The 57,671-nt window shown below is 60.9% G+C and carries 44 protein-coding genes (2 of these 44 cut by a window edge); 17 read left to right on the top strand and 27 right to left on the bottom strand.

Going from position 1 to position 57,671, the window contains the following annotated elements; genetic code table 11:
• From hutI to PQR27_RS05875, 6 genes are all read right to left on the bottom strand, one after another.
• Positions 1-986: the 5' portion of an imidazolonepropionase gene (hutI, locus tag PQR27_RS05900; protein ID WP_408522781.1), read on the bottom strand. The gene continues 238 nt to the left of window position 1, outside the view; 986 of the gene's 1,224 nt are visible here — the first part of the coding sequence; the start codon lies at positions 984-986; its stop codon lies beyond the left edge, outside the window.
• Between the two features lie 81 nt (positions 987-1,067).
• Positions 1,068-1,691 carry a HutD/Ves family protein gene (locus PQR27_RS05895; RefSeq protein ID WP_408522780.1) on the bottom strand — a complete coding sequence of 208 codons (624 nt, stop codon included), beginning with the start codon at positions 1,689-1,691 and terminating at the stop codon, positions 1,068-1,070.
• Positions 1,692-1,693: 2 nt separating this feature from the next.
• Positions 1,694-3,382 carry a urocanate hydratase gene (hutU, locus tag PQR27_RS05890; RefSeq protein WP_408522779.1) on the bottom strand — a complete coding sequence of 563 codons (1,689 nt, stop codon included), beginning with the start codon at positions 3,380-3,382 and terminating at the stop codon, positions 1,694-1,696.
• A 68-nt stretch (positions 3,383-3,450) separates the two neighbouring features.
• Positions 3,451-4,146, bottom strand: coding sequence for a histidine utilization transcriptional repressor HutC (hutC, locus tag PQR27_RS05885; protein WP_408522778.1), 696 nt, complete (start codon positions 4,144-4,146; stop codon positions 3,451-3,453).
• A 34-nt stretch (positions 4,147-4,180) separates the two neighbouring features.
• Complete coding sequence (gene hutH / locus PQR27_RS05880; RefSeq protein WP_408522777.1) at positions 4,181-5,704, bottom strand: histidine ammonia-lyase; 1,524 nt, start codon at positions 5,702-5,704, stop codon at positions 4,181-4,183.
• 384 nt (positions 5,705-6,088) lie between these two features.
• Positions 6,089-6,985, bottom strand: coding sequence for a LysR substrate-binding domain-containing protein (locus PQR27_RS05875; protein WP_408522776.1), 897 nt, complete (start codon positions 6,983-6,985; stop codon positions 6,089-6,091).
• A 107-nt stretch (positions 6,986-7,092) separates the two neighbouring features.
• Between PQR27_RS05875 and PQR27_RS05870 the strand changes: the two genes are divergently transcribed.
• Together PQR27_RS05870 and PQR27_RS05865 are read left to right on the top strand one after the other, a co-directional pair.
• Positions 7,093-8,022: an NAD-dependent epimerase/dehydratase family protein gene (locus PQR27_RS05870; RefSeq protein WP_408522775.1), complete on the top strand. Its 930-nt coding sequence runs from the start codon at positions 7,093-7,095 to the stop codon at positions 8,020-8,022.
• A gap of 212 nt (positions 8,023-8,234) precedes the next feature.
• On the top strand, positions 8,235-8,417 hold the full coding sequence (locus PQR27_RS05865) for a hypothetical protein (protein ID WP_408522774.1): 183 nt from the start codon (positions 8,235-8,237) through the stop codon (positions 8,415-8,417).
• 48 nt (positions 8,418-8,465) lie between these two features.
• Here the strand turns inward: PQR27_RS05865 and PQR27_RS05860 are convergent, their stop codons facing one another.
• A complete protein-coding gene (locus tag PQR27_RS05860; RefSeq protein ID WP_408522773.1) occupies positions 8,466-9,812 on the bottom strand; it encodes an APC family permease in 1,347 nt (448 codons plus the stop codon).
• A 124-nt stretch (positions 9,813-9,936) separates the two neighbouring features.
• Positions 9,937-10,770, bottom strand: coding sequence for a carbon-nitrogen hydrolase family protein (locus PQR27_RS05855; protein WP_408525417.1), 834 nt, complete (start codon positions 10,768-10,770; stop codon positions 9,937-9,939).
• A gap of 140 nt (positions 10,771-10,910) precedes the next feature.
• On the opposite strand from PQR27_RS05855, the gene PQR27_RS05850 reads away from it, so the two are divergent.
• Positions 10,911-11,756: a helix-turn-helix transcriptional regulator gene (locus tag PQR27_RS05850; protein WP_408522772.1), complete on the top strand. Its 846-nt coding sequence runs from the start codon at positions 10,911-10,913 to the stop codon at positions 11,754-11,756.
• 27 nt (positions 11,757-11,783) lie between these two features.
• Here PQR27_RS05850 and PQR27_RS05845 read toward each other — a convergent pair whose 3' ends face one another.
• The 3 genes from PQR27_RS05845 to PQR27_RS05835 all read right to left on the bottom strand — a co-directional run bounded on the left by PQR27_RS05845 (position 11,784) and on the right by PQR27_RS05835 (position 14,683).
• Positions 11,784-12,521 carry a DUF899 domain-containing protein gene (locus PQR27_RS05845; protein ID WP_408522771.1) on the bottom strand — a complete coding sequence of 246 codons (738 nt, stop codon included), beginning with the start codon at positions 12,519-12,521 and terminating at the stop codon, positions 11,784-11,786.
• Positions 12,522-12,644: 123 nt separating this feature from the next.
• Complete coding sequence (locus tag PQR27_RS05840) at positions 12,645-13,067, bottom strand: ArsR/SmtB family transcription factor (RefSeq protein ID WP_408522770.1); 423 nt, start codon at positions 13,065-13,067, stop codon at positions 12,645-12,647.
• A gap of 233 nt (positions 13,068-13,300) precedes the next feature.
• On the bottom strand, positions 13,301-14,683 hold the full coding sequence (locus tag PQR27_RS05835) for an NCS2 family permease (protein ID WP_408522769.1): 1,383 nt from the start codon (positions 14,681-14,683) through the stop codon (positions 13,301-13,303).
• Between the two features lie 509 nt (positions 14,684-15,192).
• Between PQR27_RS05835 and PQR27_RS05830 the strand changes: the two genes are divergently transcribed.
• Both PQR27_RS05830 and PQR27_RS05825 read left to right on the top strand, forming a co-directional pair.
• Positions 15,193-16,167 carry a PRC-barrel domain-containing protein gene (locus PQR27_RS05830; protein WP_408522768.1) on the top strand — a complete coding sequence of 325 codons (975 nt, stop codon included), beginning with the start codon at positions 15,193-15,195 and terminating at the stop codon, positions 16,165-16,167.
• Positions 16,164-17,414: an MFS transporter gene (locus PQR27_RS05825; RefSeq protein WP_408522767.1), complete on the top strand. Its 1,251-nt coding sequence runs from the start codon at positions 16,164-16,166 to the stop codon at positions 17,412-17,414. Before PQR27_RS05830 ends, PQR27_RS05825 begins: the two co-directional genes overlap by 4 nt.
• Positions 17,415-18,128: 714 nt before the next feature.
• On the opposite strand, the gene PQR27_RS05820 is transcribed toward PQR27_RS05825, so the two are convergent.
• Positions 18,129-19,484 (bottom strand): MFS transporter, encoded by a 1,356-nt coding sequence (locus PQR27_RS05820; protein ID WP_408525416.1) that lies wholly within the window; start codon positions 19,482-19,484, stop codon positions 18,129-18,131.
• Between the two features lie 87 nt (positions 19,485-19,571).
• Positions 19,572-20,744 (bottom strand): M20 aminoacylase family protein, encoded by a 1,173-nt coding sequence (locus PQR27_RS05815; RefSeq protein WP_408522766.1) that lies wholly within the window; start codon positions 20,742-20,744, stop codon positions 19,572-19,574.
• Between the two features lie 117 nt (positions 20,745-20,861).
• Between PQR27_RS05815 and PQR27_RS05810 the strand changes: the two genes are divergently transcribed.
• Positions 20,862-21,812, top strand: coding sequence for a LysR family transcriptional regulator (locus PQR27_RS05810; protein ID WP_408522765.1), 951 nt, complete (start codon positions 20,862-20,864; stop codon positions 21,810-21,812).
• Here the strand turns inward: PQR27_RS05810 and PQR27_RS05805 are convergent.
• From PQR27_RS05805 to PQR27_RS05785, 5 genes are all read right to left on the bottom strand, one after another.
• Positions 21,809-24,703 (bottom strand): RHS repeat domain-containing protein, encoded by a 2,895-nt coding sequence (locus PQR27_RS05805; RefSeq protein WP_408522764.1) that lies wholly within the window; start codon positions 24,701-24,703, stop codon positions 21,809-21,811. The two genes, PQR27_RS05810 and PQR27_RS05805, sit on opposite strands and share 4 nt — an antisense overlap.
• Positions 24,704-24,744: 41 nt before the next feature.
• On the bottom strand, positions 24,745-29,139 hold the full coding sequence (locus PQR27_RS05800; protein WP_408522763.1) for a SpvB/TcaC N-terminal domain-containing protein: 4,395 nt from the start codon (positions 29,137-29,139) through the stop codon (positions 24,745-24,747).
• Positions 29,140-29,266: 127 nt separating this feature from the next.
• On the bottom strand, positions 29,267-33,217 hold the full coding sequence (locus tag PQR27_RS05795; RefSeq protein WP_408522762.1) for a Tc toxin subunit A-related protein: 3,951 nt from the start codon (positions 33,215-33,217) through the stop codon (positions 29,267-29,269).
• Between the two features lie 30 nt (positions 33,218-33,247).
• Positions 33,248-36,589, bottom strand: a complete 3,342-nt coding sequence (locus PQR27_RS05790) for a Tc toxin subunit A (protein ID WP_408522761.1) — start codon at positions 36,587-36,589, stop codon at positions 33,248-33,250.
• Between the two features lie 589 nt (positions 36,590-37,178).
• Positions 37,179-38,615 (bottom strand): aldehyde dehydrogenase family protein, encoded by a 1,437-nt coding sequence (locus tag PQR27_RS05785; RefSeq protein WP_408522760.1) that lies wholly within the window; start codon positions 38,613-38,615, stop codon positions 37,179-37,181.
• 190 nt (positions 38,616-38,805) lie between these two features.
• Here PQR27_RS05785 and PQR27_RS05780 point away from each other — a divergent pair, with 190 nt between their 5' ends.
• Complete coding sequence (locus tag PQR27_RS05780; RefSeq protein WP_408522759.1) at positions 38,806-39,177, top strand: cupin domain-containing protein; 372 nt, start codon at positions 38,806-38,808, stop codon at positions 39,175-39,177.
• Positions 39,178-39,301: 124 nt separating this feature from the next.
• Here the strand turns inward: PQR27_RS05780 and PQR27_RS05775 are convergent, their stop codons facing one another.
• The 3 genes from PQR27_RS05775 to PQR27_RS05765 all read right to left on the bottom strand — a co-directional run bounded on the left by PQR27_RS05775 (position 39,302) and on the right by PQR27_RS05765 (position 43,597).
• The gene (locus PQR27_RS05775) at positions 39,302-40,693 is read right to left on the bottom strand and encodes an NAD(P)/FAD-dependent oxidoreductase (RefSeq protein WP_408522758.1); all 1,392 of its coding nucleotides are present in this window, start codon (positions 40,691-40,693) and stop codon (positions 39,302-39,304) included.
• Between the two features lie 69 nt (positions 40,694-40,762).
• Positions 40,763-42,376, bottom strand: a complete 1,614-nt coding sequence (locus PQR27_RS05770) for a purine-cytosine permease family protein (protein ID WP_408522757.1) — start codon at positions 42,374-42,376, stop codon at positions 40,763-40,765.
• Between the two features lie 267 nt (positions 42,377-42,643).
• Positions 42,644-43,597, bottom strand: a complete 954-nt coding sequence (locus tag PQR27_RS05765; RefSeq protein WP_408522756.1) for a LysR family transcriptional regulator — start codon at positions 43,595-43,597, stop codon at positions 42,644-42,646.
• Positions 43,598-43,752: 155 nt separating this feature from the next.
• On the opposite strand from PQR27_RS05765, the gene PQR27_RS05760 reads away from it, so the two are divergent.
• Positions 43,753-45,129 carry an NAD(P)/FAD-dependent oxidoreductase gene (locus PQR27_RS05760; RefSeq protein ID WP_408522755.1) on the top strand — a complete coding sequence of 459 codons (1,377 nt, stop codon included), beginning with the start codon at positions 43,753-43,755 and terminating at the stop codon, positions 45,127-45,129.
• A gap of 73 nt (positions 45,130-45,202) precedes the next feature.
• On the opposite strand, the gene PQR27_RS05755 is transcribed toward PQR27_RS05760, so the two are convergent.
• On the bottom strand, positions 45,203-45,475 hold the full coding sequence (locus tag PQR27_RS05755; protein WP_408522753.1) for a DUF4148 domain-containing protein: 273 nt from the start codon (positions 45,473-45,475) through the stop codon (positions 45,203-45,205).
• Positions 45,476-45,758: 283 nt separating this feature from the next.
• Between PQR27_RS05755 and PQR27_RS05750 the strand changes: the two genes are divergently transcribed.
• From PQR27_RS05750 to PQR27_RS05725, 6 genes are all read left to right on the top strand, one after another.
• Complete coding sequence (locus PQR27_RS05750; RefSeq protein ID WP_408522752.1) at positions 45,759-45,932, top strand: hypothetical protein; 174 nt, start codon at positions 45,759-45,761, stop codon at positions 45,930-45,932.
• Between the two features lie 24 nt (positions 45,933-45,956).
• A complete protein-coding gene (gene irlR, locus PQR27_RS05745) occupies positions 45,957-46,640 on the top strand; it encodes a heavy metal response regulator transcription factor IrlR (RefSeq protein ID WP_408522751.1) in 684 nt (227 codons plus the stop codon).
• Complete coding sequence (locus PQR27_RS05740; RefSeq protein ID WP_408522750.1) at positions 46,637-48,076, top strand: heavy metal sensor histidine kinase; 1,440 nt, start codon at positions 46,637-46,639, stop codon at positions 48,074-48,076. Before irlR ends, PQR27_RS05740 begins: the two co-directional genes overlap by 4 nt.
• Before the next feature lie 170 nt (positions 48,077-48,246).
• Positions 48,247-48,543, top strand: a complete 297-nt coding sequence (locus PQR27_RS05735; protein WP_408522749.1) for a DUF4148 domain-containing protein — start codon at positions 48,247-48,249, stop codon at positions 48,541-48,543.
• 64 nt (positions 48,544-48,607) lie between these two features.
• Positions 48,608-49,234, top strand: a complete 627-nt coding sequence (locus PQR27_RS05730; protein WP_408522748.1) for a carbonic anhydrase — start codon at positions 48,608-48,610, stop codon at positions 49,232-49,234.
• A gap of 114 nt (positions 49,235-49,348) precedes the next feature.
• Complete coding sequence (locus PQR27_RS05725; RefSeq protein WP_408522747.1) at positions 49,349-50,842, top strand: SulP family inorganic anion transporter; 1,494 nt, start codon at positions 49,349-49,351, stop codon at positions 50,840-50,842.
• Between the two features lie 33 nt (positions 50,843-50,875).
• On the opposite strand, the gene PQR27_RS05720 is transcribed toward PQR27_RS05725, so the two are convergent.
• The gene (locus tag PQR27_RS05720; RefSeq protein ID WP_408522746.1) at positions 50,876-51,769 is read right to left on the bottom strand and encodes a LysR family transcriptional regulator ArgP; all 894 of its coding nucleotides are present in this window, start codon (positions 51,767-51,769) and stop codon (positions 50,876-50,878) included.
• Between the two features lie 97 nt (positions 51,770-51,866).
• On the opposite strand from PQR27_RS05720, the gene PQR27_RS05715 reads away from it, so the two are divergent.
• Both PQR27_RS05715 and PQR27_RS05710 read left to right on the top strand, forming a co-directional pair.
• A complete protein-coding gene (locus PQR27_RS05715) occupies positions 51,867-52,493 on the top strand; it encodes a LysE/ArgO family amino acid transporter (protein ID WP_408522745.1) in 627 nt (208 codons plus the stop codon).
• A 787-nt stretch (positions 52,494-53,280) separates the two neighbouring features.
• Positions 53,281-53,442 (top strand): DUF1328 domain-containing protein, encoded by a 162-nt coding sequence (locus tag PQR27_RS05710; protein ID WP_007182451.1) that lies wholly within the window; start codon positions 53,281-53,283, stop codon positions 53,440-53,442.
• A 197-nt stretch (positions 53,443-53,639) separates the two neighbouring features.
• Here the strand turns inward: PQR27_RS05710 and PQR27_RS05705 are convergent, their stop codons facing one another.
• Positions 53,640-54,269, bottom strand: coding sequence for a GNAT family N-acetyltransferase (locus PQR27_RS05705; protein WP_408522744.1), 630 nt, complete (start codon positions 54,267-54,269; stop codon positions 53,640-53,642).
• 115 nt (positions 54,270-54,384) lie between these two features.
• The gene (locus PQR27_RS05700) at positions 54,385-55,287 is read right to left on the bottom strand and encodes a LysR substrate-binding domain-containing protein (protein WP_408522743.1); all 903 of its coding nucleotides are present in this window, start codon (positions 55,285-55,287) and stop codon (positions 54,385-54,387) included.
• A 104-nt stretch (positions 55,288-55,391) separates the two neighbouring features.
• Here PQR27_RS05700 and PQR27_RS05695 point away from each other — a divergent pair, with 104 nt between their 5' ends.
• Positions 55,392-56,294: an EamA family transporter gene (locus PQR27_RS05695; RefSeq protein WP_408522742.1), complete on the top strand. Its 903-nt coding sequence runs from the start codon at positions 55,392-55,394 to the stop codon at positions 56,292-56,294.
• Positions 56,295-56,321: 27 nt separating this feature from the next.
• Here PQR27_RS05695 and rfbC read toward each other — a convergent pair whose 3' ends face one another.
• Positions 56,322-56,873 carry a dTDP-4-dehydrorhamnose 3,5-epimerase gene (rfbC, locus tag PQR27_RS05690; protein WP_408522741.1) on the bottom strand — a complete coding sequence of 184 codons (552 nt, stop codon included), beginning with the start codon at positions 56,871-56,873 and terminating at the stop codon, positions 56,322-56,324.
• Positions 56,874-56,975: 102 nt separating this feature from the next.
• Positions 56,976-57,671 carry the 3' portion of a GlxA family transcriptional regulator gene (locus PQR27_RS05685; protein ID WP_408522740.1) on the bottom strand. Its footprint extends 300 nt past the window's final position, so only the last 696 of its 996 coding nucleotides appear in the window; its start codon lies off the right edge, out of view — the gene reads right to left on this strand; the stop codon is at positions 56,976-56,978.

Here is a 57,671-nt window from a genome sequence, read left to right as displayed (position 1 = left end):
ATGTTCATCATCAGCAACAGCGAGGTGGCGGGCGAGGTGCCCGGATTGCTGTCGGTGGAAATCGCGATCGGCACTTGATAACGCCGCAGCAACGCCAGCGGCGGCAATTGCGTCTCGCGGATAAAGTAGTACGCGCCAGGCAGGAGCACAGCCACGGTACCCGCTTCTTTCATCGCGACGACACCGGCCTCGTCGAGAAATTCGAGGTGATCCGCGGACAACGCATGGTGACGCGCCGCGAGAGCCGCGCCGCCGCCATTGGATAACTGCTCGGCGTGCATTTTCACCGGCAGCCGGTAACGCTCTGCAGCGTTGAACACGCGCTCGCTCTGTTCCAGCGAAAAACCGATGCGCTCGCAGAACACGTCAACGGCGTCGACCAGGCCTTCGTCCGCGAGCGCGGGCAGCATGGTGTTGCAGACTTCGTCGATGTACGCATCGGCGCGTCCCGCGAACTCGGGCGGCAATGCATGCGCGCCGAGAAACGTCGTGTAGACCGACACCGGATAGCGCTCGCCCAGTTGCCGTGCCACGCGCAGCATCTTGCGCTCGCTGGCGAGATCGAGGCCGTAGCCGGATTTGATTTCGACCGCCGTCACGCCTTCGGCGAGCAAGGGCTCGAGCCGCGCGGCGGATTGACTGAACAAGGAAGCTACATCGGCGGCACGCGTGGCGCGCACCGTGGAGACGATGCCGCCGCCCTGCCGCGCGATTTCTTCGTAACTGACGCCGGCGAGGCGCTGCGCGAATTCATCCGCGCGCTGACCGCCGTACACCAGATGCGTATGGCAGTCGACGAGACCCGGCGTCACCCACGCGCCGTGCAGATCTTCGCGCGGCCACGCGGTGTATTCGGCGGGTAGTTCGGATGCTGCGCCGAGCCATGCGATCTTGCCGTCTTGCACGGCAATCGCAGCGTCGGTCAGCGTGTGTTGGGGATCGCCCTGAGGGCAGAGTTTCAGGTGATGCCAGACGGTTTGCTTCATCGCGTGCTCTTTGCAGCTCGTTGCGTGTCTGTGGTGGTCCGCGGCACGCTTTTCAAGCGTGAGCGCGAACCGTCGTCATCGTCAGGCGTAGCGGATGCTGATCGCGAGCAACGCGCCCGCGCCTTTGATCGTGCATGACAGCGCGTTCGGCGTGTCGATGCGCAAGGTGTCGTTGCCGGCCAGCGACAGCGCTTGCGTCGCCTCGCCGAGCGTCACGTCGATCGGCCCGCTTGCGCAGAACAGCAGCACCACGTCGCCGGACAACACCGCGTGCGTACCGTCACGCCATACTTCGACCGTACCCACCGCTGCGCCGCGCCGCACCATCAGGTTGAAGTCGCGCGTCGCGCCGTCGACAAGGCGCGCATCAATCGACGCTTCGCCGGCGAACCGCGCAATATCGAGCGGTGCGGTCAACGCGTGCGTATCCATCTCGCCCGCCGCCGAGGTTTCATCGAGCAGCATGCCCGCGCCGGACAACAACGCAAGCGTACGGTCGATACCGGCAAAGCGCGAGAACGGCCCGGCTTGCGCCACGTCGGCGACGCTCACGCGCCACACGAACGCGTCGAGCCCGGCGCCCTCAGGAAACGCCGCCACTTCGCGCGTGACGCCGCCGCCGTTCTTCCACGGCGTCGCCACGAGGTCGGCGCCGCGAATCAGCGTCGTCTTGACTGACTGCGCCAGGTTGCCGGCAACCGTCACGATCAACGACCCAGCATCGGCAGATTCAGGCCTGCCTCGCGCGCCGTTTCCTGCGCGAGTTCATAGCCCGCATCCGCGTGACGCATCACGCCGGTGGCCGGATCGTTGAACAGCACGCGACCGAGGCGCTCTTTCGCCGCATCCGTGCCGTCAGCCACGATCACGACACCCGAGTGCTGACTGAAGCCCATGCCGACGCCACCGCCATGGTGCAGCGAGACCCACGACGCGCCGCCTGCCGTGTTCAGCAGTGCGTTGAGCAACGGCCAGTCGCTGACCGCATCCGAGCCATCCTTCATCGATTCGGTTTCGCGATTCGGGCTCGCCACCGAACCGGTGTCGAGGTGATCGCGGCCGATCACGATCGGTGCCTTCAGCTCGCCGTTCTTCACCATTTCGTTGAACGCCTGGCCCAGACGATAGCGATCCTTCACGCCAACCCAGCAGATCCGCGCCGGCAGACCCTGGAACGCGATACGTTCGCGCGCCATGTCGAGCCAGTTGTGCAGATGCGGATCGTCCGGAATCAGTTCCTTGACCTTGGCGTCCGTCTTGTAGATGTCTTCCGGATCACCCGACAGCGCAACCCAGCGGAACGGACCTTTGCCTTCGCAGAACAGCGGCCGGATATACGCCGGTACGAAGCCCGGGAAATCGAACGCGTTTGCAACGCCCATTTCCAGCGCCATCTGACGGATGTTGTTGCCGTAGTCGAGCGTGGCCGCGCCGCGTTCCTGCAGCGTCAGCATGGCCTGCACCTGCTTGGCCATCGACTGCTTGGCGGGCAGCACGATGCTGTCCGGCACGGTCTTCTGACGCTCGCGCCAGTCTTCGACATTCCAGCCTTGCGGCAGGTAGCCGTGGATCGGATCGTGCGCGCTGGTCTGGTCGGTCACGCAATCCGGGGTGATGCCGCGCGTCACGCACTCAGCGAACACGTCCGCCGCGTTGCCGAGCAGGCCGATCGACACCGGCTTGCCCGCCTTCTTCGCTTCCTCGAGCATGGCGAGCGCTTCGTCGAGGGTCGCTGCTTTCTTGTCGACGTAACGCGTCTTCAGACGGAAGTCGATCCGCGTCTCGTCGCATTCCACCGCGATCATCGAGAAGCCCGCCATGGTCGCGGCCAGCGGCTGCGCGCCGCCCATGCCGCCCAGGCCGCCCGTGAGAATCCAGCGGCCCGACGGATCGCCGTTGAAATGCTGGTTCGCCACCGAGAAGAACGTCTCGTAGGTGCCCTGCACGATGCCCTGGCTGCCGATATAGATCCAGCTGCCCGCGGTCATCTGGCCATACATCATCAGACCCTTGCGATCGAGTTCGTGGAAGTGTTCCCACGTCGCCCAATGCGGCACCAGATTCGAATTGGCGAGCAGCACGCGCGGTGCGTCCGCATGCGTCTTGAACACGCCGACCGGCTTGCCCGATTGAATCAGCAACGTCTCGTCTTCGTTCAGGTCTTTCAGCGACTTGAGAATCTGATCGAAGCAATCCCAGTTACGCGCCGCGCGGCCGATGCCGCCGTACACGACCAACGCGTGCGGATGCTCGGCGACTTCCGGGTCCAGATTGTTCTGGATCATCCGGTAGGCGGCTTCCGCAATCCAGGTCTTGCAGGTCTTTTCCGCGCCGCGCGGTGCGCGGATCGTGCGGGTGGGGTCCAGACGCGGGTCGATGTGTTTCGGGTTGTTCATGGTGGCCCTCGGGGTACTTGAAGATGATCGAAGAGAGATGATCGGGATCAGAGTCGAAACAGGCGAAATCAGAAATGTCCGGTGAAGCGATAGCGGCTGCCGGGATGCCACAGATTGGCGACCGAAGCCACCTGGCTTTGCGACCACGTGCGCCGATGCAGCACGAGGCACGGTTCGAGTTCGTCCATGGTCAGCAACTGGCGCGTGTCGGCGTCGGCGGCGAGCGCCTCGATGCGATACTCGACGCGCTGCAGCGGCGCCACCCGCACCAGATACTGATTCGGCGTAGTGTTGGTGAAGTCCTGCAATGCGTACTCGGGAGCGACCGCCGGATTGACCCAGCGTTCCTCGAGTTGCACAGGCTCGTCGTTTTCGAAATGCAGCACGCGCGAATGAAACACCGGACTGCCCGCGCTCACCTGCATTTCTTCGGCGAGTGCTTCGTCCGCGATGGTCGCGCCAATGTGCAGCACGTTCGCCTGATAACGATGACCGCGCGCGACGATTTCGTCGGAGATGCTGCGGATCGCCACCAGTGTCGATTCGTACTTGGGACGGGCCACGAAGGTGCCCGAACCCTGCACACGCGTGAGGACCTGCTCCGAGGTCAACTCGCGCAATGCACGGTTGACCGTCATGCGCGCGACGTTGAATTCGCGCGCGAGCTCGTTTTCGGAGGGCACCTGGTCGCCTTCAGCCCATTCGCCCGCATGGATGCGGCCGAGGATGAAGTCCTTGATGCCCTGATAGGCCGGTGCGTTCATTGGCGTGATCTGCCTGACTGTGTGCGTACTGCGCTTACTGTTCGGACGCGAACGAGAACGGGCTCAGCTTCGCGATCGTGCCGTTCTGCACGAGACGCGTCACGGCCGCGATATCCGGTGCGAAATAGTGATCGAGCTCGTAATGCGCGACGTCCTTGCGCACTGCGTCCATCACCTTCTGCAAGCTCGGGCTCGTCTTGTGCGGCGCGCGCAGATCGACGCCTTGCGCAGCAGCGAGCAACTCGATCGACAGAATGTTGGCGACGTTTTCAGCAATGTCGCCAAGCTTGCGCGCAGCGAACGTCGCCATCGAAACGTGGTCTTCCTGGTTCGCAGAAGTGGGCAGCGAATCGACGGAGGCCGGATGCGCGAGCGTCTTGTTCTCCGACGCGAGTGCGGCGGCGGTCACGTGAGCAATCATGAAGCCGGAGTTCACCCCACCGTCGCGCACGAGGAACGGCGGCAGGCCCGACAGCGTGGCATCGATCAGCAACGCAATGCGGCGTTCGGCCAACGCGCCGATTTCGGCAACAGCAAGCGCGAGATTGTCGGCCGCGAAAGCAACCGGCTCAGCATGGAAGTTGCCGCCCGACAGCACTTCGCCCGTGTCCGGGAAAATCAGCGGATTGTCCGACACGGCATTGGCTTCGATCAGCAGGACGTCTGCGGCGTGGCGCATCTGGTCCAGGCACGCGCCCATTACCTGCGGCTGGCAGCGCAGGCTGTACGGATCCTGCACCTTGTCGCAATCGGCGTGCGAGACGTTGATCGCCGAGCCTTCGAGCAGCGAACGGTAAGCCGTTGCCGCATCCGTCTGGCCCTGATGTCCGCGCAATTCGTGAATACGCGCGTCGAACGGCTTGACCGAACCCATGGCTGCGTCCACCGACAACGCGCCCGCCACCAGTGCGGTGCGGTACAGGTCTTCGATGGCGAACATGTTGTAGAGCGCGAGTGCGGTGGAGGCCTGCGTGCCGTTCAACAGCGCGAGGCCTTCCTTCGCCTGCAGCGTGAGCGGCTTCAGGCCGACGAGCGCGAGACCTGCGGTAGCCTGCATGCGCTCGCCCTTGGCGAACACCTCACCGACGCCGAGCAACACGGCCGACATATGCGCGAGCGGCGCGAGGTCGCCCGACGCGCCAACCGAACCCTTGACCGGGATCACCGGCAGGACGTCAGCGTTGTACAGCGTGATCAGCGCTTCCATCACTTCACGGCGGATGCCAGAGTGACCGCGGCCGAGGCTCGACAGCTTCAGCGCGATCAACAGACGCACCACCGGACGCGACATCGGCTCACCCACGCCGACCGCGTGCGACAGCACCAGATTGCGTTGCAGCAGTTCGAGCTGGTCGTGCGGAATATGCGTGCTGGCCAACCGCCCGAAGCCTGTGTTGATGCCGTAGGCCGGCTCGCCCTTCGCAGCGATATCGGCGACGGCTTTGGAGCAGGCGTCGATGGCGGCATGGCTGGCGGGATCGAGTTGCAACGTGACATGTTCGCGTGCGATCTGGCGCAGTTGCGGGAGGGTCAGGTAGCCGGGCTTCAGAATCATCATGGTGTTGTGTCCTGTCTTGTCTATACAATTCAAGAGGAAGTCTAGCGGCGTCGGCTTGTATATACAACTTGTTTTTGCACGCTCGGGGCCAGGGGTTTCCATTAGGGTGGGATGCTGATCTAGCCTATTCCAGACATACGTATGACTTAAATCGGGTCTTCAGCAGGCCGCGGCCTCCGGCACCATCAACGCCGTTCATTACCGTCAACTTGTATATACACATTGGAAACACGCAGCGGCAAGCGGCCAAAAAGAGTCCGGGCGGCCCGCAAAACAGCGGCCGGCCATTAGACCGTTATAGGAGAACCCGCTGACGGCGCAAAAAAGCCCGCGAACTCATAAGCGCCGCGGGCTTTTTCAGGCGCGTGACAGACCAGCGAACTGCTAGAGCTTCACCCGCTCCGTCATAAAGTCCAGGAAACACTGCACCCGCCCTGCCAGCGAAGCGCTCTGGTAGTACACCGCGCTCACCGGCTGCCGCTCGTCCACCAGGACGTTGTCGAGAATCGGCACCAGCCGTTCTTCGCGCACATCGGCGGCGGTCATGAAATCGGCCAGGCAGGCGATGCCCCAGCCCGAGAGCGCCAACTGACGCAAGGTTTCGCCGCTCGACGCGGTAATCGCCGGCTCGATTTTCAGCGTCGCCGGATGGCCCTTGCGGCCCTCGCGCAATGGCCAGAGATTCAGATGCTCAGGCGCCGTGAAGCCGATCAGGCGATGCTTGCGCAGCGCCTCCACCGAACGTGGCTCGCCATATTCGGCGAGATACGCCGGACTCGCGAGCACCCGTAGTTTGCTGGTGCCGAGCGCCCGCGCATGCAAGGTCGAATCCTGCAGCGCGCCGATCCGGATCGCGATGTCCACCTTCTGTTCGAGCAGATCGACGATACGTTCGTTGCTGGTCAACTCGAGGCGAACCTCCGGATAGAGCGCCGAAAATGCCTTCATATAGGGTGCAATGCAATGAAGCATGAACGGCGACGCCGCATCCACGCGCAAGCGCCCCGAGGGCCGTACGCGCCCGCGCGTGACGGATTCCTCGGCTTCCTCCATCGCGTCGAGAATGGCCCGCGCGCGCCGCAGGAAGGCCTCGCCCTCCTCGGTCAGTTGCAGGCGGCGGGTCGTGCGTCGCACCAGCGCGGTGTCCAGTTTCTTTTCAAGGCGTGTAAGGGCGCGGCTCACGCCGGAGACCGTCTGCTGCAATTTCTCCGCCGCCGCCGTGATCGAACCGCTATCGATCACCGTGACGAACACCAGTAACTCGTCGGTCGAAGTCTTCATTGTTGATTTCAAATCAAGATTGATTTGAGACTAACACGCTTTTTGCGAGAATCAAGACGGTGGATACTGCTTGCCAGTCATCGTGTTTCCACATCAAGGAGAACGTCTTGAAGATCTTTATTACTGGCGCAAGCGGCTTTATCGGCGGTTCGATCGCGGCGCACCTCGTGCGCGCCGGCCACCATGTGCGGGGCCTGATCCGCAATCCGGACCACGGCGCCGAGTTGGAGCGCCTTGGCATCGAACCCGTGATCGGCACGCTCGACGATCGCGCCCTGCTGATCGCCGAAGCCCAGGCCGCGGACGCGGTCATCAATGCGGCGAGCAGCGATCACGAAGGCGCCGTGAAAGCGCTGATCGAAGGCCTCGCCGGTTCCGGCAAGCCGTTTCTGCATACGAGCGGTTCGAGCATCGTCGGCGATGCCTCGGGCGGCGAAGCGGGCGCCGCGCGCATCTATCAGGAAGACGCCCTCCCCGAGCCGACCGCGGATAAGGCGGCACGTGTCGCGATCGATCAGCTCGTGCTGGACGCCGCGCAGCAGAACATCCGTACAAGCGTGCTGTGCAACACGCTGATTTACGGTCACGGCGCCGTGGCGGGCAGCGCAAGCGTGCAGTTGCCGCGCCTCCTGCGTCAGGCGCAAAAAAGCGGTGTCGTGCGGCATGTGGGTAGCGGCGGCAACATCTGGTCGAACGTGCATATCGGCGACGTCGCCGAACTCTATCGGCTCGCGCTGGAGAACACGCCGGCAGGCACGTTCTACTTCGTCGAAAGTGGCGAAGCGTCGTTCCGCGACATGAGCGCCGCAATCGCCCGCGCGCTGAAAATGGGCGAGCCGCAAGACTGGCCGCTCGAAGAAGCGAAAAAGGAATGGGGCTACGAAATGGCCTCGTACGGGCTCGGTTCGAACAGCCGGGTGCGCGGTGAACGCGCGCGCAAGCTGCTCGGCTGGCAGCCCAAACGCACCTCGGTGATCGACTGGATGGAGCACGAGATGGTGTCCGGCCAGGAGACTTCCGCCGGGGCGGCTGCCTGAGGCGAGTTCCTGCGGGGGCGCCCCCAAGAGGACTTGCTTCGCGGCGCCCCCCAAGAGGACTTGCTTCGCGGCGCCCCCCAAGGGGGCTTGCTTCGCGGCGTAAGCTGTGTAAGCGTCGCCGTTGCTAATCCGTAAGCTCAGATCGATAGAATCGCGCCAATGTCATAGCGTGATTCGATAATCCGGGTCGCGCGCGAGCCCGGATTTGAACGATGAACTTGGCGCTGAATTTTGACTGGCTGACCAATCTGCTGGCGATACTTTTCGTCGTGGCGTGCCTTTACGATGCACGCTACGACGAATATGGCACGTTGACTTTGTCAGCGGCCGCGATGGGTCTCATCGTGATGGCCATCGAGGTATTTCTCAAGCCCGCCTTCGACATGGCGCTTTGAGGAGAAAGACGCTGCACATTGCGGCGTCTTCTGCTCATTAGCTCAACATCAAACCGCGACTTCCGGCGGCGCCTGGCGGAAGCAGCGCGTGATCCAGCCGAGATAGCACAATCCCACCACGAACCACACAGCGCCGAGCACCAGCGCGGTCTTCTCCAGGCTCACCAGCAGCCACACATCCGCAATCGCGCCGAGCAACGGAAACAGCAGGCCGCCGATCACGCCCATCGCATTCGCACTGCCTCTCGCGTTAAAGAACTGACGGATCACACACAGATTGACTGCGGTGAAGGCGAGGAACGCGCCGAAATTGATGAACGAGGTCGAGGTCGCGACATCCAGCTTCAATGCCACGAGACCGATTGCGCCCGCGATCGCAATGTTCAGCGCCGGGGTCTTGAACTTCGGATGAACGAAACCGAAGATGCGCTTGGGCAGCACTTCGTCGCGCCCCATCGCATACAACAGACGTCCCACGCTTGCCTGCGCCGAGATGCCCGACGCGAACTGCGCGAGGATCAGGCCGGCCAGAAACACCGTCACGAAGATATCGCCGCCGACTTTGCGCGCGACTTCGAACGCGGCCGAATCCGGGTCCTTGAACACCGCGCCCGGGTGCGCAAGCTGCACCGTATACGCAGCGATCACGAAGATCGCGCCGCCAATCAGCGCGATCAGGACGATCGCACGCGGCATGGTCTTTTCGGGGGCGATCGTTTCTTCCGTCAAGGTCGAGACCGCGTCGAAGCCGAGGTACGAATAAGCGGCAATCGCGGCGCCGGCCATCGTCGCCGATAACGGCACGTGCGGCTTGAAGAACGGTTCAGCCGAAATCAGACCACCGGGGCCAGCCGCCGCCGTCACGTAGTGGCAGCACAGCACGACGAACAACGCGACGATCGCCAGTTGCACCACCATCAGCACGATATTGAAGCGGTTCGCGAGTTCAATGCCGATAATATTCAGCGCGCTCGTCAGCACAATGAATGCGACGATCCAGATCCAGCTCGGGATGTGCGGAAACGCAGCGCTCAGATACGCAGCGCCGATCAGCCAGATCACCATCGGCAGGAAAAAATAATCGAGCAAGGTGGCCCAGCCGATCATGAAGCCCAGATGCGGGTTGAAGGTTTTACGCGTGTACGTATAGGCCGAACCGGCCACGGGGAAGAGGCGCGCCAGCTTGCCGTAACTGAGCGCCGTGAACACGATGGCGATCAGCGCGATCAGATAGGCGAGTGCCGCGGTGTCGCCGCTCGCGCTGGCGAGCACGCCGTAGGTGCCGTACACGATCAGCGGCGCCATATAAGCGAGGCCGAATAGCAATACCGAAGGCAGGCCAAGCGTGCGCTTCAGATGCGCCGCCTGCGGTGCGGCGGAAGAAGGTGAGCTCATGCGGTGTGTCTCCTGATTCGAATGGACGAGCGTCGCCCGGGCCGTAGCGCTGGAGGCGCCGCCCCGTTCGAGCCCGGTCAGTCTGATTGACGGGTGGCGCGTGTTTTCGCGCCTGGTGTTGTACTTAGCGTGCGCGGATCAAGCGCGCACGTTGGCCGTGCTCGCCGTCCACCGTTGCGAGATCCAGTGCAACGCGGGCGTCGTGCAGGTAGCGATAGTGTTCACGCGCGCCTTCCAGACGCGCCGGGTCGAGCGTGGCGCGCAGGACCTGTTCCTGCTGGCCGGCGTCGCACACTACGTCGCCGAACGGATCGATCAGTGCCGATTCGCCGGGGAAAGTCAGGTTGTCGTCGCCGGGACCGATGCGGTTGACCAGCGCCGCGAACATCTGGTTCTCCATCGCACGCGCGACAATGGCGCGGCGATGAACCGGTCCGAACGGATCCATGTTGCCGTTCGTCACGATCAGCAGATCGGCGCCGAGCGACGCCACTGCACGCGCCGTTTCAGGAAATTCGATGTCGTAGCAGATCAGGAGGCCAACGGTCATGCCCTTGAAACTGCACACGTCGTAACGGTCGCCCGGTTCGAATACGCCGACGTCCGAGGCCCACAGATGCGTCTTGCGATAACGCAGCGCAATCTCGCCGTGCTCGTCGACCAGCACCGTGGTGTTGAAAAAACGGCTGCCGTCGCGCTCGGCAAAACCCACCGCCACCGCGACGCGCGCTTCCCGCGCTGCATGCCGCACTGCGGTAAGCGACGGTCCGTCGATCGCTTCGGCCACGTCACCCACGTTGTGCCGGGTCGGAAAGCCCGACAGCGTGGTCTCCGGAAACACGATCAGATCGGTTTCAGCCCCGCGCTGCGCGATGGTTTTCAGCACGCGCTGCACGTTTGTGCCGCTAACGCCGACGGCGCCGTCCACGATCGGGATCTGCGCCAGTTCGAGTTGAATCATGTTGTCTCCAGTCCTTGCCGGTCCGCTTCGCGTGAAATGGCGGTTTATTGCAGCCGCCTGCGATCAGGTTGGGCCTATTATTACCAGACATATTTTTGTTCGTAATTACCCTGCTGGGTTACCTCAACGGAGCACGCATGGAACTCGAATGGCGCGATCTGGCCTTTCATCGCGAGATCGGCGCGGTCATCGAAGCACTCGACAGCGCGCAATTCTGGACTCGCCTCACGCGCGCGCTTGAACGCTCCGTGGCGTTCGACAACTGGGTCGCGCTGCGCTTCACGCCCGGCGAAGCGCCGCTCGTCTGCGCTGAATCGCCGACGCCGGACGGCACCGTGGATGTCATGTTCCAGGACTATCTGGCCGCGCTGTATCAACTCGACCCGTTCTATATCGCCGCGACCGAAAAGCCCGCATCGGGTTTCGTGACCCTCGCCGACGTCGCGCCCGACAACTTCACGATGACCGACTACTACCAGCGATACTTCAGGAAAAATATTGTCGGCGACGAGGTGCACTTCAACTACATGATCGACGCGCGCCACACGCTGGCGTTTTCGCTCGGCGCGACGCAGCGTTATGGAGAGCGCGATCTGACGATACTCGCGATGTGCGCGCCGTGGGTCATTGCACTGCTACGGCAGCGCTTGCCGTATGAAGCGTTTGGCTCGCCTGACACGGCTTCGAACGAGGAGGTGGCGGAACCGGGATCGCAGGCGTGCGCGTCGGCGGACACACCCAACTACGCCGCACGATTCGAGCAGGTGTGCGCGGCCGGCGGCCGTGCACCGCTCACCGCGCGCGAGGTGGAAGTGGCAATGTTGACCTTGAGCGGATTTTCGACGCGCGCGATCGCGGAAAAACTCACGATCTCGTTCGAGACCGTGCGCGCGCACAAGAAGCACATTTATACGAAGCTCAACGTCAATTCACAGTCGGAACTGTTCGCGCTGTTTTACGAGGCGGGACGCAAAGTTGCATGACGTCCCGCTTATTCCATACGTTGCGTGCTATGAGCCGCAAGCCGCGCAACCGCTTTTCGCGTTTTCTTCATAGCGGTCGTGATGCTTGAGCCAGTCGGTCATGCCGCGCACTTCGTCACGACCCTTCGGGGTGACGTCCAGATGCGCGTACGTGTTCATGAACTCTTCCCCGCCGCGCGCATAGCTCGAATAGGTGTGGTACACATCGCCCTTTTCGTCCTTGTAGAACACGCTGTGGCCGTGTAGTTCGTCGATACCGACGTCCTGCTCGGTGAAGTTGTAGAAGGCCGTTTTACTGGCGACTTCTTCCGGCGTGAACGACACGTGATAATCGAAGTTGAAGTCGCTCCCGTTCGACGACACCCACGGAAACTTCCACCCCATCCGCTTCCTGAAGGCCTCCAGCTTCGCGAGCGGCGCGCGCGACACCGTCACGTACGACACGTCATGATGCTCGAGATGCGGCAGTATGCCGTCGATATGATCCGACAGGAACGAGCAGCCGACACAGCCCTCTTCCCAATCGGGTCCCAGCATGAAGTGGTAAACGATCAACTGGCTGCGGCCATCGAACAGATCGGCAAGCGTTTTGCGACCCTGCGGCGTATCGAATACGTAGGTCTTGTCCACCTTGACCCACGGCAGCGTGCGGCGTTTGCGCGCCAGTTCGTCGCGCGCCCGCGTGAGCGCCTTCTCCTCGACCAGCAGCGCCCTGCTCGCGGCCAGCCATTCTTCTCTCGTGCCAATCCGGTGTTGCGGGTCCATATGCGTCTCCTTCTCTACGGGGTGCAGATTCGATCAAGCAGATTCATGCAATCGCAGTTCACACGATGCGGCGTTCCAGCAAGTCACGCTTGGTGCGCTGGCGGCATTGATGCATCCGTTTCATCAGTTGCGCCGCTTGCGTCCAGGCGTGGAAGACTTTGGCGGGCGCGACGTTAAAGCATCGCCGGCTGGTGCACCCGGATTGGATGGAAACGGGGCGTCCTCTTCGACGAAAGCAGCCAGACGATCCAGCGATTCGGACCAGAAGCGCTGATAGCGGCCAAGCCACGCCATGGCTTCCTCCATCGGTCCGGCGGACAGACGGCACGCCACCGTGCGGCCGGTTTTGCTGCGCGTGATGAGACCGGCCTCGGACAGCACGTCGAGATGCTTCATGACCGCGGGCAACGACATCGCAAAGGGCTCGGCGAGCTCACTGACCGACAGATCGTTCAGTTCGGACAGGCGGCCGAGCAACGCGCGCCGCGTAGGATCCGACAGCGCGGCGAAGGTGCGATCGAGTAACGCTTCATTAAACTTAACCATGAAGTTAAGTATAGAAACACGCGGAGGGATGTCAAGAAAAAGCGCGCGCGCGTCCGACACGTCGGGCGATGCGAGGGGCAATGCGACGGGAGAGAAAAAAGATACGCGGCGCATTGCGGATGAAACATTGCAACGCGCCGCGTCAAGGTGGAGAACAACCGACTACACACTCAAGCAGCGCGGCCCGACAACCCACCGCACTGCCCTCGCACTACAGCAAGGATTCAGTTCAATCAGATCGCCCAGCCGCCGAGATAGAAGCCGACCAGCACGACAGCGATTACAACAGTGCCGACATTCAGCTTGCGATACTCGCCGCTCACCACACGGCCGATCACCAGCGTCGCGAAGCCGAGCATGATGCCCGTCACGATGTTGGCGGTCAGCACGATGAACACCGCGCACATCAGGCCCGACATCGAGTCGACCATGTCGTCCATATGCAGCTTGCTGACATTCGAGAGCATCAGCAGACCGACATACATCAGCGCCGGCGCCGTCGCATACGAAGGCACGAGGCTTGCCAGCGGCGAGAAGAACATCACGACGAGGAACAGCAGGCCGACCACCGCTGCCGCCATCCCCGTCTTCGCACCGGCGGCAACGCCGACCGTCGATTCGATGTAGGCAGCCGCCGGCGCGCCGCCGAGCAGACCCGAGAAGATCGAGCTCAGCGAATCGGCCGTCAGGGCGCGGCCGCCGTTGATGATGCGGCCGTTTTCGTCGAGCTGACCCGCTTGACCCGCCACGGCGCGGATCGTGCCGGTTGCGTCGAATACCGCGGTCATCACCAGTGCCAGCACGCTCGGCAGAACCGCCATCGACAGCGCGCCCTTGATGTCCATTGCGCCGATCAGCGAGCTATGGCCCGGCGCGCTCAGCGACGGCAAGGCGAACACACCATGGAACGACACCGCCGGATCGATCAGCATCGCGATCGCCGAGATCGCGACGATCACAATCAGGATCGAACCCGGCACGCGTCGGCGCACCAGACCGAAGATCGCGGCCAGACCCGCAACCGACATGATCGCCGGCAAAGCCGTGATATTGCCGAGCGACACCGGCAGGCCGGCACCCGGATTCTTGACGACGAGACCGACGTCGTTGGCGGCGATCAGCAACAGGAACAGACCGATCCCAATGCCGGTGCCGTGAGCGATACCCGTGGGCAGATTGCGCAGAATCCACGAACGCACGCCCGTCACCGAGATCGCCGTGAATACGACACCCATCAGGAACACTGCGCCGAGCGCGACGTTCGGATGCAGCCCCTTACCCAGCACCAGGCCGAACGCGGTGAATGCGGTCAGCGAGATCGCGCAGCCGATGGCGATCGGCAGACGCGCCCACACGCCCATCAGCAGCGAGCCAAAAGCCGTCGTCAGACACACGGCGACGAACACCGCGCTGGTGTCGAAGCCCGCTTTGCCGAACATGCCCGGCACGACGAACACGGAGTAGACCATCGCGAGGAAGGTCGTGATGCCCGCCACGATTTCCTGACGCTGGGAACTGCCGCGCGAGGAGATTTCGAAGTAGCGGTCGAGAAAGCCCTTTCCGTCGAATGATTCGGCGCCGACTTCGGAAATCGGTTGGGCGTGGGGTTCCATCATGATGAGTGCCTCCTTTATCAGCGTGCTGAAACGACCGTTGAATTGGCCGCCATCAGGTTCGTCTCGTTACGAATGTTTAATGTGGTGTGGCAAGGTTCGAACATCGGCTTGCGCTGCGTCTCTCTGAAAATCCGCATGCTCCGTTCTTCTTTTGCTGTCTCGAAATGTAGGCCAACACAAATATGTCTCCCATCGCATGAATGGCATGCTCGACATGTCGCGACGCTTATATCGTTTAAGCGACGCCAAATCGCCCAGGCGATCCGCGCGTATACACCTACGGTCTGCCATGGAGTCATGAAAGGATTTCGAGGGTTTCGGAGCACAAAAGCGCCTTTACTTGCGCAGTCAAACGGCGGCGCGCGGCATGAACCGTGCGTGGGCCGTACCTGTCAGACAGCCTGCAAACCCAGGAACGCCTGACGCCACGGGTTACACTCTCGCCCGTACCTGTCCTAACGGCGGCGGTCCACAGCGCCCGCCCGCACTGGCCCATGGAGTCCTTCTTGATGAGTGGCGGTTTTCCACGTCCTGCCTGGCGTCTACTGATTCTTGCTCTGTTCGCGATGCTCGCGCTGTCAGGTTGCAGCCTGCTGTGGGGCCCGCAGCAGGCGCCGATCGTCGACGCCACGGTGATGCCCGTCGAGCCGGCCAGTGCCCCGGTGGCGGCCTCCGCGCCGGAACCTGTCGAGACCGAAGCGGCCGAGCCCGAGACGCCGAAGAAGCCGAAGAAGCCGGTCGTCAAGCCACACAAGGTCGAGCCTCCACCGCCGGTCGTCGCGCCCGTGCCGCCGCCTCCACCGCCTCCGCCGCTGATCGTGCTGCGTACGATCGAGCGCAGCGAGGCGCGCACCCTGCTCGATAGCGAAGTGCAGAAGCCGGACGGCAAAGTCGTGGGCCGCGCAGTCGATCTGATTGCGGACGCGAACGGCAAGCCACGCGAGATGGTCGTCAATCTGCAGGGCTTCCTGGGCGTGGGCGATCGCAAGGTCAATTTTCCGTGGAGCGCGTTCCGCTTCACGCCAACCGCGAAGGCCGCACCGATTACGCTTACCGTTGCCACCCCGGCGCCCGCGGCCAAGTCGACCGTCGTGCAGTTGCCGCTGCTCGACGCCACCGTCGAGCGCTCGAACGGCGCCAAGGTCGGCCGCGTGATCGACGTGCTGATCGATGCGAACGCACAGCCGCAGGCGGTCGTACTCGACGTCAACGGGATGGTGAGCACCGAGCGGCGCACGATTGCCGCGAACTGGTCGGCGCTGCGCTTCGTCACCAAAGATAAGGAGCTGCATCCACTGCTCGATCTGACTGACGCGCAGATCAACGCGACGCCGCCTTATGCGAGCGACAAGCCGATCCGCGCCGTGTCGCCGGCGCCGCCACCCGCGCCGCCGGCACCGGCACCCGCTTCCGCTGCGGCCGCCGCGGCGCCTGCCGCGCCCTCCACGGCCGTTGCGGTGTCCAGCGCACGGGTGGCCCGATGACCGGCCGCACTTTAGTTACCGCGCGCAGTCTGCGCGCGCTCGATTGGCTGAATTTTTTCGTCGCCAATGTGCAGACGGGTTTCGGGCCGTTCATCGCGTCGTATCTCGCGTCGCACAAGTGGACCCAGGGCGAGATCGGCATGGCGTTATCGGTCGGCACGATCAGCGCGATGGTGAGCCAGGTGCCGGGCGGCGCCGCCGTCGACGCATTGCGCAACAAGAAAGGCGCGGCAGCGTGGGCGATTTTCGCGATCATTTTCAGCGCGGTGCTGCTCGCCGCGAGTCCGACGGTGTTGCCGGTGATTGCCGCCGAGGTATTCCACGGCTTCGCCAGTTGCATGTTGACGCCGGCGCTGGCCGCCATCTCGTTCGCGCTGGTGGGCCGCGCGAATCTGGGCGACCGGCTGGGGCGCAATGCGCGTTGGGCGTCGATTGGCAGTGCGGTTGCAGCCGGGCTGATGGGCCTGTTTGGCGAATACTATTCGCCGCGCGCGGTGTTCTGGCTGACCGCGGTGCTTGCGGTGCCTGCGCTGTTCGCGCTGACGATGATTCAGCGCACCGACACGATCGAGTTGCCGAAGGCCGCGCCGACGCCCAAGCAGATTGAACGGCGCGAGAGTTTGCGCGAGTTGTTGCGCGACAGGCGGATGCTGCTGTTTGCCGCGTGCATTGTGCTGTTCCATTTGTCGAATGCGGCGATGCTGAATCTTGCCGCGGGCGAAGTGACGGCCGGCATGGGCGATAACGTGCAACTGGTGATTGCCGCGTGCATTATCGTGCCGCAGGCGATCGTGGCGATGATGTCGCCATGGGTGGGGCGTTCCGCCGAGCGGTGGGGGCGCAGGCCGATCCTGCTGCTGGGGTTTTCTGCATTGCCGATCCGGGCGCTGTTGTTTGCCGGGGTCAGCAGCCCTTATTTGCTCGTGCCCGTGCAGATGCTCGACGGTCTCAGCGCCGCCGTCTTTGGCGTGATGCTGCCGTTGATTGCCGCCGATGTGGCCGGCGGTAAGGGGCGGTATAACCTTTGTATCGGGTTGTTTGGATTGGCTGCCGGGATTGGGGCTACTTTGAGCACGACGGCGGCTGGATTTGTGGCTGACCATTTCGGCAATGCCGTGAGCTTTTTTGGACTTGCCGCTGCGGGCGCGTTGGCTGTTTTGCTTGTGTGGGCTGCCATGCCCGAAACGCGGGACGCGGCGGCGAGTGAGGATGAGGCGGTTGGAGATGGGAAGTCGGCTGTTAGATGAAGGGTGGGGGTTTTGCCTTTAGCGGCGGCATTTCCTTGTGCCTATGGCGTTGGCCTTTCCTTGTGCCTATGGCGTTGGCCTTTCCTTGTGCCTATGGCGTTGGCCTTTCCTTGTTTGCTTATTGGTTTATTAGCGTTCCCCCTGTGCGGGGGGGCACCTACTTTTCTTTGCCGGCCGCAAAGAAAAGTAGGCAAAAGAAAGCGGCTCCAACCGCCAACATTTAAGCGGGTCCCCTGGCTTGGAGGGGCTGGTGGTCCGATTAACGGATCACACCTCGGTCCATAACGGTCTGTGACACAGCCGTCATCCGCTCCCACTCCGCACTACGTGCGTCGCGGTTGGGTCTGCCAGGGAAACCGGGCGCTTCGTTTGTGCGCGGTGGGGCCATCGGCTTCGCCTCGGCGAGGCGCCGCAATACATCGATGGTTTGTGAAGTACCGCATCGGCGCGCGCAGCGCCGCCGGAGGTATGACGGCCTGGTCACTCAGGCCAGAAGGTGCGCAGGCTCGTTCTCTACGGAGCCACTACACCCTCCAAGCCAGGGGACCCGCTTAAGAACTGGCGGTGTGAGCCGCTTTCTTTTGCCTACTTTTCTTTGCGGCAGGCAAAGAAAAGTAGGTGCCCCCCCGCACAGGGGGAACGCTAATAAACCAATAACAAAAGAAACAGCCAACGCCACCGGCGAACCGAATAATGCCGCCGCCAAAGGCAAAATCAATCAATACTCCTACCAGCAGTCTCCCTCATAAACGGAAGCGGCAACAGCGACACCAACCCGCAGCCAATCAGATACCAGGCCGGAGCCAGATTACTGCCAGAAATCTGAATCAGCCAGGTAGCAAAAAACTGCGCAAACCCACCAAAAATAGACACACCTAAACAATAAACAATCGACATGCCAGTAGCGCGAATCTCGCGCGGAAACATCTCCGGCAGCATGACAATATTCGGCACTGCCGTGAACGCAACAAACACCGCCAGCACAGCAACCACCGACAACAACACCGGCACCGTCGGCGACGCATTGATCACCATAAAAGCCGGATACACAGCCACAATCAACATCACGCGCGAAATCCACAAAACGCGCTTACGTCCGACACGATCGGACAACGCCCCAGCAAATGGCGAACAGATCACCGTCACCACCGCCGCCGTCCACGCGGCCCACAGCGCCGATGACATCGGCAAATGCAAAATCCGGATCGCGTAAGTGGACAGGTAAAACAGCACGATGTAATTCGCCGCCGTGCCGCCAATCGTCGTCAACACGCCCGTCGTAATCACCTTCGAATGATCGCGAAACAGCTTGCGCACCGGCTGTGCGGCCGGCACCTGCCGCGCCTCGCCCGTGCCGTCCTCGACGCCCGGCAACGTCTCATTCAGATGCCGCCGGATGTAAATCCCAATCGGCCCCATTGCCATGCCAATCACGAACGGTACCCGCCAGCCCCAGCTCTCCAGCGCAGCCGTCGAGAGCGCCGCGGCCAATGCAACGCCAAGCAATGAGCCGCACACCGTGTTCAACCCCTGGCTCACAAACTGCCAGCTGCCGTAAAAGCCGCGCGTCTTGTCGCTGCCATATTCCAGCAGCAGCGAAGTCGAGGCACCCACTTCACCCCCCAGCGCAAAGCCTTGAATCAGCCGCGCAAGAATTACCAGCAACGGCGCGGCCACGCCAATCGCCGCGTAAGTAGGCGCGAACGCGATGATCGCCGAGCCGAGCGTCATCAGCCACAGTGTCAGACTCATCGCGGCCTTGCGACCGGCCCGGTCGGCATAACCGCCGAGCACGACGCCGCCCACCGGCCGCATGATGAACCCCACGCCAAATGTGCCAACCGCCAGCATCAGTTGCGCGAGCTGCCCTTCCACCGGGAAATACAGCTTGCCGATGATCGTCGCGAAGAAGCTATAGATCGTGAAATCGAAAAACTCGAGGCCGTTGCCCAACGTGATCGCCGCAATCGCTTTGACGTGGCTCGCGCGCGGCGCGGACTGCGTGGCCGAAACGCCGTCGAGACTCAACGCGTCGGCGCCTGCGGGGTGAGGTGTGGCGGAATAGTCCATCTGTGTCTCCGTGATGTGCTTCATGCTTCCTGCTGATGCGCGGCTCTACGGCCGAGTGCGGCCACGTGCGGCCAATCGCGGCCGGATTCAGGCGAGGAATGTCTGCGCGAGCCGGACCCAGTAAGCCGCGCCAGTGGCAAGGCAATCGTCGTTGAAGTCGTAACCCGGGTTGTGAACCATGCAGCCGCCCTCGCCGTCGCCATTCCCGATGATCAGGTAGCTGCCGGGACAGCGCTCGAGCAGATAGGCAAAGTCTTCGCTGCCGGTCAGCGGCTGCATGTCGGCAATCAGGCCGTCTTCGCCGAGCCAGTCGAGCGCGACCTGGCGTGCGAGGCCCGTCATCTGTGCATCGTTGACGAGCACCGGATAGCGGCGCTGATAATCGACGTGCGCCCGCGCGCCGAATACCGCCGCCTGCCCGCAAGCGACCGCCGTGATGCGCTCCTGCAGGTAGTCGCGCACCTCGGGCTTCAACGCGCGCACCGACAGCCGCATCTCCGCGGTTTCCGGAATCACATTCGGCGCTTCGCCGGCGTGAATCGCGCCGACCGTGATGATCGCCATGTCGAGCGGCGCGATGTTGCGCGACACGATGGACTGCAACGCCAGCACGATCTGCGCGCACACCACGACCGGATCGACCGCCTTATGCGGCATCGCGCCGTGACCGCCACGCCCGGTCACCTTGATGATCGCCGTGTCCGACGACGCCATGAACGAACCCGGCAGAAAGCCGAATTTGCCGGTCGGAAAACCCGGCATGTTGTGCATCGCGAAGACGGCGTCGCACGGAAACTTGTCGAACAGGCCGTCTTCGAGCATCTGCTTGGCGCCCGCGAGGCCCTCTTCCGCAGGCTGGAAAATCAGATTCAACGTACCGTCGAAGCCTTTTTCCTGCGCAAGGTGCTTGGCCGCCGCCAGCAGCATCGCCGTATGACCGTCGTGGCCACACGCGTGCATCTTGCCAGGGACGGTGCTTGCATAAGGCAGGCCAGTCGTTTCGTGGATCGGCAGCGCGTCCATGTCGGCACGCAGACCGAGCTTGCGCGTGCCGCTCCCCACTTTCAATTGCCCAACGACACCGGTCTGACCCAGCCCGCGATGCACGATATAGCCCCATTCCTGCAAGCGTTCAGCGACCAGGTCTCCGGTGGCGAATTCTTCGTAGGCGAGCTCCGGCTGCGCGTGGATGCGATGGCGCAGCGTGATCATTTCGTCTTCGAGTGCGGCGATGCCCGCCGGGATAACCATGGTGTTCACGATGTCGTCTCCGTCTATGAATGCGTGGACCCAGCATAACGACGCCGAATTTCCAGCGGCAGGCGTAGAATCGTTGCGGCAGCAACTCGTGGTTGCCACCTTTCTACAGCTTGTCAGATGAAACTGCATCAGCTCAACACCTTAGCGGCCATAGCGGATACCGGCAGTATCCGGGCTGCCGCCCGTTCGCTCGGACTGTCGCCGGCCGCCGTGACCAAGGCGATGCGTGAACTGGAGGCCGACCTGCACGCACCGCTGGTGGTGCGCAGTGCGAGCGGCGTGGCGTTTACCGAGTTCGGCCGCGCGCTGGTCGTGCACGCGCGGCTGGTGTTGGGTCAATTGCAGCGCGCGGAGGCGGAAATTGAAGCGTTGCGCGGCGCGGCGGCCGGCAAACTGGCGATCGGCGTCACGCCGTGGGTCGCGTTGACGTTTCTCCCGCCCACCGTGCAACGGTTCCGCCAGCGCATGCCGGAAGTCCAGCTGGAATTTTTCGAGGGCTTGCTGGCGGTCGTGCAACCGCGTCTGCGCGACGGCAGCCTCGATTTTTCGATTGGCCGTCCGCCGCCTGCATCGCCGCAATCGGAATTTCACAACGTGCCGCTGTTTTCGACGCATTCAGCGGTCGTCGCACGCCGCGATCACCCAAAGGCGGGTTGCCGCACCCTGCTCGAACTCGAAGACGCGGAATGGGTGTTGAACTGGGATCCGGCGAGCCGTGAATCGATCTCGGACAACCTGTTCCGCAAGCGCGGCATGCGCGTGCCGCACACCATCCATCTTGCGCACTCGCTGGCGGTCGTGCTCGGCCTGCTCGCGCACTCCGATATGCTCAGCATCTTTCCGTGGCCGCTGGTCGAGCGCATCATCGCGAAGGAAAATCTGTGGGCGCTGCCGCTGCGCGAAACAGTGGATGAAACCATCGTTAGCATCACCTCACGCCGCGGCGCGCCGACGAGTCCCGCGGCCGCGTGTTTTCTCGATTGTTTGCGTGAAGTGATCGACGAAGCGGCGCGCTCGCAAGACCCCGAGCAGCGCCGCCTGTTTCACTCGATTGAGTTGCTGCTCTAGGGATGCGGACGCCAGCCTTGCGCGGCCGCGAGATTGAGCGATGGGAAATTGCGCATTTGAACAATCAGTCGCTTAAAGTGCGCCAATATGCCCGCCACGGCCTTGAACGACAGTGGGATTTTCGCCAACATAGTGGCCTTTATTACATATCGATGCATGATCCCATAGCTCTTCGCATTATTCTCATATGACGAGCCATCTGGAATATAAGTAACGCCGTGCACTCTCATCTTATTATTAATAGGAAAAGTTATCTCAGCTTCAGCCTTAGACACCGCCTCGGTCACACCCTGATGATTTTTATCCAGATTAAAATGCCACATCACCTCTTTCTTTTCAACGTAATTCATGGTGGGATCTGTGGAAGTCGACATTATCGTTGGACTTTCGATTTGCTCATTGAGAATCATCGTTTTACTTTCGCCAGCACCATGACTTTCTTCCTTAAAATTGCGAAGCCGCATATAGCTGCGAAATAGCATCGCCCCATCCCCCCTGAATACCTCCTTGATCTCGGGCGAGGGTCTTCTGTAATTTCGCCATTCTTTCAGCGTTTTCTCGATAATATTTCTGACGAATTTGAATGTTTGTTCATCTATATGCCCGGGCGGCGGCACCATTTCGTTTCCAATTTCACGCCATTTTTCAATAAAGACATTTATTTCGACATCGTCAATATTTTCAATACGAATCCCCATCTCGTGCATGGCAAGCCCAAACGAAGAGTACTTCGAGTACCCGCCAACTTGCTGCTGCTGTAATGCCGATTGTTCCGCGGTAGCTAACTTCCTGCTCAATTGTGATGTTGATGGCAACGGTGGCGGTGGTGGCATCAAACCATCCGGATCGCTCAAAGTGATCGGATTGTTCCGCACCATCCTGAACAGATTCGGCCCATCGATCGATCCCGCCGGATCGGGATTGATCCACCGCCCGAGCCACGGCGCATAGTAGCGGTAACCATAATAGTAGAGCCCCGTGGTATCGCGCTCCTTGCCCGAATACCGCACGTACTTGTACTTCACTTCGCTATCATTTTTGCCGGCCCATACCGCCGTACCGCCATACGGGTAATACTCTTCCACCGTCAAAACATTGGCCGCCCCGTCTACTTCAAGCATCACCGAGCGAACCTGATTATCAAAGCTAAAGCGTTGCTGATCGTTGTCAATATCGGCGGGTTGGCCGCTATCCCAATGCAGCACACGAACCTGGCCGCGGCCGGTCGCAGACGCCGTGATGATCTGCAGCGCCTTACTTGTACTGAGTGTGCCATTGTTATCAATACTGGTAGTGCGCAATTCCAATCCAGGCAAATAAATCACGTCATCGACCTGCCAGATATTGCTGGCGACATTGGTCTCGCAACGAGTCTGTTTGCGGATCCTCGCATTACCGCGGTATTGATAGACCTCCCGGTCGTTGGCATCGGAGGCTCCGCCGCGATCCAGCAGCACGACTGATCGCAACTGATTACGCACGTCCCAGGTGAGTGAATTGCCCGGCTGCATCTGATTCACGTTGCCACGCGGATCAAAATAACTGTTGATGTTCTCTTGCGTGATGCTGTTGTTCGCGTCCTGAGCAAGTGCACGATTGGAGCCGGCATCGACAAACAGGACATTCGTGTATGACTTGGCTCCCGAGTGCGTGATCTTGTAGAGATTGCCGCCCCGGTCGTAGATATAGCTCCGGGTGTAGTTGACTACATTGTTGGCATCGATGAGTTCTGGAAGTCCCGGGCCCTGCTGTGCAGCGTTCGCGTTCTCACGTCCACTGGCGCCCAGCAGTTGGTACAGTGCGTCATAGGTGTAGGTATTCTGTGACGCAACCGCCTGATTCCTGAAGTATCGCGTAACCTCGGCTGCGTTGCTGATGGACAGAATATTGCCGACCGGATCGTATTGATAATGCAGATCCTGCAAAACTGTGCCTCGCGAGCCACTGGCGGGTCGAGTGGTTGCGACACCGATCAGACGCTGGGTTTGCGGTTCGTAACTGTAGTTGGTCACTACGCCGTTGCCAGCGGTCTCCTGCAATATCTGGCCGGCTGCACTATACGTAATGCTGACCAGCAAAGTCTGCTCAATTCCGCCGGCAAGGGTAAGGAAACCTTCGCACTGGGCCCCCGACACGTCGTAACTGATACGTTGCTGATTACTCCTGGCATCCGTTTGCACCAGTAGCGCATCGACAGCGTCATATTCGCGGCTGGTCACGTAAGTTTCAGCCGCCAGAGCCTGTTTCCAGACGCTTTCGTCGTCACCTTGCCAGTCGCTCTGCTGTTCGACGTCAGCGAGCAATTGTTGTGTACTGCCGCTAGCCGCGCCAAGCAACGTAAAGCCGGGGAAACCGATCAGTCCGGCTTCATCATAGTGACGGATAAGCTGCCCCCTGAGATTACTGTTCTGTGGGGCTGTCGTATCTGGATCATCGTCTCCATAGATAAGGCGTTCTGATACACGCTCGTCTTTGCCCGCAGCCTGTTCATAGATGGAAACCGGACGTCCAAGCGTATCAAAATCAGTGTGCGCCACCGTGCCGCGGCTGTCCTGCGCCCAGCTAAGACGGCCCTCCGCGTCGTAAAGCATTACGCTCCAACCAGCATCGATGCTGTCGCTGCGCAGTGACTGTCCGCTCAGCGACAATTGGCTAAGCGTGTTAGGCGCCTGTGTCGAGTCGCCCTGCCACAGCTCAAAGAGTCGGGCATCCCAGAGACTGCTTTGCCGGTTACTGTCGCTAATAAAGGCGCGGCTAATCAGTTCCTCCACTGCTTCACCGCTGGCGGTCCGGTTGTATTGCAAAGTCCGGACAGAGTTGCCCCGGTTGTCCGTCACATTGATCAACGGGGTACCGTTACAAATGGATGCAGTGCTATCACTTATGTTCATGATCGATCTCGGCGGGCGAAGACTTGGTTGGATATCGGCCATCAGGCCATGCTTGGTTCGTCATGCGTATCGTTCTCATCCTCGCTAACGCTGAACCACGGGTAATAGCTCTGGCGGCGCAGATAGTTTAAGGCAGTCTGAACCCGTATTTCCCGGCCCGTCGCGTCGTAATAGTGAGTGTCCGCGTAGCCGCAAGTCCGCATGGAGCTATCGACTACGTACTGCCAGGCATTGATAAAGTAAGGCTGATAGCTGCGAACCGGTTGGCCCTTGTTGTCATACTCGACGCGTCCCGATATAGCCCAGCGGGGATCTGCGCTGACTTCAACGGGTTTGCCATCAGCATCGACCACAATCTCGCCATCGTCACCTAGCTGCCAGGCGAGTCCCTCCACGGCTTTGGTAGCGCTTTGTAGCGGGCGCCCGAATCCGTCGACATGGATGACGGCGACGCGGATTTTCTGGGCCGCGTCACCAGGGTAGCGGTCCGCGACCAGCATCGCGCTGTTGACGGGCATCTGCACTGCGGCGGCCAGAGCATTGCTGACTGCTTTCGGCAGATCTGGACGAGAGGACTTTTCCTGCGCCCATCGACGCCCCGCCGCACGGATATGGCCTTGCCCGTCAATGAATCGCAACGCCAGCAATTTCCGCCAATGTTTCTGCGCCGTTGCGTTTTGTACGCCGAGATCCGCCAACGAAATCTGCCCCATCCAGCCAAAAGGATCATAGGCGTAAATACTGGCAACCCACTGAGGAGATGCGCCGGCCTCGGCAATTGCACGAGAAACCGTCAGGTCGGTGGGCACGGGGTTATCGGCTATCGTTCCGAAACCCACATGCCTCGAATTTTCCGTACCGTAGAATGTGCTGGCGACGGTCCGTCCAAGCGCGTCGATTTGCACCTCATGATGATTGGCATTGATGTCGACAACGCTAACTGGCTGCAGAAAGCGATAGTCGTATGCGAAAGTGGTCGTATTGCCTATGGCATCCGCTATCGACGTTACCGCACAGTAATGGCTGTCGTAGCTCGTTATCGATGCACCGGTAAGCACGGTCTTCTGTTGCGTAAGCGGACAATAGAATCCGCTCATATCGGAATACGTAGTAAAGCCATGCTTAACCACCCATACCGGATCCTCAACCGCGCCGGATACGGGCAGCACGGTGGCGCTCGACGTATAGCCAGCAGATTCAAGCATGGAGCTCAGCGTACCCGAATCCAGAATACCGTCGTAAGCGGCAATGCAGGTATTGTCCAGCTCGGCCGTCTCGCTGTGATCCACCAATGCCAGAAAGTCTGGCGTACCATCCGTTGTCTGGTAAACGGTTATGTTCTGACCGCCATAGACACGGGCTTGCGAATCACCCAACAGACCTCCGTTAGTGAGGCTCTCATAGTTCAAACCGTTAGACGGCACCTGACTGGCATCGTAGGTCAGTCGGTTCACACGCTGTTCTTTTGGCAGACCAAGTCTCCATTGCTGCGGGTCGGTCAAATGCCACACGCTGGCGCGTTGCTCGGTCAGGCGCAGCACCTGTTGCTCCCCGTCATACGAACTGTCCCAACTTTTTGCAGGCAAGGCGTTCGGGTACGGCGAGCTCGCCGGCTGCGCGCGACGCGGATAGTCAATGCCGACACTCCATAGCGGCGCACCGAACTGGTCGAGTGTGAACGTCACCTGCTGGCTGACTCTCGGATCGACCGAGATTCGTTCATAGCTGTAACCGGTCTGTTCGAGGGCTGTAGGCAAAGCCACGGCCGCTGGATTTGAAGCTAGTGCCTGAACCTGCCGTACCCGGTACCGGAATGTTTCAACGTTATATGGCACCGAGGCATTCGGGTCATCGTCGAGTCCATATACCTCATGGCGCAAAGCTGAACCCTTAAGCGCGCGGTACAGCCAGAACCGGGTCGCTTCGTCGGGATTGTTCAACGTAACATCTGACTGAGTGCCCGAATCAAACTGGGTAAGAAGCGTGGGATTGACCGTATAGGCATCGCTGTCCTGATAGGGCTGACCGTAGAGGCGGGTCTCGTCTTCTTCGCGTCCGGTGTGGTACCAGCGCCTGTTTTGCAAGGGCGAAGAAAACGCAATGCCGATACCCGTCGATGAGGCATCCTTATTTGTATCCTGTGCCTCAACATAGCCAAATCCACGAAACTCCTGCTCACAACCGTCGTAAACGCCGCCGCGATACCGATAGCTCTGACTCAGTACATTACCGGTGATCTCGTCTGTATTTGTCGAGGTACAGACCAGGTGAACGGGAAAAGGAAGTTGACTGACCGCTGCGCCGCCAGACGAAGCGCATTCCTTTTTCTGGTCCAACCATTCCTGCGCCGAGCTGCGATACGTCACTTCCGTATGCGCTCCCATATTGCTGTTGATGTTGTTCAGCAAGTATGGTTTGGCGCCGGCCAAGTTGTAGCACCAGTGCTGCGTGGTCAGATATGGTCGGGTGAGGACAAGACTCGCCATGCCTATGCCTTGCACATCGGCCACGCTCAACTGACACAGACGATCGAAATGGATATCCGCGGGAAGAGGCAAGTCGTGTGGCCCATCCAGGGCGTTGCCGGCCTGATTGAAATAGATATGAATCTGGTCGCTATCGACATAAATCATATCCGCAGTACCCGAACCATCCAGATCCGCCAGATAGATTCGCTCCGGATCGAAGCTGCCCTCATCGAAGCTGAACGACGCCAATTGGAACGGCGTGCCGAATTGTCCGCGCCCGAGGTTTGGCCACACGGTCACGCCGTCATGCCGGATGCGCACCAGATGCTGTTGTCCGGATCCCAGCATGTCACTGAATGCGACCAACTCGCGTGCGTCCCTGCGGGCAATGGGCAGGTCATCGCTCTGACCAATATCAACGCCGGCGGCGAAGCCGCTTCGCTGGTTCGCATATAGCCGGACGCTTCTGGGGCCGATTAATGCCAGGTCGCTCATTCCTGCGCCGACCAGGTTGACGAGTTCGGCCTGCGGGTGAAAAAACTCAACCGGCAGCGCGCTGAACGGTGTGAAGCCGGACCACTCGCCGTCTGGGTTCAAGGTAAAGAACCCGGCTAGTCCAGGCTGCGTCACGAGCCAGTCGAGCTTGCCGTCGCCATTGACATCCATTAGCTGCATCTGCTCCGACTGCATGGCAGGGATAAACGGCAACCGCTGCCAACTGCCGTAGCTCACGCAATCGCCGCCGACCTCGCCATCGCGCATCGGCGCACGGTAGAACCACAGATTGTCCGTACGATAAAGCACGCCAGCAATGCCCTCCCCGTACAGATCAACCATCTGATAGGGATGACCGTCGTTCAAGCCGGAGAAGTGGTCGAATGCCTGCCATTGCTCTGCGTCTGGTGAAAACTCGAAAGACGTGTATTGAAATTCGACTGGTGGCAACTGTTGAACCGCTCCATCCGGTTCATAAGCGAACTGTTGCCCGCCCAGCAGGCGCGTGAGTACGGGATTGTCGTCGTACTCCAGCAGCAATCGAGCGACCAGCGTATCGGGTTCGCCTAGCTCTTCGGGAAAGTGATGAAACATCAGGATCTGATGGCACAAGCGGTGATTGCGCAATTCAAAGCCGTAGTCATAGCGGGAAAATGCATCCATACGCGCCGACCACGTTTTGCCTGTACTCGGATAATAAGGAGGCGGTGCGGCCGAATCCATACCTCGCTCGCCGTAGTCAAACACGAGAGAGAAGAGCCAGGCCTGATGCTCCGGCGCGGTACCTCCGAACAGAAAGAGATCGGTAGAGGGTGTAACGTTGCCGTAGCTGATCTCGACTAGATATCGGTTCGTCTCATGGTCGCGCAGCGCTTCACTGCCGCTCATGTCGATACCGGCTCCGTCCTCTGCCCGGTAGCGATAGTAGATGTGATGCCCCGTTGCCGACATCGACTCTTCGGATAACCAGGCAGCAATGTGATCAGGTGCCGCGGGATCGGCAATCCGCGCGGTGGCCGTCTTGCCCAAACAATGCAATTGGCCGTCCGCAGCGTGGATCATCCAGAACGTGTTACCCGGCGTCGCGCCCACCCACTGTTCGATGCGATCGAAACTGCCTTCTATACGTGGATAATGGCGCGTTACCGCATACGATTCGTCAAGCTTGACTGAATTGTATTCAGATACCGAGGTGGTGATGACCCTACCGCCATCATCCCTTTCGGGCTCCAGCACTTCGCCGTCCGGGCCAACGAACTGATCGCCACTGCCGTAGCGCGGCACACCGTGACTGGTGCGGCGTGAAATGGAAAACTGATTGAGTGCCCACCCGATTCCGAACGGGCCATTGCCGGCGCCGCTGCTGTAATTCAACGTTATAGAAGGCGCGTAGCCACGCCCGCTAGAAACCGGTAACGGCAGATTCATCGACGCCATGCCCGTGGGACCGACTTGCCCCAGCGTGGCGCTCACACCCTGTATCGCGCCTCCGCCCTTGGGCAAAGAGGGTTCCGTAATCGCAGCCGGTGACTGAGTAGAAATTTTCATAATCAATGAAAGTGGTCGATGGGCCAAAACCCCGGGACGAGCGACATGCTCTTCAGGCGTCCTTGAGCGTGTATCGCAGGTGATAAACCACGTCGTTCAGACTTTCGGCGAGTGCGCGTTGCGCTCCCGCCGCGTCAGCGTCGAACACGACCAGACCCAGGGTTCCACTCGTGGCGGGCTCGCACTCAAACGGCAAATACCGGGGATCATTGAAATCCACGACGAACAGGCCAGAATCCTGGAGACCGCGCGATAGCGCCACCGTCGTGTTGCCCAGCGTTAGCGTGGCCTCAATATCCTGGTATGGTCCAAGCAACGCAGGCAAAGTCACACCGATGTTCTTGAAGCGGCTGGTCTTGCCGTTCTGTCCGTATGCCTTGTCGAGCGCAAGACTGGCGATATCCAGCGTAATGGCGAGCTGTTTCGTGGTGCTGTCGAGCTTCATCGAAATCGCGCCAGTGGTCACCGTAGTTCCGGCGTCCGTTGTCAGCGCCTTGTTCAGATTCGCTTTAAAACTTGCATTCGAATCTGACGACTGGATTCGCGTATCGAGGGAAACCGTTTTCTGCACTTCCAGCCCACGAGTATTATTCGTCAACCAGGCGTTCTCCAGTTTCTGGAGCTCCAGCAGCAACCCTTCACCGGCCAGCAACCCCTGGTACAGGTTGTTCCAGATAGGCGCCGTGAAGGAAGTAGCCAGTTTCCCGGCGGCAATTTCACGAGTTAGTGCGTTCTTCGTAGCCAGACACAACGAAACCGAGGTGTCGTACAGTTGGTAGTACAGCGACGACAGACGCCCCGTCATCCAGTTGTACAACTCCTGCCCGGTGAAACGGGTGCACTGCATGTCGTACACCGCCTGCTGTTGCGCCTGTTGCATCTCCACCAGCGCCAGCTGCTTCTGGGCCATGTTCAGTTGTTCTGTCATCGACTGGATCTGGTCGTCGAACTGCTCAAGATCTTTGCTCGCCAGATCGCTTTGAAGTTGCCACTCCTGCTGGCGGCGGCGATATTGTTCGCTGATGTCGATGCGCGCGGCCTGGATTTCCTCGACTTCGCCGGCAATCAGCATCGTGACACCGGTCGCGGTTGCCACGGCGCCCCATCTCGATCCGCCGCCGGCCAGTCCGAAGATGTTGGGCGTCATGGCCAGTCCCGCTCCGGCCATCAGGAATGGCGCCGCGGACGCGATCAGCGAGGCGCCCGCCGTGCGCATATTCATCGACGTCTGCTCGGCATCGGAAATCCAGTCGGCTGCGAGCCCGCTATAGAGCGTGTATCTGATTTGCGCGCCGTCGCGGGCCTTCTTCGTGGCATCCAGGGAGGCCTGCAGCGCGAGAATATTCGTGTTCTGGATATCCACGGTCTGGGTGAAGACCTGAATCTGTTGTGATTGCACAAGCAGCGTCATTTCCTCCGAGTCGCGCCGTTCGAGCACGCTCAACAGGGTGCTGCCAAACTGCGTCACGCTGTTTGCCAGCGAGCGCGCCTTATCGAGAAGCACGGTAAAGCGGTACTCTGTCGCGAGCCCGGAGCCCAGCGAACCTGCGGCATTGGCGTCGTTACCGGCGGCCGCCTGCTGCTGCAGTTCTCGCGGCGAGACCGGCTCCGCGTACAACGGCAGCGACAATGGCTGACCATCTATGCTCAGGTTGTGCCGCAGGTTGTATAGCCGCACGTCCAGTGTGTCCGAATACGTCTTCAATACCTGGTTGTATGGCGGCAAGAAATCAGCGTCCGCACCCCGCACGACGTCGCGCAGCATCATGGCTAGCGAGACGGTCTCGCCGGATGTAGGTAGCGTGTCGAACAGGTCGGCCTCATGGGCCACAGTGGGGGCCTGCCAGCTCGTGTCCAGTTTGATGACCGGGTCCGGGCCAAGCAACTGTTGCGCACGCACGTAACACATCTTGGCTTCGGCCAGCGTATCGCGCTCGAGTTGACGGTAAAGCGCGTCGCCCTCCTGAATGAGCAGGTTGATGAAATGCAGGAAGACCGCCAGTTTGTACTGCATGGGATCGGCCATCGCGATCACATCAGGATCGACAGTCACCGGCATGTCGCCATTCCATGCCGTGTCCGTCTGCAACGGCACCACGTTCCAGTAGCGCACGGCCTTACCGCCCGAGCCGTCATCGACCGTTTCCAGCGCGCCGTTGGCATCGCGGTAGCCTGCCGGGTTGAACAGGTATTTGAACGCGGTTTCGGCTTCATCAAAGCTTTGCTCGGTGAGCAGACGGTTGCCGATCAGGAATGGGATGTGGAAGAAGATCTCCCAGAAGTACAGGCCGTAGGCACCGTTGAAATCGATTGCTGTGCCGCCCTCGATGGTGGTATCCGTCTGGGTTGCGTAGCTTAGTAGTGTCGAAGGGGATTCGGCGAATGCCAACGGGAAAAAATGGCCGGAGTGCGTCGTTATCCGGTAGGACCATGCTGCAGTTGAGTCCTCCGTAGGAAGAAATTCCAGACTATCTGAAGCAATCTTAAAATACGAGTTGACCGCAACAGTCTCGTATTTGAAGGTCAGATCAACCTGGCTGCGCATCCCATCTTCATTTTCAGTATCGAAGATTATCCTGTTACCGACAAATCCAATGCTCTCGTCAATGCAAGGCACCTGTATCTGTACAGCCTCAGAATTCGCCGGAAGATCGTAACTTGAACTTATATCATCAACGATATAATTCAGACCAAGTCCGATGTAAAGCGTTCGAGCAGAAGAATTCTTATTGACGGCCGTCCCGTAGATAGTGACGCCACTCACGCTGGTCAGCGTTACCTCGACCAGTTCGCCCACTTCGAACTTCGTGTTCAGGGGTATCGAAAGGGAAGCAGGATCAACTCTCGCGGCTCGCGAGTTGGGAGTGTCGCCTATTACGTCGCCGCAAACGTAATATTCAGACCATGAGTCATCCCAGAGAGCAAAGCCATCGTATGACGGTTCGCCCAATTTCAATGTGTACCAGTTCTTCGCACTATCCGACACCAGCCCATAGACGAGGCCCTCAGCTACATCAACATACGCCCATATCCTGGCTGGAACAATCGTGGCGCCTTCGAGCCACGGCAGCCGCGGTAAGACACTCCACGATGCATTCTGCCGCCTCACCGCACGATTGACGTAGTACGAATATATCGGCGCATTGGTGTCCGTGGCCGTGCCCGACTGCTCCCTGGAAAGCCAGATCGCGTATAAACTACCCGCAAAAAAATACGGCGCCACATGATTATTGAGTGCGACCACACCGCAAGTAATCTCCTGCCATTCGGTCCATGCATCCGTGCGAGTCTGCCAGCTATCGTCCGTCACTCCGTTGCTTTTGCTGAAATCCGAACTGCGCCAGTAGTATTTTGAGGTGACCGCCTGATAGCCAATGTAATAAAAAGTATTCTGTGCTGAATCGGTAATCACCGACGGGTCATCGACCGTTGTACCGATCTTGTAGGCAGTAATGGTCTTGATATCGGTCAGATCCTCATATTCGAGCAGGTAATCCGTGAACGCGTCGTAGATCCTGTCTGAATCAATCTGCCCCTGCTCCAACGTCTGCTCAAGTTCCGCAAACAACTGGGTTTTCCCATAGCGCAGTTCCGGCTCGATATAGTCGGCGGCGTAATACAGCAACTGCTCCTTGCCGGCCCATGTGGAGTAGCGCTTGTTGTACACATCCCAGTTGAACAGAAACCCGTCCGGCTTCCATGCCTCTGCCATGCCGCTCCCGGCACCTTGAGCGACGTCGGGTTCCATTCCCTCCATGCATCGATTGATATACAACTGCGTACTGGAAATTGCTTCAGCAACACGGGCGGTGGTAACGTCATCAGAGATTTGCGTGTCCAGCAATAGATATTCATACAGGTCGTCGGGTGTCCTGATCCGGCCCTGCAGTGACACGGTTTGGTTATCGATCAGCGTGTCCGGCACGCAGTTGGCAATATAGTACTCGACGATTGCATCGCGGCGAGCTTCCTTGATTCGGGCAAGCAAAGTCTGGTTTGACATGCGTGATACTCCTTATCGGTTTCGCTGCAATCAGGCTGCGGTCAACGCGCCGGAAAAGACGCTGTCAGCGGTTCGTTGAATCAGGGCCGGGCCTTCGGCTTCGGGGTTCTGCTGCGACATGTTCAGCAAGTCTTCCAGCGTGCTGACGCCGACATTGAGTTGCTTGCCAATACGCATCCACGTTGCCAGTGAAAATACCTGTTCGAAGTTGACGGGATACTTGCCGTCGCCAAAGAGATCATTCGACGCCTGAACCGCAGCAGACTCATCCCAGCCGTTGGCCGTAGCCAGCAGTGCGAGGATGTCCGCCTGGGCGGGCGGCGGCGACGCATTGGCTGCACTGAAATACCGCATCGCTTCGCCGGGTGCGATGGCGACACGCAATTGCCATTCTTTGAGCCGCGACAGCGTAAGAAGCAGCCTGAGCGACGGAAACGGAGGCTGCGCCGGAGCATCGTTAAGCAGAAACGCAGGTGTATCGACCAATAGCGCGAGATCCAGCTCCGTCAAACCACCCCACTGCGCGATCAGCGCGTATTGCCCTTGAGCGTGGCAATAGCGCACGAGATCAGTCCTGCTCTGCAGGACGTCGAGATTTGCACCGGTTGTGCTGAAGACCGCACAGGTATCTGTCCAGAAGTCGTCGATTCCATAACCCGTGGACGCCGTACTAACAAAATAAAGATCCAGCCACGTGACCAGCTTGTCCATCACGTTGGCTTTCAGGTGAAACTGGCCGGCGATGTACTTGCACAGCTTGCCCCGCAGGTCAGGCGCGGTCGCGGTGGTTTTCCCGTTGTACTCGCTCAACGAATGGTAAATGTTGTCCAGATAGTTGAAGATGTCAGCGCTAGCCGTTTCGCTATAGCTTGCCGACAGCATTCCGGTGAGCGACTGCACATCAAGGGCATTGCTCGCCATCCATTGGGTGACAATCTCGGTGCGTTCAAGTATTCGCAGCGTATCCAGCGTGGCGGCGCCTGCGACCTTTTTCGCCAGCGCATTCGGCATATCCAGCAGATTCCAAAGTGCGAATACGTCGGAGACACTGAGCCCGCATAGTCGCGGGATCAACGCCAGCCGGTATAGCTGCGCGTAGCGTGCGGCATTCATGACCACTGCGTTCAGCGTCGTCGTCGCGCCGCTCATGAAGGCCAGTTGGGCCATCTGATACAAAGTGTCCGCATCGACGCCAAGAGCGCCGCACACCACTGCAATATCCGCATTCTGCTGACCAGTCCTTTTCGAATCCGTTGGATCGAAATTCAGCGTGGCGCCGATCGCCAACGCCGTGTTATCCGTGTCCGGGCGAGAGAAAACCTGCTGATGGAAACTGCGTTCACCCAGCTCTGCATAGGTATTGATGCTGCCGATCAGGCAGGCGAACGGGTCGGCCTGAAGACCATACTTGCGGTTCAATCGAACGTATTGGGCAACCGCATCGAGCACCGGCTCGTTCAGCGAAGGACCATCGGCAGGCAGACCCGTACGTGCAGTACCGTTCACATTCCAGACGATCCAGTCGAGTTGGTAAAACGGCAACGCCGTTTGCCGTGCGAGACGAGCGAGACGCTCCGCGCGGTCCGCGATGGCGACTGCGTTGGCCGACGTCAGATTCGTTACCGTGCCGGGCGGCGAACTGGTGTCATACTCAATCAGCAGCGGGGCAACGGTCGACGATCCCGAGTTGGACACATAGGTCTGCCCATAGACCGAAACCTTGACCAAGGTAGTCGGATTGGCCGACATCGTGTCTGCGAACCGGCTGATATCGCTAGCCGTCGCAGTTTTGTAGTCGTTCTGAGCGGTCAATGACAGGAAGTCGTTAAAGTCCAGTCCCAGCTTTCCTCCAAATACGTCCGCACTGCGCAACTCCGTTTCAATGTTTGCGGACGCGAGCTTATAGTGATCCTGTATTGTCGACGCGGTGGCAGGTGCCCCCGTCAGTAACGCATAAGTCGCCGGCGGAAGATCCAGTTGCTCACGTGTGGCCGGGTCCGGTCGTGTCCAGAGATCGCCGATGTCGATGGCGTCGCCGCTTGTAGTATCGTAGACAGCAAACGTCAGTGCGTCCGACTGTGCGCAATCCACAAAAACGGGATGTGGGAGATTGTTGGGATCGCTGCCGCTAGTACCTTCTCCGAGATACAGCCCGGTGCGCGCGTTGTACAAGTGAATGAAAGGGCCGTCAGGCAGCCGGTCGTAGTACAGCGGTTCGTGAATCGACGAATTGAAATTGCCGTTCGGATCGGACATCAAAAGTGCGTATGAACCGGACGCACCGCTATCCTGATCGTTGTCGTTCCGCAAATACTGATTGGCAGCCGGACCCTCCGCCGACATTAATTGCATATATGTGGCGCCTGCGCTATCCAGGGCAAACTGGAAGCTGGCTATGGCAGGGCCGCCGCCCCCCTTGCCAATGTTGAGATGCCATCCCTGTGTGTGACTGGGATTAGAGACATGGTCTGCCGAATAAAGAAAATCCGGAGTTGCGGCATCGATGGCTTTAAGCTGAAACTGACTGCCTTGCGGTGTCGGAGCCGACTGAGCGGGGTCGACAGGCTGAAGAGCCACGGCAGGCGGCGGGTCCCCGTTACTGAACGCGGCAGACATCTCGTCGTTCAGAACGCTCCAGACCTGATCAAGCGACGTGTTTCTTTCAGCGAGCGCGCTCTCAATGCGGATCCTGTTATCACTGTAAGGCAAAGACATTGGAAAATAGGTGGTTTCCAAGTCGGCCAAGGTAGCGCCGTTGGCCGCAATCCCGGCGTCGAGTACTTCCAGCAACAGGTCAAGCGTTGCGATTTCCTCGTTCATGTTCTGTTCGCTCAGTGCGAGCAGACCGATATCCGGACGCCGCGAATCAATGTTCAACGGCGAGTTGCCAGGGGCCGGTGGCTGTGCAGAATTTGGCGCATGCAAACCCCGAGCAATCGCATAGAGTTCGGTCAGATATTTTCCCGGCGAGAACAGTGACTGGATTGACGCAGCATCCGCATAAGCGGGTGCGCGCTCCGGGAACAGATCCGGGTAACTGGTATCGCCGCCCAGTGAGCGCACCATGCCCTGAAGCAGTGTCGCGGATTGCGCGTTGACTCCCATCTTCGGGATCGACTGGAGTCGAGGCTCGCCGCGAGCTTGCAGCGCACGATAAATTCTCGTCACGCTAGACGTCATCTGCGCTGCAGCCGCGTAAATCGCCTCGGCGTGCCCGGGAACGACATCTGCGATTGAATCGGCAAAGGCTGTACTGGAGCGCGCAGAGATGTCAAAGATGCTTCGATACCCGCGGCCAACCAATGCACTTTGCACTGAATCCTTGTCATCGATCTGTTGCAGTCTAATCAAACACTTCGACAGGCTTTCCATAAGATGTTTCCAGATTATTTAATTAGCATAACCACACATTTAAAGCCGAAAATAATTCTTCAGCCCGACTCCTTCGACTACACAGATCCACATCTCACTATGCACTGCATAGTTCGAAGCGAACCGCAATCGCAGTCTCCAGCTTCAATATCCATGCGGTTACTCAGCGCGGACGTTGAGTCTTTATGCTAGGTTTAACCTGATAACAAGAACGTGATCGTCACATGACAAATTTTTCATCCGCATAATGTATTTGGGCGACACACAATGATTATTTGTCGCAGCGCGTACGCCGTCCGGAGAGAAAAGCGGGGCGTCGCCCCTCATATTGGCGCGCCTCTCCGCAAAAGCTTCAGGGAGCACGTTTTGCTGTTGAATGGGCGGAAGATGGCATGACCGTCATCAACGGCATGCCCGAAAGGACCGGCGCTGCCAGCGCACCGGATTAGCACGCGACCAGTGGAATAGCTCGCTGAGTGGAGCGATCACCTGTTTTGGTCGAATATAAGAAATCGCCAACGCGCTTGCACGTCAAGGTTGCACGGCAAGCGCCATCCCTACAGTCGGCGGGTCGCCGCCAACTGTGGGTTTAATCTGCGTAACCCACCACGCCCTTGATCTCCAGAAAGTCCTCGAGACCGAACTCGCCGTATTCACGGCCATTGCCCGATTGCTTGAAACCGCCGAACGGCGCGTCCGGGTTGTAGTCCGCGTAGTTCAGGTAGATCGTGCCGGTGCGCAGCCGCTTCGCCACTGCGTGCGCATGTTCGATCGAACCGGACTGCACATAGCCCGCGAGACCATAGAGGCTGTCGTTGGCCATGGCAATTGCTTCGTCTTCGGTGTCGTAGGCGAGAATCGACAGGACCGGTCCGAAGATTTCTTCCCGCGCGATCGTCATGTCCGGCGTGACCTTGCCGAACACGGTAGGCCGCACGAAGTAGCCGTTCTTCAAACCTTCCGGACGACCGGGGCCGCCGGCCACCAGCGTGGCACCCTCTTCGATGCCGCGTGCGATCAGATGCTGGATCTTGTCGAACTGCTGTTCGCTGATCACCGGCCCGAGATCGGTGCCCTTCGCATCCGCGGCGCCGACGACCAGCGCTTCAGCCGCTTCCTTCGCATACGCCAGTGCTTCGGCTTCGCGTGCGCGCGGCACGAACATGCGCGTCGGCGCATCGCACGACTGACCGCTGTTGTCGAAGCACGCACGCGCGCCGCGCATCACCGCCTGCTGCAGATCGGCGTCCTCGAGAATCAGATTGGCCGATTTACCGCCCAGTTCCTGGTGCACACGCTTGACCGTGTCCGCCGATGCCTTGGCAACCTGCACGCCCGCCCGCGTCGAACCGGTGAACGACATCATGTCGATATCCGGATGACGCGACATCGCCTCGCCCACCGTGCGGCCCTCGCCGTTCACGAGATTGAATACGCCGGCCGGCACGCCCGCTTCGTCGAGAATCTCGGCGAAGATGATCCCGCTCAAGGGCGCCAGCTCCGAGGGCTTGAGCACCATCGTGCAGCCGGCCGCGAGCGCCGGTGCCACCTTGGTCGTGATCTGCAAGGCCGGCCAGTTCCACGGCGTGATCAGGCCACACACGCCGACCGCCTCCTTGCGGATCAGAATGCTGCTCTTCACGTACTCGAACTCGAAGGTGTCGAGCGTGCGGATCATCGTTTCCAGATGCGCGACGCCGGTCCATGCCTGCGCGTCGTTCGCGTATTGCAGCGGCGCGCCCATCTCGCGGCTGATCGCATGCACCATGTCGTCATAGCGCTTACGGTAGACGTCGAGAATCGCTTGTAGCAGGTCGATACGCTGCGCGATCGTGGTTTCGCTGTAGGTAGCGAACGCGCGTTTTGCGGCCGCCACGGCAAGATCCACATCGGCGGCGCTGCCGAGAGAAATCTGCGCGAAGGCGGTGGCGGTGGACGGATCGATCACGTCCAGCGCGACGGCGTTGGTCGGGTCTTGCGGATCGACCCATTGGCCGTCGATATAAAACTGCCTGGCGTGTTGCATGGGCTTGTCCTTTACATGAATGGTTGGCTCAGACCGTGGGCCGGAATGGCACCCGCAGCGGCATCGAACGCTTTACATCGACGCCACTCAATCTGAATGTCTTCAAATCGAAATTCATCGCTACGCAGCTTTGGCTCAGACTCCGGTTCTGCATCGATTCGACATCGATCCAATCAACCAGGAGATAAACATGAGCACCATCACATTCACCCGCATCGACGCTAAAGGCCCAGGCGCTTCCGGCCTGAATCCCGCCCTGCACGATCCGGCCGACGTCGTTCTCGAAGGCGCAAAAGCGCCGCACGCGTTCAACGCTTTCTCCGATGCGACCAACATGCTCTCCGCAGGCGTATGGCAATGCGATGCGGGCACGCTGAAGCTGGCCGACCTGCCGATCCACGAAGTGTGCGTGCTGATCGAAGGCGAAGTCGTCATCACCAGCGACGACGGCCGCAGCGAACGCTATGCCGCCGGTGACGCCTTCATCTTGCACAAGGGCTTCTCGGGTACGTGGCATATGCCGGTGGCGACCAAGAAGTACAGCATCGTGTACTGCGGTTGATACGTACTGCGTTTTTGCACTGCTGCTTCATTTCTGTCTCGCTGCATGAAGAACCGCACCCCGTAAGGTGCGGTTTTTTTATGTGGGCGGCAATCAGAAACTGCACTGCCCGTTCCACCGTCGACTACATCGGAAAACCCAGCGCCTTGATCGAATTGATCCACAGGCGCCGCCAGCCACCGCGATCATCGGCGCCGTCGAATGCATTGAAGGTGATCTTCGCGGCGATCCAGCGCAACGGTTCCGGCGGAATGTAGGACGGCCCCTTGCGCGAGATATCGAGCGACGTAATCACTGTCTTGCGATGCCACAGCATGTCGAGCCCCATCTTCGCGCCGAACCGGCTGCCCGCCACGCCAAAGCCCGTATAACCCGCGACGAACACGCTCTTGCCGCCGTGATAACGGCGTGCGAACACGGCGCCACGCGAGCAGTAATCGATCGGACCGCCCCACGCATGCGTGAAGCGCACATCATCCAGTTGCGGAAAGGTGCGATAAAACGCTTCAGCGAGCCTGTAGTATGTGCTCTCTTCGCGATCCGCCGCCGGGTTCGGATCGCCGCCGAAGTGATAACTCACACGGCCGCCGAAGATGACGCGGTTGTCTTTGGTCAGCCGGAAATAATTGAGCTGCGTACGCGTATCGTAGATGCCCTGGCGATTCTGCCAGCCAACGCGCGCCATCTGCTCCTCCGTGAGCGGCGCGGTCGCGATGATGTGATCGCGCACCTGCATCACGCGGCGCTTGATATCGCTGACGCCCACATCCGCCGTGCCGGTGCCGAGCAACACGCGCGGCGTTTCGATACGGCCTGATTGCGTATGCACCACCATCGTGGCGCCGCGATCTTCGAGACGCGTGATCGGCGAGTGCTCATGCAGCCGTACGCCCAGTTTCAGCGCGACGGCTTTCAGGCCCCATGCGAGCTTCGCCGGGTGAATCGTGCCGCTGCGATTGCGCGACCACATGGCGCCCGCAAACAGCGGCGAATCGAGTTGTTCGCGCGCGCCCTTGCTGTCGAGCAGAACGACATCGTGGCCATGCGCGACATGCAATTCGTAATCGCCTTTCAGATGACCGAGGTGGCCCGGATCGACCGCGACCGTCATCTCGCCGTTCCATTCGACATCGGCTTCGATGCCGTAGCGCGTCAACGATTCCTTGAAGCCGTCGAGATTCTCCTGGCCGAGCTTTTCCAGCACATCGAGGTCTTGCGGAAACACCCGCGTCGCGTTCGGCAGCCCATGCATCACCGAAGTGGAAATGATGCCGCCCGGACGGCCCGACGCACCGTACGCAACCTTACCCGCTTCGACCAGCACGACGTCGAGCGACGGATCGGCTTCTTTCGCCTGAATCGCGGCCCATAAGCCGGTGAAGCCGCCGCCTACCACCACCAGATCCGCCGAAGTCGGACCGATCAGTTCCCGTTCGACAGCCGGTGCACGCGGATTGTCCAGCCAGAACGGAAACAGCTTTACACCTTCAAACGCGCGCTTTACTGACTCGCTCATCTTGTTTGCCTGCTTGACTTGAATATCATTGCTTTTTACTGCCTGAGCCGGCCGCATTGAAGCGCGGTTTTAACCGGCGTCCTGCGTGTCCAGCGCCTCTTCACGTTCGCGTTGCGCGGCGCGCTGGGCTTGCGGCTTCGGGTGCGGGTTCGATCGACTCGTACCCGCTTTAAGCTTAGCCGCTAGCACCACCGGATGCACGCTCGCATTGCGCTGCGAACCGCCGCGCAGCCAGCGTCGGCCGAGTGGCCCGTATACGCCGTCCGGTTCCGGGAAGCACTGCAGCAACGCGATGTACAGCGTGCAGGCCAGCGTCAGCGAAACCGGCATGCTGATGTCGAGCCCGCCGGCAATCTGACCGAGCGGACCGACGAACTGATCCGGCAGATTGACGAAACACAGGCCGATCACCGCACTCGGAATCCACGCGCCCATCGCGCGCCAGTTCCAGCCGTGCGTGAACCAGTAGTGGCCGCCGCGGCCCCCGCGATTGAACACCTGCAAGTCGTCGGACAGATAGAAACCGCGCCGCGTCACGAACCCGATGATCATGATCATCATCCACGGGCAACTGCAGGTGTTGATCAGCACCGAGAAGGTCGACACGCTTTCGACCAGGTTGAACGCGAAACGTCCGAGGAAGATGAAGCCGATGGCGAGGCTGCCGATCAGCAGCGTAGCGCGCACCCGGTTCAGCAGCTTCGGGAACATGCTCGACATATCGAGCCCGGTGCCGTACAGCGCGGTGGTGCCGGTCGACATGCCGCCGATGATCGCGATCAGGCACACGGGCAGAAAGAACCAGTTCGGCGAGATCGCCAGCAAACCGCCCACGTAATTATTCGATGCGATGAAATCCGGCGCTTTGCTGGCGATGATCGTCGCGGTGGCGAGACCGAAGAAAAACGGCACGAAGGTGGCGAGTTGCGCGAGCATGACCGCGAGGATCGTGCGCTTCTTCGGCGTGTCCTGCGGAATATAGCGGGCCCAGTCGCCGAGCGTCGACGCAAACGAGACCGGATTGCTCATCGCAACCAGCACGGCGCTCACGAAGGCCGGCCAGAAACCGATCGAACCGAGTGCGACCTTGCCGGCATAGGCGCTATCGAACGGACCGGCGAAGGCGAAGATCCCCACCACGAACAGCAGGCTCGCCGCCCAGACCGCGATCTTGTTGACCCACAGCATGAAGCGGAAACCGTAGATGCAAACGGTCAGCACCAGCACCGCGAAGAGGCCATACGCGCAGCTCAGCGTCATCCAGTTGACCGGCAAGCCGAGCATGTGATTCGCGCCGCCCACCAGCGCATCGCCCGAACTCCACACTGCCAGCGAGAAAAAAGCCACCGAAGTGAGCAACGCGAGGAACGACCCGACAATCCGGCCGTGAATGCCGAAATGCGCGCCGGACGAAACCGGATCGCTGGTGCCGTTACGCGGGCCGAACAGGCTCATTGGCGCGAGAATGCACGAACCGATCAGCACGCCGAGCACGATCGAGTAGACGCCCGCCTTGAACGACAGGCCGAGCAGCACCGGAAAGCTGCCGAGCACCGAGGTCGAAAAAGTATTACAGCCGCCGAACAGCAGACGGAACAGGTCGATCGGCCGCGCATAACGCGAGCGATCCGGAATGCGTTCGAAACCGAACGTTTCGACTTGAGTAATGCTGTTGCTGCTCATTGTCTCCAACTCCTGTAACGGCCAGGTCGATCACGATGGCTCGCCACGGGAATGCGGCGTCCACTTTTTTCAGATGTCTGGACGCCACTGTAAAGACAATCGGCGCGGGCAAAAATATCGCCCGCCCAACCTTTACTTCGATCGCCGGCGATGTAACCTGAAAACCCCGCCCATAAAGACTCTCCGGGCACCAAGGAAGGCCGCACCGAGACTCGTACCGGGCTTCTTGGGCCGCAAACGTCGAAGCGAATCGTGAGAAATGGCGGCTCAGGTTGCGCGCCGCCGCTTCGCCGCGGCAAGGGTCGGCAGCGGCACGGGGACCGCGCCGGACATGCCATGCTCGATCAGAAAGTCGCGAAACAGACTAGCGACATGCGGCAAGCGTTTATCCGACACGTGCATCACGTACCAGTCGCGCTCGATCGGATTGGCCGGCAACGGCAGCAGCGCAAGCAGTCCGGCCTGAAACTCCAGCGAGCACGCATGCAGCGACAGGAACGCGACGCCGAGACCCGCCTCGACCAACTGCTTGATCGCCTCATTGCTCGATAACTCGGAGCCGATATGCAGTTTGAGGCCCGCCAGCCGGAACAGATTTTCGACCGTCGAGCGCGTGCCCGAACCCCGCTCCCGCACGAACAGATTGGCGGTTTGCAGATCGTCGAGCGAGAGGCGCTTCTTCTTCATCAGCGCATGGGCAGGCGACGCGACGAAGGCCATCGGGTGCTTCGCAAACGCGGTGGCCACCGTGCGCAATTCACGCGGCGCGCTGCCCATCACGGCCAGATCGATCTCATGCGTGGCCAGCATGCGAATGATGTCGGCGCGATTGCCGACCTTGAACTGCACCTTCACCTGCGGGCGCAACTCGGTGAAACGCACCAGAAACGGCGGAATCAGATACTCGGCCGTGGTGATCGCGCCGATTCGCAGCGTGCCGCCCTGCTCGCCCTGTAGCGCGGCGAGATCGTCGGCTGCGCCGTTCCATAAATCGAGAATCTCCAGTGCGTAGCGCGCAAGGATTTCACCGGCGGCAGTCAACTGCACGCCGCGTCCCACCCGCTGCAGCAGCGGCGCGCCCGCGGCGTCTTCGAGCAGACGCACCTGTAGTGACACAGCCGGTTGCGTGAGCCGCAATTCTTCGGCCGCGCGCGACACGCTGCCGAGCTTCGCGACGGTATGCAAGGCCTTCAATTGACGGAAGGTGGCAGCTTTTAACATAAGTGAAAACCTATATGTTCTTTATAAACATTAAATTGTGCTGCGGTTTTCACCAATTCTATACTGGCCCTGACAGATGAGGCCGGCGAATGTTCGGTATGACCCGAGCGCGCCAACGGCGCCCGGGCAAGGACAACTTCAGGAGGAAAGGGATCATGGCCGCACTCGATCAGCAGGCATCGACCACGCAGCATGGACAAGCCGCGCTAAAAGGCGCGCCGCATCGGATCGTGATTGTGGGTGGCGGCGTGGGCGGCCTCGGGCTCGCGACACGTCTGTCCGACACACTCGGACGCAACGGTTCCGCGCGGATCGTGCTGGTCGACCGTTGGCCGACGCACTTCTGGAAGCCTTTGCTGCACGAAGCCGCGTCCGGCCAACTCGATCCGGCCACGCATCAGCTGCAGTACGCAGTGCAGGCCCAACGGCATGGCTTCGAATTTGAACAGGGCGAGCTCGGGGCACTCGATCGTGCGCAAAAGCACATCACCGTGAAGGCACTGCACGACGCCGACGGCCGCGAAATCCTGCCCGCACGGCAACTCGCGTTCGACACCCTGGTGCTGGCGATGGGCAGCGTCACCCAGTATTTCGGGGTGCCCGGCGCCGCCGAATATGCGTTACCGCTCGAATCGGTGGCGCATGCGGAAGCATTCCGCCGCAAGCTGCTCGACGCCTGTCTGCGTGCGAGCCACGCGCGCCGCGCGCAACCCTTGCAGGCCCATGCGCCGGTGTCGATCAACATCATCGGCGCGGGCGCTACCGGCGTCGAACTCGCAGCGGCACTGCGCGACACCGTACGCCTGCTGAACCGCTACAGCCCGTTTTCGCTCGACCCGGTACGTGACTTCCGGATCCGCCTGATCGAAAGCAGCGAACGTGTGCTGCCGGCGCTGACCGAAACCATTTCGGCACGCGCGCAACGCATGCTTGTCAAGCTCGGCGTCGAAGTATTGAACGCCACGCGCGTCACCGAAGTACGCGCCGACGCAGTGCTGACCAGCGACGGCGCGCCGCTTGCCAGCGACCTCGCGATCTGGACTGCGGGAATCTCCGGGCCACCGGTCATGCGCGCGCTGGACGGCCTTGCGGTGAATCGAAACGCACAGCTACTGGTGAGCCGCTCGCTGCAAAGCACGAACGACACGAACGTCTTCGGACTCGGCGACTGCGCGGCCTGTCCCGCGGCAAACGCGGGCGCCTTTCTGGCGCCGCGCGCGCAGGTCGCGCATCAGCAGGCACTGTTTCTGGCGCGTGCGTTGCAGTGCCGGCTGGCCGGCAAGACCCTGCCGGAGTTTGTGTATCGCGACGCCGGCACGCTGGTCGGCTTCGGCCGCGAGGGCACGATCGGCAATCTGAGCAGCAGCTTGCTGATGCGGCCGGTGTTTGTAGACGGCTGGCTCGCGACTGTGGTCTATAAGCTCATTTATCGCCGCCACGTGATGACGCTGACGGGCTTCGGGCGCATGACATTCGATACGGCGAGCCACTGGTTGCGCAGGCGCGTGCAACCGGTGATCCGGCTGCATTGAGGCCATTCGCACCACGCATACCATGCACGCGCCGGGCCGGCATCGCGCCCCCGCGCGTGCGTGACATTCCGCTCTACTCCTTCCCAAAAGCCTCCGCAGGCGAATACCCGGCCCCAGGCAGCGGACACGGTTGCGGATATTGGCTATCCGGCACGTCCATGCAGCCCATGGCGCGCGCAGCGGCCAGCTCGCGTTTCACCTGATCGCGGGTCTTTGCCTGCGATGCCTGCGCTCGATAAGATTCATACGGCACCGGTTCGGCACGGGAAACGCTATTCACCGCTACCGCTGCGCTCACGCCGACGCAAGTCAGTGCGAAGGCACCCAACCATTTCGCATTCCGCATTATCTATCCTCCCGTTAACTGAGCCGCCATGCTAAGGGCGGCCCGGTGCACCAACGTGAGCGACACGTGAAAAAGCCGTCATCCGCACGGCAACCCTCATCCGTTACCCACGCCGCTGAATGACGAAATTGTCATCCAGGTCTCATGCAGATATCGGCGATGCGTTTTTAAGATGGACGGCCACCACTTGTGGGCACTATCTACCTGTGGCGGTCCGTCGCACGGGGCATCGTGCTGGTCACGCGACACATCGCCAGCGCGCGTCACAACCCAAGGAGTGTTTATGCCGCGCCATGAAACCATCTCCACTGCGTTCGCCGCGCTGGTCATCGCCATCGCGTCGCTCGCCTTCTGGCTGAAACAGATCGACGGCTTCCTGCCGTCCGACCCGTCGCCCCGCGCGTCCGCTGTCGCGCCTGGCCACGCGTCCTGCGTGACAGCGCACACCATACGCTGACCATGCGTCATACGGAGAAGCATCATGCGGATTCTGATAGTCGAAGACGAAGCGAAAACCGGCAAGTACCTTTGCAAAGGCCTGACAGAAGCAGGTTTTATCGTCGATTGGGTCGCGGATGGCATGACCGGCCAACATCTCGCGCTGACCGAGGACTACGACCTGATCATCCTGGACGTGATGCTGCCAGGCCTGGACGGCTGGACCCTGCTGAGCCAGCTACGCCGCACCCACTCCACCCCCGTATTGCTGCTCACCGCGCGCGACGACGTCGGCGACAAAGTGCGCGGACTTGAAATGGGCGGCGACGACTATCTGGGCAAGCCGTTCGACTTCGCCGAACTGGTGGCGCGAGTCCGGTCGATCCTGCGGCGGGGTCAGGGACGCGAGGCGGCCCTCCTGCAAGTGTCGAACCTGACGCTTGACCTGACGCGCCGCAAGGCAACGCGTCAGGCCGACACGATCCTGCTGACCTCCAAGGAATTCGCATTGCTATGGCTATTGATGCGACGGCGCGGCGAAATCCTGTCGCGCTCGACCATCGCCTCACAGGTGTGGGACATGAACTTCGACAGCGACACCAATGTCGTCGACGCCGCTATCCGGCGCGTACGCGCGAAGGTCGACGACAACTACGAACCGAAGCTGATTCACACGGTACGAGGTATGGGCTACGTACTCGAAGACCGTGGAACGGCCCCGCAATGAGGTCGCCCTTCTACCTGCCGCCCGCCCTGCGCGCGGCGCTCGCGCCTCTGGTGCCGCGCACGCTGCGGCTTCGGCTGACCATCCTGTTCACCATCTCGACCTCCCTGCTGCTGGTATTCAGCGGCGTGATGCTCTATCACGGCCTGAAAACCCGTGTCGAGACGACCCTGGCGCGCGAAATGACCGCCACCCTCAGCGCACTGCAGTTGCGTCTGCAAACAATGCCGGACGTCGAGGCGGTGAGAGCCGACCGCGAGACCTGGTACAACGAGTTGCACGGCCGCCGCAATCTCGACGTCGCACTATTCGACGAGCGCGGCACCCCACTCACGCGTACCAATGGCTATTGGCCCAACGCGGAAGCGCTCACAGTACGCGCGGGACTGGCCCCCGTGATCGTGACGGTAGCGGACACGCCGATGCGCTTTCTGGTGGCGACCGCGCCGCTCGCCGGCCAGTCCGGTGCACGGGTGCGTGTCGTGGTGCAGTACGACGCCACTGACGAGCTCTCACTCCTGCACGCGTATGCGCTAAACGTGTTGTTCGTCAGTGTGATCGGCACGCTGATGAACACCTTGCTGGCATGGTCGATTACGCGTTTCGGACTGAGACCGCTCAGCCGCCTTGCCGCGGGCGCCGAGCAGATTTCCAGCCACCGTCTTGCCCAGCCGCTACCCGTGCATGAGATGCCCGGCGAGTTGAAGGACCTGAGCCGCGCTTTCAACCGGATGCTCGGGCGCCTGCACGAATCATTCACCCGTTTGACGCAGTTCTCTTCCGACCTCGCGCACGACATGCGCACACCGCTGACCAACCTGCTCGCCGAGGCGCAGGTCGCACTCTCCCAGCCGCGCACTGCCGATGAGTACCGCGCCGTGATCGAATCGAGCGTGGACGAATTCCAGCGCCTCGCGCGTTTGATCGACAGCATGCTGTTTCTCGCGCGCACCGACCTCGCCAAGCGACGCCTTTCGATGCAGCAGGTCGACGCGCGGCGCGAGGCCCAGCGCATTGCCGGCTACTACGAAATCATGGCTGCCGACGCCGGTGTCGAAATTCACGTGACAGGCGAAGCACGTTTTGTAGGCGACGTGCTGCTGATACAGCGCGCGCTGACCAATCTGGTTTCGAATTCGCTAAGCCACGCGCCGCGCGGCAGCATCATCGAATTGCATTGCGCCGAAATCAATCGTTGCGTCGATCTGTCGGTATCGGACACCGGCGCAGGCATCCCGCAACAGCACGTCGCGCGTATCTTCGACCGTTTCTACCGCGTTGATCCAGCCCGGCACAACTCGGCGTGCGGCACCGGGCTCGGGCTCGCCATCGTCAAGTCGATCATGGACGCGCATCACGGTAGCTGTAGCGTCGAGAGCGTGCCGTACGTGCGCACGACCTTCAGCATGCGTTTCCCGAAGCGCCCGCCCGCAGTGTAGGCACCGGCTACGTCCCACGACGCCGCCGCGCACCCGCGGATGTGGACGTACCAAAAAGTGGGATGACGGAATTGTCATCCCGACATCACTGACATCTCACCGTGCTCCCGCAGAATGACGCTACCGGATGGACACTCATTCGGCATGCAAACTATTTTACGGAGCGTACGATGACGAACCACCATGCCCTGTTTACGGCCATTGTTTTCAGCACGCTGTCCGCCTCCGCCATTGCGGAAATCGAGCCGCATAACCCGAACACGGCGGCGTCTTCGGCGTTCGTGCGGGCGGCGCAGCCACAGCCTGTGGGAAAGACTCGTGAGCAGGTTCACGAGGAGCTTCTCGAAGCGCGCAGGCAAGGCCTGATCCCGAACACCGAGGCCGACTATCCGCCGAGCCAGCGGACTATCGACGCCAACAAGACTCGCCACGCCATCGTGGAGCGCTACTGGGCTGACAACAACTAAAGCCGACACGACGACAAGAGGTCTTCTCCCATCCATGCACCATTGCCACCAGGAGCAGCTCGTCATGACGTACCCGAAACGCATGCTCGTCGAGAACCTCGCATGGTCCGACGAAATCAATACCCGCGATCCCGCCTACTTCCGGCGCCTCGCCAGCAACCAGCAACCAGACGTGCTGTGGATCGGCTGCTCCGACAGTCGCGTGCCCGAGGCCATTACGCGCTCGATGCCTGGCGAGATCTTCGTCCACCGCAACATTGCAAACCTTGTCGCGGAGCACGATGAGAGCTTCACGAGTGTGCTCGAATACGCGACGGTCGTGCTGCAGGTACGACACATCATCGTATGCGGCCATCACTGCTGCGGTGGCGTGCAGGCCGCATTGCGGCCGCCCGCGGAGGAACTGCCGATCGTGAATCGCCGCATCGAAGGCATTCGCAAACTTTGCGCGTTGCACGCAGCAGAATTGCGTGCGATCGAAACCTTCGAAAAGCGTGCCGACCGGCTAGCCGAACTCAATGTGCTTGCCCAGGTGAAGGCGTTGCATGCGATGCCGCTGATTCAGCAATTGGAGCGGCCAGTGCAGATTCACGGCTGGATCTTTTCGATGCTCGACGGCCGCCTGAAGGCGCTAACCGACCCGCAGTGGGCACTCGACAGCGCAGACGATGCTCGTCAGGCAGCCAGCTAAATGCCGGCCGACGCGGAGCACCACGCCCCGGCTTGGCGCTCGCGCCGCATCCGCGGCCGACCTTCCGCGCCTTTTGTTTTCCCGCGCGATTCTCCCCTCAAGACAAAACTCACGATGACACGATCCAACCCGACCCCACCTCACCACGACTCGCCCTCCCTTTCCCCCCTGTCGGCGTTGCGTAGCGATCTGCTCGCCGGCATAACCGTGTTCCTGATCGCGCTCCCCCTATGTCTGGGTGTAGCAACGGCTTCGAATGCGCCGCCGTTCGCCGGCATTCTCGCGGGCGTGATCGGCGGACTCGTGGTCGCGCTGCTGAGCGGTTCGAGGCTCAGCGTGAGCGGCCCGGCGGCCGGATTGGTGGTGATCGTCGTGCAGGCGCTGGCCACACTCGGCGGCTTTTCCGCGTTCCTGAGCGCGCTCGTGCTGGCCGGTGCGCTGCAGATCATGTTCGGTTTCCTGCGCGCCGGCGGATTGGCCAGTTATGTGCCGGTGCCGGTCGTCAACGGCATGCTCGCGTCGATCGGCATTTTGCTGATTCTCAACCAGTTGCCGCTTGCGATCGGCAACGTGCCAGGCGAACTATCCGCCGTGCCGATAGCGCTTGCGCTCGGGTCGCTCGCGATCATGTCAGCATGGGACACGCCCGCGTTACGCCGGATCGCCTTTGTACGCGCGATTCCCGCGCCGCTCGCGGTGGTGCTGCTCGGGATCGCCGTGACCGTACTCTTCGACCTGTTCGCGCGAGGCGCCGGCATGCCGTCCGATCAACGTGTTGCCATGCCCGACCTCAGTTCCTGGAGCGCGTTGAGCCACGCGTTCACATTCCCCGATCAGAATCAGTGGTTCAATCCTGCCGTATGGCGCGTGGCCGTGGTGATCGCCATTGTCGGGAGTCTCGAAACCCTGCTGAGCCTCGAAGCGCTCGAACAGATCGATCCCGCGCATCAGAAAGCGCCACCCAATCGCGAACTGAAAGCGCAAGGCGTCGGCAATATACTCGCTGGTCTGATCGGCGCGCTGCCGATTACCGCCGTGGTCGTGCGCAGTGCCGCCAACGTGCACGCGGGCGGGCGCAGCCGTCTCTCGTGCGTGACACATGGCGTCATGCTGGTGGTGGCAACGCTCGCCTTGACCGGGGTGATCAATATGATTCCGCTCGCGAGCCTTGCCGCCATCCTGATTCACACCGGCTTCAAGCTGGCCAAACCGCAGTTGTTCGTGTCGATGGGGAAAGCAGGCATGACGCAATTCGTGCCATTCGTCGGCACTATCGTTGGCGTGCTGTTGACCGATCTGCTGACCGGTATCGCTATCGGCTTCGTGCTGAGCGTGGTGTCCGTGCTCGAACGCAGCATCCGCCGCGTGCTGAGTTTCACGCGGAATGGCGATCATTACCTGCTAACCGTGCGTAAGAGCGCAAATTTCTTCTGCACGCCCCAGCTCAAGCGTTATCTTGGTCAGATTCCAGCGGGCGCGACATTGATTCTCGACGCAACGCACGCCGATCATATCGACCACGACGTACGCAGGGTGATCGACAGTTATACAGTCAGAGCGCTCGCAAGCGGCGTGCAAATCGAGTACAAACACTGGCCGGCGAACTAACGAAGCAACGCGGGCCGCCTTAGGGCTAAGGCCTTAGTCGAGAAACTCCGTCGCCCGCTTGCGCAACACCGTGCCGAAATCGTCGAGCCAGCCGATCGACAGGCGCCAGCTTTGCCAGTACAGGTCGATGTCGAGATGCTTGCCGGGCGCCATGTCCACCAGTTCACCGCTGGCCAGATGCGGCGCGATCATCCGTTCGGGGCACATGCCCCAGCCGAGGCCCGTTACGCAGGCGCGCAAAAAACCCGCTACATGGGGGATCCAGTGCAATGGCGGATCGAGCTCCGCGCGCGTGATGCGGCGCATGAAGCGTTTTTGCAGTTGATCCTTCGGATTGAAATCGACGCAGGGTGCACGACGCAGGGTGTCGCGTGTGAGACCATCGGCAAAATGACGGGCGCGAAATTCGGGCGTGCAGACCGCCAGATAGCGCATCCTGCCAAGACGTGTCGAGCGGCAGCCCTGCACCGGCTCGGCCTGTGTGGTGACCGCACCTTGCACGCTGCCGTCACGAATACGCTGCGCGGTATGGTCCTGGTCGTCGATCACGAGATCGAGCAGCATCTCCCGCTCCACGCAGAATGGCGCGACGGCATCGATAAACCAGGTGCCGACACTGTCGTCATTGACGGCCACACGCAATGCGGGCCAAGGCTCGACCAACGCGCCTGGGAGCGCCGGCAGCCGGCCGGTCAGCTCCGCCTCCAGCAATTGCACACGTTCGGTGTGACGACACAGCAGCGCGCCAGAGGTGGTCGCGACGCAGGGCTGACCGCGTTTGACGAGCACGCTGCCCACCCGCTCCTCCAGCAGCTTGACGCGCTGCGAGACCGCGGACGGCGTCACATTCAGTTCACTGGCGGCGCGGTCGAACGAGCCGTGGCGCACCACTGCCGCCAGTGCATCGAGCAAGGCGTAGTCGAGCATTAGCGTTCCTTAATTGGCATTAAGTAAATTAGCTTCTCTTATGAGAGCCGAAACCGCAGACTAGCCTTGTTCGTTTCTCACGTCTACTGGATTGCTTATGAGCTGGCTGTCTTTTTCCCATGGTGCGGCGCTGTGTGCGTCGCTGATTGTGACGATTGGCGCGCAGAACGCCTTTGTACTGCGTCAGGGGATCATGCGTTCGCACGTCGGCAAGATTGTCGCGTTGTGTGCGCTATCGGATTTCATTCTGATCGGCGCGGGCGTGGGTGGCGCGTCGGTATTGGTCGAACGGTACCCGGTGTTCGTTCATGCGATGTTGTATGTCGGGTTGGCCTATCTGGCCTGGTTCGGGATTAACGCGCTGCGCCGCGCGGTGCGGCCGGCTCACGCGACTCTGGACACCGATGCCGCGGCGGGTGCGAACGTGGCGCCCGTCCAACGCGCGATGCCGATCATTTTGATGACACTGGCTTTTACCTGGCTTAATCCGCACGTGTATCTCGATACCTTTTTGCTGATTGGTACAGCGGGGGCACGGGAACCGGAGGGCGCGCGGGTTGCGTTTGCGCTTGGCGCGATGGCGGTGAGTGGGATCTGGTTCGTCGGACTCGGATATGGGGCGCGGGCGATGGCGCCGCTGTTTCGGCGTGCGACTGCCTGGCGGGTGCTGGATGGGGCTATTGGAAGTATGGTGTTGTTGATTGCTGTCACGCAAATGAGGTAAGGTTTTTGCCTTTGGCGGCGGCATTTCCTGGTTCTGGCTTCTTTGGCCTTTCCCTGTTTGCTTATTGGTCTATTAGCGTTCCCCCTGTGCGGGGGGGCACCTACTTTTCTTTGCCGCCGCAAAGAAAAGTAGGCAAAAGAAAGCGGCTCACACCGCCAACATTTAAGCGGCTCCCCTGGCTTGGAGGGGATCGTGGCCCCGTAGAGAGTGGGCCTGCGCACCTTTCCTCGTGAGTGACCAGGCCGTCATGCTTCCGGCGACGCTGCGCGCGCCGACGCGGTACTTCACAAAACCACCAGTGTTTTTCGGCGCCTCGCCGAGGCGAAGCCGATGACCCCCGCTGCGCGCAAACGAAGCACCTGGTTTCCCTGGCAGACCCATCCGCGACGCACGCAGTGCGGAGTGGGAGCGGATGACGGCTGTGTCACTGGCACTTATGGACCGAGGTGTGATCCGTTAATCGCACCACCAGCCCCTCCAAGCCAGGGGACCCACTTAAAAGTTGGCGGTGTGAGCCGCTTTCTTTTGCCTACTTTTCTTTGCGGCAGGCAAAGAAAAGTAGGTGCCCCCCCCGCACAGGGGGAACACTAATAAACCAATAAGCAAACAAGGAAAGGCCGAAGAAGCAGGCACAAGGAAATGCCGCCGCCAAAGGCAAAAAAAAACCAACCCTTAGGCACACCTATTGCTCAACCCCACTAGCCGGCAAAAAAACCCGTCCAGGCACGCAGTGCCCAAAACGACCAGTAGCCGTCTTTAATCCAGCAATCCATCGGTGGGAGGTCCCATGCTTCGATACGCTGCAATCTTCTTCATCATCGCGATCATCGCCGCGGTATTCGGCTTTGGTGGCATCGCCGCAGGCGCGACGGAAATCGCCAAGGTGTTGTTCTTTATCTTCGTCGTGATCTTCCTGGTGACCTTGCTGATGGGCGTCATGCGGCGCTGACCGTAGCAACCAGCGACCGCAGTCAGCGAGACACCCCAACCCCGGCACGAGCAACAGCTATTGCAATACTTGCCACACGGTATTGCAATAGTTGCGGCACTCGCCGGGGTTTTTTACCGCACAGCACGTCCTCGTCCTCATCGCATTGCGCCGCAACAAGCTTCGAACCCAGGCAACACTCAAGCAACACCCTCATCTCACGCAGCCCGCGCGATGCTCCTTTGCACACCCAATCGATGCGACCAGTTCGCCAGTGTGCGCGTCGCCACAGGCGGCTTGCTCAGAATCGCACTATCGTAACGCTTGTCGTCAAAGCGCAAAAAGTCGACGATCCTAAACCCCTGGCCACGATAAAACGCAATCAGATGCGCAGCCGGCTGTGGCGTATCGAGCGCCAGCTCTGCATAACCGCGCGTGGCAGCCCAATGGTCAGCAAGCGCGATCAACATCGTGCCAATGCCACGCGCCTGCCATACCGGCTCCACGCCGAACTGGCGCAAGCTCGCGACATCGTCGCGCCGGTACAGCTCGCAAGGCGACTCGCGGTCCGGCGCATGGAGCGTCATCGTGCCGACAATCCGCCCTTCGCACACCGCGACGTAGCAGTCACCCGCCGTCGCGCGCGACCGTGTGGCCTCCACCGTCTGGTCCACACACGTGCAATTGAGCCCCATCGCGCCGAGCCGTTTGAAAGCCCGATGCAGCAGCGCCGTCAAAGCGACATACGAATCGCGCGACGGGTCGAAGCGACGCAGTTCGACACGGCCGACGCCATGACAAACGTAGTCGATACGGATGGATTGCTGAGTCGTTGCACATCGCTTCACGTTGAGCACCTCGCGCTATCGGAATAGCCCGAAGTGTAGGTTTCGTGCGTGCTCGGCTCAAGAAAAAATGTCGTAAAAACTCACATGAGACGCGACGCCGGATCCTGTCGGAAAGCTAGGCTGCGGGCCGCGCCAAGGACTCGTTTTCGCGCAGGCCAAGATGCAATTCCTCGCACAGGAAGCTCTGCAACGCCTGTACGGCGGCGGCCTGCGCGCCGGAGACCGCACGCATGAAAAGACCGAAATCCGCGGTGGGCGCATTGGGCAATCCGTCGGCCTGGCCCAGCACACGCATCGACTCGGCGCGGATGTTGCCGTCGAGCAGCACCGACACACCGAGGCCGGCTTCGACCGCTGATTGCACCGCCGGCAAACTGGTGCTGGTGCACACGATGCGCCACGCAATCCCCGCACGCCGCAGCGCCGTCAACACCTGTTGCTGCCACAGGCACGCGCCGCCAAACGCAACCACCGGCAACGCAGCCCCAGGATCGTGGTTAAAGCCGCGCGCCCCCACCCAGTAAAGCGGCTGAGTCCAGGTCAGCAGCGGCGCGGCGTCGACCAGCGCTGGGTCGCCCACCACCAGATCGAGGCTGCCATCCGCAAGCCGGTTCGACAACGCGACGCTCGAATCCACGACGATTTCCAGCACCACTTGCGGATAAGCGGTGGAAAAACGCCGCAACGCACGCGGCAGCCGCCCAACCGCAATATCCTCCAGCATGCCGAGCCGCACTGCGCCGGACACCTGCCCCGCGCTCAATGCGCGCCGCGCGTCGGCCCCAGCGCCTAGAATCGTATGCGCGTACGGTAGTAGCAGTTGCCCTGCTTCAGTCAATTGCACGCCGCGCGGCGAGCGGTCCAGCAAGCGCTGCCCCAGGTCCTCTTCCAGCCGGCGCAACTGCATACTCACCGCCGCCTGCGTGCGCGCGAGACGCGCGGCCGCCACACCCACGGCGCCGGCCTCGGCAACGGTGACAAACGCGCGTAGCAGACTGCTGTCCAGATCTCGTGTCATCACGTTTCTTGATGTGGGCATAAACAATATCAACTTATCTTAATGCCGCTTGCACCGATAAGATAGCGTTCAACGAACCCGAACCGAGCGGCAACAAGACCACGATGCAGGACTCCACCCTGAAACCAGCATTGAAACCTGCACTGAATTCCACGCAAGACGCGGTGAAACCCGCCAGCGCGGCCGTCGGCGCGGCGCTGCTGTGTGTGCTGTCGATGTCGAGTGTGCAGTTCGGCGCCGCGCTTTCCGCACCGACCATGGCAGCGTACGGCTCGCTCAGCACCACCTGGCTGCGGCTATGCTGGGCAGCGCTAGTGCTTGCCATCCTGGTGCGGCCGCGCCTTCTCACCTACTCGCGCTCACGCTGGCTCGCAGCCGGTGTGCTGGGGGCGGCGATGGCGGGCATGACGTTGTGCTTTTTCGCCGCGCTACAGCGCATCCCGTTGGGACTGGCCGTCGCGATCGACTTTCTCGGACCGCTCGCGGTGGCGACTTTCGCGGTGCGCCGCGCGCGAGCATTGCTGTGGCCGGCGCTCGCGATTGCCGGCGTCGTGCTGCTCTCGCGAGATCGCGCCGGCTGGATCGGCGAACCGCTCGGCGTGCTGCTCGCGGGCGCTGCCGCGCTTGGTTGGGGCACCTACATCGTGCTGATGAAGAAGATCGGCACCGTGTTCGACGGACTGGAGGGATTGTCGGTGTCGCTGATCGCGGCAGCAGTGGTGGCCACGCCATTCGGTCTCGCGGACAGCGGCATCCACATCGCCGCCGGACAGATCGCGGCGACCGCGGGCCTCGCGCTGCTGGTGCCCCTGTTGCCGTATGCGCTGGAAATGGTGGCGCTGCGGCACATGCCGGCCGCTTCATTCGGCATCCTGATGAGTGTCGAACCGGCGATCGGCGCACTGGCAGGCTTCATCGTGCTGCATCAGCCGATGGGTGTGATGCAGGCGGTGGGCACGTTGCTGGTAGTAGCCGCGAGCGTCGGCGCCGTGGTGGCTGCGCGCTGAATCGCGCCTGAACGCTTCGGGCGACGGTCAGGCGATGTTTTCCGCTTCGTAGATCCGGCGGCCGGCGGCATCTTTCGCGCCGAGGGTCGGCGCGAAATCGATCGGCCATTCGATGCCGATGTCCGGATCTCGCCACAGAATGCAGCGCTCGAGTTCGGGGAACCAGTATTCCGTGGTCTTCCACAGGCATTCGGCAACGTCGGACAGCACCACGAATCCGTGCGCGAAACCCGGCGGCACCCACACCTGACGATGGTTGGCCGCGCTCAGATAGGTCCCGCTCCATTTACCGAAGTTCGCTGAATTCAGGCGTACGTCCACGACGACGTCGAAGACCTCACCCACCACTACGCGCACGAGGCGCCCTTGCGGGCGCTGTACCTGATAGTGCAGTCCGCGCAACACGCCGCGTACGGCACGCAAATGACGATCCTGCACGAAACTGAAACCGCGCGCGATGTCATCGATAAACTCGTCCGCGCTGAAGCTCTCGTAGCAGAAACCGAATTCGTCGCAGAACACCTCGGGCTCGATGAGCTTGACTTCCGGCAATGCCGTCGCCGTTACCTTGTTGCCCATGCTGCTGTGCTCGTAAAAAGCCTGCCCGGCGAAAGCACGGCCGCCGAAGCGGCTGTGACGAACGGTGTTAAAACGCGCCGTCGGCCCGGCGCCTTGCGTCTGCTATGCCTCGGTCGCCACCCGGCTGCGCGCGCGATACTCGGTTGGTGATAGCGCCATGCGTTTTCGGAAGATCTTGGCGAGGCGATCGCCGTTGCCCGTGCCACTACGGCGCGCGATCTTGTCGACCGGCAATTCGGTTTCGGTCAGGAAATTACAGGCAATCCGCAGCCGCACCTGCAACAGATAGTCTGACGGCGTGACCTGCATTTCATGCTTGAAGCGCCGCAGAAAGTTGCGCTCGCTCATTGCCGCCACCTGCGCGGCATCGGCAACCGACACAGGCCTATCGCAGTTCGCCTCCATCCAGCGCGCGGCGGCACGGATTTTTTCGGCCACGCTGAGCGTGCCGCCCTCGGCCGGCAGCGGCACCCATGTGGCGCCCATGCCCGGCATCACGCGATCGGCAACGCTACGCGCAAGTTCCGCGCCAAGATCGCGTTTGATGAACATCAGCGCACTGCGCGCACAGTCATTGCGATCGCTGGCGGCGCTGAGCGCAGCCTCCGATCCGAGATTACCCATATAGCGGTTCGGCTGCGGGCCTTCATGTTCGCCAGCGCCAGCGGCCTCCAGCACGAGACGGCCCTCGGCAATCGTTTCGATCGTACGGGTGCGCGCCTTCACCGAACGCAGCCAGTTGAGTAGCCGCTCATCGCGGGCGGCTACATGCGCGCCATAACCACCCGCGATGAACAG

The sequence above is a fragment of the Paraburkholderia fungorum genome (genome assembly GCF_046027215.1).
GTDB classification, from domain to species: domain Bacteria; phylum Pseudomonadota; class Gammaproteobacteria; order Burkholderiales; family Burkholderiaceae; genus Paraburkholderia; species Paraburkholderia fungorum_D.
This window is presented reverse-complemented; position numbering and strand designations above follow the sequence as displayed.

Coding starts and splice junctions, on each gene's coding strand:
- hutU (WP_408522779.1), bottom strand. CDS start 3,382: ATGAACAACCCGAAACACATCGACCCGCGTCTGGACCCCACCCGCACG.
- hutC (WP_408522778.1), bottom strand. CDS start 4,146: ATGAACGCACCGGCCTATCAGGGCATCAAGGACTTCATCCTCGGCCGC.
- hutH (WP_408522777.1), bottom strand. CDS start 5,704: ATGATGATTCTGAAGCCCGGCTACCTGACCCTCCCGCAACTGCGCCAG.
- PQR27_RS05875 (WP_408522776.1), bottom strand. CDS start 6,985: ATGAAGACTTCGACCGACGAGTTACTGGTGTTCGTCACGGTGATCGAT.
- PQR27_RS05865 (WP_408522774.1), top strand. CDS start 8,235: ATGAACTTGGCGCTGAATTTTGACTGGCTGACCAATCTGCTGGCGATA.
- PQR27_RS05860 (WP_408522773.1), bottom strand. CDS start 9,812: ATGAGCTCACCTTCTTCCGCCGCACCGCAGGCGGCGCATCTGAAGCGC.
- PQR27_RS05850 (WP_408522772.1), top strand. CDS start 10,911: ATGGAACTCGAATGGCGCGATCTGGCCTTTCATCGCGAGATCGGCGCG.
- PQR27_RS05845 (WP_408522771.1), bottom strand. CDS start 12,521: ATGGACCCGCAACACCGGATTGGCACGAGAGAAGAATGGCTGGCCGCG.
- PQR27_RS05840 (WP_408522770.1), bottom strand. CDS start 13,067: ATGGTTAAGTTTAATGAAGCGTTACTCGATCGCACCTTCGCCGCGCTG.
- PQR27_RS05835 (WP_408522769.1), bottom strand. CDS start 14,683: ATGATGGAACCCCACGCCCAACCGATTTCCGAAGTCGGCGCCGAATCA.
- PQR27_RS05830 (WP_408522768.1), top strand. CDS start 15,193: ATGAGTGGCGGTTTTCCACGTCCTGCCTGGCGTCTACTGATTCTTGCT.
- PQR27_RS05825 (WP_408522767.1), top strand. CDS start 16,164: ATGACCGGCCGCACTTTAGTTACCGCGCGCAGTCTGCGCGCGCTCGAT.
- PQR27_RS05820 (WP_408525416.1), bottom strand. CDS start 19,484: ATGGACTATTCCGCCACACCTCACCCCGCAGGCGCCGACGCGTTGAGT.
- PQR27_RS05810 (WP_408522765.1), top strand. CDS start 20,862: ATGAAACTGCATCAGCTCAACACCTTAGCGGCCATAGCGGATACCGGC.
- PQR27_RS05805 (WP_408522764.1), bottom strand. CDS start 24,703: ATGAACATAAGTGATAGCACTGCATCCATTTGTAACGGTACCCCGTTG.
- PQR27_RS05795 (WP_408522762.1), bottom strand. CDS start 33,217: ATGTCAAACCAGACTTTGCTTGCCCGAATCAAGGAAGCTCGCCGCGAT.
- PQR27_RS05790 (WP_408522761.1), bottom strand. CDS start 36,589: ATGGAAAGCCTGTCGAAGTGTTTGATTAGACTGCAACAGATCGATGAC.
- PQR27_RS05785 (WP_408522760.1), bottom strand. CDS start 38,615: ATGCAACACGCCAGGCAGTTTTATATCGACGGCCAATGGGTCGATCCG.
- PQR27_RS05780 (WP_408522759.1), top strand. CDS start 38,806: ATGAGCACCATCACATTCACCCGCATCGACGCTAAAGGCCCAGGCGCT.
- PQR27_RS05775 (WP_408522758.1), bottom strand. CDS start 40,693: ATGAGCGAGTCAGTAAAGCGCGCGTTTGAAGGTGTAAAGCTGTTTCCG.
- PQR27_RS05770 (WP_408522757.1), bottom strand. CDS start 42,376: ATGAGCAGCAACAGCATTACTCAAGTCGAAACGTTCGGTTTCGAACGC.
- PQR27_RS05765 (WP_408522756.1), bottom strand. CDS start 43,597: ATGTTAAAAGCTGCCACCTTCCGTCAATTGAAGGCCTTGCATACCGTC.
- PQR27_RS05760 (WP_408522755.1), top strand. CDS start 43,753: ATGGCCGCACTCGATCAGCAGGCATCGACCACGCAGCATGGACAAGCC.
- PQR27_RS05755 (WP_408522753.1), bottom strand. CDS start 45,475: ATGCGGAATGCGAAATGGTTGGGTGCCTTCGCACTGACTTGCGTCGGC.
- PQR27_RS05750 (WP_408522752.1), top strand. CDS start 45,759: ATGCCGCGCCATGAAACCATCTCCACTGCGTTCGCCGCGCTGGTCATC.
- irlR (WP_408522751.1), top strand. CDS start 45,957: ATGCGGATTCTGATAGTCGAAGACGAAGCGAAAACCGGCAAGTACCTT.
- PQR27_RS05740 (WP_408522750.1), top strand. CDS start 46,637: ATGAGGTCGCCCTTCTACCTGCCGCCCGCCCTGCGCGCGGCGCTCGCG.
- PQR27_RS05735 (WP_408522749.1), top strand. CDS start 48,247: ATGACGAACCACCATGCCCTGTTTACGGCCATTGTTTTCAGCACGCTG.
- PQR27_RS05730 (WP_408522748.1), top strand. CDS start 48,608: ATGACGTACCCGAAACGCATGCTCGTCGAGAACCTCGCATGGTCCGAC.
- PQR27_RS05725 (WP_408522747.1), top strand. CDS start 49,349: ATGACACGATCCAACCCGACCCCACCTCACCACGACTCGCCCTCCCTT.
- PQR27_RS05720 (WP_408522746.1), bottom strand. CDS start 51,769: ATGCTCGACTACGCCTTGCTCGATGCACTGGCGGCAGTGGTGCGCCAC.
- PQR27_RS05715 (WP_408522745.1), top strand. CDS start 51,867: ATGAGCTGGCTGTCTTTTTCCCATGGTGCGGCGCTGTGTGCGTCGCTG.
- PQR27_RS05710 (WP_007182451.1), top strand. CDS start 53,281: ATGCTTCGATACGCTGCAATCTTCTTCATCATCGCGATCATCGCCGCG.
- PQR27_RS05700 (WP_408522743.1), bottom strand. CDS start 55,287: ATGACACGAGATCTGGACAGCAGTCTGCTACGCGCGTTTGTCACCGTT.
- PQR27_RS05695 (WP_408522742.1), top strand. CDS start 55,392: ATGCAGGACTCCACCCTGAAACCAGCATTGAAACCTGCACTGAATTCC.
- rfbC (WP_408522741.1), bottom strand. CDS start 56,873: ATGGGCAACAAGGTAACGGCGACGGCATTGCCGGAAGTCAAGCTCATC.